The sequence below is a fragment of the Paracoccus sediminis genome (assembly GCF_900188295.1).
GTDB classification, from domain to species: Bacteria; Pseudomonadota; Alphaproteobacteria; order Rhodobacterales; family Rhodobacteraceae; genus Paracoccus; species Paracoccus sediminis.
In genome coordinates, this window is record NZ_FZNM01000005.1 from 171288 (window position 1) to 228334 (window position 57047).

Sequence of the window (57047 nt, forward strand, 5' to 3'; positions counted from 1 at the left end):
TACCTGACCTATGTCCCGGCCTCGGTCCGCGATGGCGTCCAGGGCATGGTGGTGATGCTGCACGGCTGCACCCAGACCCATGCCGATTTCGCGCGCGGCACGGGCATGAACGCTTTGGCCGAGAAACATCGCCTGATCGTCGTCTATCCTCAGCAGGCGCGGGGCGACAACGCGCAGTCGTGCTGGAACTGGTTCAGCATCGGCGATCAGCGCCGGGGCCGGGGCGAACCCGAGATCATCGCCCAGATGGCGCTTGCGGTGGCGGGCCGCCACGCGGTGCCGCAGGATCGGATCTTTGTCGCGGGCCTGTCGGCCGGGGCGGCGATGGCGGTCATCCTGGGCCAGACTCATCCCGATGTCTTCGCCGCCGTCGGCGCCCATTCCGGGTTGCCTTTCGGAATCGCAAGGGACGTGCCTTCGGCCTTTGCGGCGATGAACGGCGCCGGCGCCGCCGACGGTCCACGGCGCCCCGACGCAAAGCCCACCCCGACCATCGTCTTTCACGGCAGCACGGACACAACCGTCCATCCCCGCAACAGCGACCGGATCGCCGCCGACATCCTGGCGGCAGGGCCGGACCAGACTGTCATCGACCGCCGGACCGGCAAGACCGGAACGCGCCCTTACCGATGCGACACCGCCGCCATGCCGGATGGCCGCATCCTGTCGGAACACTGGCTGATCGAGGGGCTGGGTCACGCCTGGTCCGGCGGCCAACCGGGCGGCAGCTATGCCGATCCCGCCGGCCCTGACGCAAGCGCGGAAATGCTGCGATTCTTTTTGTCCCAGCCGCGCGACGCCTGATGATGCGGGGCGGCGGTTCAGGCCGCCGCCTTACAGGCTGTCGGCCAGGCTGCGGCGTTCGGACAGCCGGATCAGGTTATGGACATGGGTGGCCGCGATTTCTCCCTGTGCCATGGCGACGGCGATCTGGTTCAGGCCGGTGACGACATCGCCGATGGCAAAGACCCGGTCGACCGATGTCTGCATGTGCGGATCGGTGGTGATGCGCCCGTCCTCGGCCAGATCGACGCCAAGGCCGCGGGCCAGGGCGTTCTGCGGATCGATGCCCAGACCCGAATAGACCGCCGCAAAGCGCCGCCAGCCGTCATCCACCCGGACGCCCACGCCGTCCGCGGCAAAATCCCAGGCCGTCACCCTGTCCGCTAGGATGCGCACCCCGGCATCGTCCAGCCTGGCCTGGATCGAGGCCTTGACGTCCAGCGGATCGCCCAGCGTCAACAGCGTGACGTCGGGGGTGTAATGGGACATGAACAGCGCCTCTCCGGCGGTGCAGTCCTTGGCGCCGATGATGGCGACAGGCTTGTCGATCAGCTCATAGGCGTCGCAGACCGGGCATTGCCGGATCAGCCCCTCGCGGATATGGCGGACGGGATCATCGACGGGCGGCATCCGGTCGCGCGATCCGGTGGCAAGGATGACGTGATCCGCCGCAAGCGTCCGGCCCGCCGCGATCCCGAAGGCCCCGTCCGGCAGGCGGTCGATCGCCGTCGCCTGTGCGGCAAGCGTCAGAACACCGAACCTGTCGGTTTGCTCGCGCATCCGCACCAGAAGATCCTCGCCCCGGATGCCGTCAGGATAACCCGGATGGTTGTGGGACCGGGGGATCAGCGCCGCCCGGCTGTCGCCGCCGTCGATCAGCACGACCCGCCGACGAAACCGCGCCAGATAGATCGCGGCCGTCATGCCCGCAGGTCCGCCGCCGATGATGGCGCAGTCAAACAAAGTGTCGGTCATCGCATCCTCATGCCCGATCGGTGCGCGCATCAGGATACCAGCCGCCTGCGCCGCCCCGTGGCAACCCCGTTGGCGATCGCCTCGGCAATGTCGGCGCAGGCGGTGATGCCCTGCACGAAAGGCCGGTCGTGCATCAGATAGGGGATCGATCCCAGGAAAACCCGCCCGGCGAAATCGTCGGGTCCGATCAGGCTGTAATCCCCCGCGACCTCGGGAATGTCCTGTCCCGCCGCCAGCAAGGCGCCGCGCAGGGTGGGAAAGGGCAGATCCTTGCTGGACAGGGGCTTTTGGCCGCGCGCATCGATGAAGACCTCAAAGACATGGGCCGCATCGCCGGTGCGGATCGCGGTCTGCGAACCATTGCGCGCAAGATCGTAATTGTCGCCAAGCGCCAGGACGGACAGGATGCCCGCGTCCCGCAGGGCCAGCAGGCGGCGGATCGATTCAGAGGGCACGGCGGCATAATTGTCCACAAAGACCTTTTTCAGACCCGCGTCGAACCGTTCCCGGTCAGCGTCGGACAGTTCGGGCACGATATCCTCGACCTTTTCGTGCATCCGCAGCAGGGCATAGCGCCACCCCACCGTGATGCGGTTGGCCTTGTTGTGTTCGACCTCGTGCAGGTTGCTGCGCGCCCAGCGGAAGGGATCGGCGGCCTCGCGCGCGGCGAAATAGGCAGGGGCAAAGCTGTCGGCGTCCAGTCCGCCCAGACCGATGCGCAGCGCGAAGGCCGGATCGGCCTGCATGATCTCGGCCCGCAGCAGGTCGAAGATCGCGTCAAGCGGCTGCGCTTGCGCCACGCAGGACGCCACGGCGGCATCGGTCATCACCGTCAGCGGCTCATAGGGAATCGGGCAATAGAAATCCGCCTCGGGCAGGATGCCCGACCGCGACATCAGCGTGATCTTCAGATCCGTGCCATTGTGATCGAAACGCAGCTCGTCGCCCTTGCGGCGGAACCGGCCATGCTGGTTGGCCACGGCCATCGCCGCGTCGATGGAACTGAGCGAGGTTCCCATGATCCCCACCGAAACCGCGGGGATCCGCGCTTCGATCAGACCGGACCAGGGGCTTGGGAAATAGGTGCGGGTCGCCTCGTCCTCGTCGGGGAAATCGTGGCCGGTGGCCAGGATCACGCGGTCGAAAGGGCCTTCGACCTGCCCGTCGGCGATATGCAGGCGCAGCCCGCCGGGACCGGGGGCGATGTCCACGATCTCGGTCGTTTCGCGGATGACGATCCGGTGGCCGGCGGTTTCGGCGGCGGCGACCAGCGACAAAAGCTGGTCGCGGTAATATTCCCCCAGCAGCAGGCGGGGGGTGAACTGGCGGTCGTCCAGATCCTCGGGGTCCAGACCATAGGATTGCAGCCGCGTGACCGGCTGATCCTCGAGCCAGTCCAGATAGGTGGTGACGACCGGCGGAATCTCGATGCTGGCGATGTTGGCCAGCATGGACTTGCTGGCGGTTTCCGGCGAATAGGGCATTCCGATCCCGGCCCGGTCGCCCTTTTCGAACAGCGTCACCTCCAACGGTTCACCCTTCGTTAGAAGCTGTTGAAAGGAATAGATGCCGGTCGGGCCGGTGCCGACGATCGCAATGCGCTTGTTCATGATGGTTCCATGCCGATATGCGCAGAAACGCAGGCCGTGACCGCCGGTTCCGGGACGGGCCGACACGATGCCGTCACTGTTTTCCGAACGCCTTAAGGTCGTCGTCGGGCGCCGCGTCCCCCTCTGCCGCCCCAGCATCGCCGGGCCGGGCGCCAAAGCGCGCCGCCACGTCGGGCGCATAGCGCAACAGGTCGGACCGCAGCCGCAGCAGGGCCAGATCCTTGGTCTTCGCCTCCAGCATCACGTCGAAGTCCAGGCCGGCCACGTCGCGCATGAAGGTCGCGAATTCGAAGGGATTGACGAAATCCGCATGTCCCGTCCAGACCGGCGGCAGCAGCACCGTCTTGACGCGCGACGCGGCCTTGACCACGCCCCTGGCGGGGGTGCCCGCGCCGTCCTTGTCCGCGACCTTGCGCTTGATTTCCCGCATCTCGGTCCGGGGGGACGAAAAGTGGATCTTGGGCCGCACCCCTTGCGGCCAGGACTCCACAAAGCGTTCGACCGTGGGGCGCAAGGCCAGCCCTTCGGGGTTCAGGCACCAGAAATGCTGGTAATCGAAGATCAGCGGCACCCCGCAACGGTCGTGGATCCACAGGACATCGGCGGCGGAAAAGCGGATATCGTCGTTTTCCAGAACCAGACGGCGCCGCACAGGTTCAGGGCACTGGTTGTAGCCGTCGATCCAGCGGGCGCGGCTTGCTTCTCGGTCGTCATAAACGCCGCCGACATGCGTGACCAGCACAGCTTCGGGCCCCATGCCCATGCGATCCAGCATCTCTGCCTGGGACGCCAGATCCCAGATGCTTTTCGCGGTCAGCGCGGGATCGGGGCTGTTCAGCAGCACGAATTGCGACGGATGAAACGACAGCCGCATGTCCAGGCCGCGTGCCTTGGCCCCAAGCGCGGCAAGGTCCGCGTCGCTCTCGGCCACCATGCCGTGAAACTGGGGCATGTCGGGATGGGTGGCATAGGGGGCCAGATCCGACGACATGCGATACATGTCCACGCCGATCCGGACCAGATAATCCAGGATCGCGTCCACATGTTCCAGCGAGGTCTTCAGATGCGGGCTCTGCTGCCAGCGGCGGGTGTCATTGCTTTTCAGATCCGGGCGCCCCATCACCTTGACGGGAAAGCCGAGGCGCAGCGGGCGCGGGTGCGTGGCAGCGGTCATGGGGGCAAGGTCTCCTCGGGAAAGCCGATGCGGGCGGCAAAGCCGTTCCAGTGATCCGGCCGCAGCGCGCCCCGGCGGCCTGCGCACGGCCGCTGGTATATTCCGCGCCCGCGCCGGGGGGCGGTGTCCGGCCAGATAGGCGATCAGGTCGGCCCCGGTCGCGGTGGGCGCGGCGAAATGGATCCAGCCGGGCCGATCGCCGGTGTTCACGGCCAGCACGATCTTGTTTTTGAACCGCCTGCGCCGGGCCTGGGCGATCAACGGATGGATCTGGCAGGGCGACGAAAACCGGATCAGCGCCGCGCCGTCTCAAAGCCGTTTCAACATATCGGCCTTTTTCGCGTCGAATTCCGCCTGGGTCAGGATGCCCCGCGACAGCATGTCGTGCAGCCGTTCGATGGTGGCGGGGATCGTCCCATCCTGCGATTGCGGATCGCGTGGCGGGGGATCAGCCTGCCGGCGTTCGGCATCGTTCAGGTCCACCCGCGCCAGGCTTGCCAGCGATACCGGCCCGTGCTGGCTGGCAAAATGCACCAAGCGGCCGCCGTCCTGCCGCTGGGACGCGCCGCCGATCCGATGGTCCCCGGTGTCATAAACCGTCAACTGGCCGTCCTGCCGCACGGCCAGACGGCGCGTTTCAGCAAAGACGGCGTAATCCATGCCGTTCTGCGATCCGCTGGACGACGGCACGCCCAGTTCCTGCGGCCATGCCGACGCACCGGAACCATCGTCCGCATCGGACGAACGGCGGGCCTGCGCCGCCGTCTGCGCCAGTCCCGTAAGATCCCGGATCAATCCGTCCACGCGGGCTTTCAACGCGGTGTCGAACATCGCGCCGATCATCAGCATTCCGCCGCCCGACCATTGCCCCATGCCGCCGAATTCCGGATGGTCGAACTGCGCCTGCCTGCCGTGGCCGGCCATCAGCGATGCCAGCATCGTTCGGGCCGCCCCAGGGGTGAAGCCGTGCTTGCGGGCTATGTCCTCAAGCCCGGCGGGCGTGTCGTTGTCAGGCTGCATCTCGACCTCATCGAATCCGATCCCGGCGGCATGTGCCGTGGTTCCCCTATCAAGACCAAGGCCCCTTGGCCGGTTCCCCGGATCCGGCGTGAAGCACACGTCGTTTCCCGGACGGTGCGGGGATGCTGCGGCCATCCATCGGGCGTTCCGCCGCGGCAATTCCAGGCGGCTGTTCCCCGGTTCCGGCGGCGGGTCTTACAGCCCGCCGAAATGGAAGGCCTTGGTTTCCAGGTATTCCTCGATCCCGTCCTGCGCGCCTTCGCGGCCCACCCCCGAGGCCTTGACGCCGACCGAGAGTTGGACGGCCTGGGCTATTCCGGCCACGGCGCGCAGATGTCCACCCTGATCGGACAGGTGCTGGCGGATCTGGCCATGGGGCGGCGGGATACCAACCCGCTGGACGGCCTGGACTGGCCCGCGATTCCGGCCCACAGCGGCAAGCCGTGGTTCCTGCCGCTGGTGGGGCTGTGGTTCGGGCTGAAGGACCGCCTGTCCTAAGGGGCGGCACGAGGGAAGCAGGCCCCCTAGCCCAGCGAATGCGAGGCAAGGCCATAGGTCACGGCCCCGGCCGTCGCGCGGCGGGGCGGGCCGATGCGCATTTCCGTGATCGTGTCAAAGGCCGCCAGGCCGGCATCGGCCAGAAAGCCCAGGAACACCTCGCTGTCCACCGGCGTATCCAGGCGGACAAAGGTTCCGGCATTGGCCCGGATCAGCGGGGCGGTTAGGGCCATCGCCATCGCGTCGTCCTCGGCCACGACCGGGCCGATGACCACGCCCCGGCCGAATTCGCGTTGCAGGGCAAAGCCGCGCACCGCCCCGTCGCGCAGCGCGACCGTACCCGTCGACAAGGGCAGCAGGGCATCCAGAATCCGCCGCCGCCGCGCGCCATAGGCCGCCTGGTCCAGGTCGCGCAGCGCCGCCTGATCGGTGGGGCGCAGGTCGCGGATCCCGGCGCCTGATGCCGGGCCGGTCCCGATGGGCCGCGCGATACCCTGCTGCTGATGGATGACGGCGACGGGCAGAAACCCGGCCGCGGCATAAAGACGGTATCCCGACCGGGTCGCGCTCAGCCGCAGGTCGCGGCCCGCGCAATCGGCCAGCACGCGCTGCAACAGCCACTTGCCCGCGCCCCGCGCCTGCAACCGCGGCACCGTCACCATCATCCCCAGCATGGCGAAATCGTCGCCCATCGGAAAATACATGGCCGATCCGACCGGGCGCCCGATCTCGTCCATGGCAAGATAGCCCTGGCCCAGCGACAGGAACAGATCCAGGTCATGCGCCCGATGCGGCCACAGCACCCCCACCGTCAATTCGTGCAGCAGCCTTCGCTGCGCCAGCCCAAGCGGCTGGGCCAGGGTGTCATAGGCGTCGATGCGCAATCGGGGCAAGGGATCGGCGGCCTGCCCTGTTTCCTGATCCATCGCCACGCGCTCCCTTGTCGGACAGGGGCAGTATGGACGGGGGGCGAACCTATTTGATGCCGTATCGCCGGGGGTCCGGCGAATATTATTGCGTCTGCCGTCGGGCCGTCCAGCCTAGGATCGGTCGGAACTGCGGCCCGAGGACTGTCGCGCGACCAGATCGGGCGGGTCGGCGACGGCCTGTCCGTTCCTGCCGCCGATCCGATCCAGCAGCAGTTGAACCGCCCGTTCCGCCGTCGCGGGCAGATGCAGATCGACCGCTGTCAGCGGCGGAACCGACAGCTTGGCCCGAAGACCGTCATAGCGGGTCGCAAGGCGCAGGCGGTCGGGCATCGCGCGCCCAAGATCATGGGCCGCGCGGACGGCGCCGCTGGCAAAGGCGTCGATGGCCGCATAGATGCCGTCGATGCGCGGGTCCGCCTGAATCAGTCGGCGGGTTTCGCGGCAGGCCAGATCCTCGCCTTCGGCCTCGTCCAGCCTGACCAGGATCGGCGGATGGCCCTGGGCCTTGGCAAAGTCCAGATAGGCCGCCTCGGCCTCGATCTGGCTGGTCCGGGGGGTGGAACCGATCAGCGCCGCGATCCGGGACGATCCCTGCCGGGCCAGGTGATCCAGCAGCAGCGCCGTCGTTTCGCCCGACCGGATGTCCACTGCGGGAATGTCGGGGCGGTCTGGCACCGTTCCGATGGATACCACCGGCGTCTTGCGCCGCTCGAAATGGGCGACCAGCGGATCGTCGCGCGCAGGCTCGACCAGGATCACGCCGTCAAAGCTGGTGGCGCCACAGCTTTGCGCCGCCGGATGGGGCGGGATCAGGCACAGCGCCAGGTCGCGGGTCAGCGCCGACATCGCCGCCGAGGCCGCGATCTCCATCAGGAACCCCAGACGCGACGGACCCGCCGCCACTGCGAAGGGCATCGACGACGCCAAGGCGATCACCCCGGTCCGCCCGCTGCGCAGGGCACGGGCCATGTGGCTGGGATGATAGCCCATCTGGTCGGCAAGCGCCTGAATCCGCTTGCGGGTTTCGGGTTCCACAGGACGGCGCCCGCTGAAGGCATGGGATACGGTCGTGACCGACACCCCGGCCGCCCTTGCCAGATCGGAAATGGTGGGCTTGGTCACGGTCCCCTCGTCGCACCTGTGTCCGCCAACCCTAGCAAGATAGCGCCAATCTTTGCAACAAAACGATTTGCGAGAATCAGCAAGCATGGTATGACGCCCGTTAGCAAAACGATTTGCAGAAGCAGACACGCATTCTTGAAACAGGGAAAAACGACATGCCGACAGCGATGGACCACCGCCCGCCTTCCGATCCCGCCGATGAAAGATTGCCGCTGAAGGATCTGGTCCTTTACGGTTTCCAGCATGTGCTGGTGATGGCGGCCTCGCCGATCACGGCTGTCTTTCTGGTGGCGCAGACGCTGGGCTTCGATGCCGCCCTGACGGTGTCGATCATCAGCGCGACCTTCCTGGTCTGCGGGCTGGGGACGATCCTGCAAAGCTTCGGCCCTGCGGGACTGGGCGCAAGGCTGCCCTTCATCATGGTACCCGGCGGCGCCCCCATCGCGATCTTCCTGGCCATCGCCACCCAGACCGACGTGCAGACGGCGGTGGGCGCGGTGCTGATGACCGGGGCGTTCTATTTCCTGGCTCTGCCGGTGTTCCGGCGCCTGCTGCGGTTCTTTCCGCCGATCGTGGTCGGCACCATGCTGCTGCTGGTGGCGGTGAACCTGGTCAAGATCTATGGCGGCACGATCACCGGCCGGCCCGGCAGCGACAATTTCGCCGATCCCGTCAATGTCGGGCTGGCTTTGGCGACCATCGCCCTGACGGTGATCTTTTCGCGCGTATTCACCGGCACGTTGCAGCGCGTGTCGGTCATGCTGGGGCTGATCGCGGGCACGCTGCTGGCGGCGGCCCTGGGCAGGCTGGACGTGTCGGGCGTGATGCAGGGATCGCTGATCGCCGTGCCGCAGCTGTTCCCCTTCGGGCTGCCGAAATTCGACATCATCGCGTCCCTGCCGCTGATCGTCTTTTCCATCATCTCGATGGCCGAGGCGACGGGCCAGACCATCGCCACGGCCGAGATCGTGGACCGCAAGGGCGACGCCCATGCCATCGTGCCCCGCACCATCCGCGGCGACGCGGTGGCGTCGGTGGTCGGCGGCCTGTTCGGAACTTCTCTGATTATCACCTCGGGCGAGAACGTGGGCATCGTGCGCGCCACCGGCGTCCGGTCGCGCTATGTGACGGCGATGGCCGGGGTGATCCTGGTCGTCATCGCGCTGCTGGGGCCGGTGTCGCGTCTGGCCAGCGTTCTGCCCGGCGCGGTTGTCGGCGGCACGGCCGTCATCGTCTTTTCCATCATCGGCGTGATCGGCATCCACATGCTGTCGCGCGTCGATCTGCGCGAACACGGGGCGATGTTCACGCTGGCCTCGGGCCTGGCCATGGGGCTGATGCCGATCCTGGTGCCCGGCGTGTACAGCCAGTTTCCGCAATGGTCGCAGATGATCCTGGGCAACGGCCTGGCGATGGGCACGATCACGGCGGCGGTGGTGAATGCCTTCTTCCAGTTCAACGCCCCGAAACCCCTTGACGTGCCGGGGCACGCCCGATGACCGATTTCCGCCAGACCTTCGCCGCGACCGACAACCTGATCGTCGCGCCGGGCCGCCTGCTGCTGGACAGCGGCCCGCAGCCCGGCATGGCGGCGCTGTTGCGGAACGGCAGCTTTGCGGACATCGGCGCCATGGCGGATCTGCGCGCCCGCCATCCGGCTGCGCGGCGTGTGGAACTGCCGGATCACCTGATGATGCCGGGCTTCATCGACAGCCACACCCATCTGACGCAGTCGCTGGGCAAGTCGCTGGTCTTCGGAGAGCCGTCCGAGATCTTCCGCCGCATCTGGGTGCCGCTGGAAGGCAGCCTTGACGAGCACATGGTGTATCTGTCGTCCAAACTTGCGGCGCTCGAATGCCTGCGCGGCGGGTTTACTGCGGCCGTGGATGCGGGCACCCGCTCGGCCGGTCATATCGGCCGGCTGGTCGATGCCGCCCGCGAAACCGGGCTGCGGCTGGTCGTGGCGCAGATCTGCAACGACCTTGGCGGCGCGGCCGTGGTTCCCAACCGCGCTACGATCCTTCAGGCGGCTGAGACGCATCTGGCCGCCTATCAGGGGGATCCGCTGATCCACCCGTCACTGGCGATTTCGATCCCCGAGGTGGCCAGCGACGCGATGCTGCGCGACATCGCGGCCATGGCGGGCGCGGCGGGCGCGGTCTTCCAGATCCATGTGAACGAGCATCTGGTGGCCGTGGAACGGTCGCTGGTGGCCCATGGCCGTCGGCCGCTGGAACATCTGGCCCAGGTCGGCGCGCTTGGGCCGCAGACGCTGATCGCGCATTCCACGCTGGTCACGCCGTCCGAACTGAACCTGCTGCGCGATACCGGGGCGGCGGTGGCCTATAACCCCGTCGCCTCGGTCTGGAAGGGGAACGCGGTGGCCCCGGCCTTGCAGATGCAGGCGCTTGGCATCCGGTTCGGCCTGGGCACGGACGGCACGCGCGCCGACGGGTTCCGGCTGATGGACGCGGCGGAAACCATGCAGCGTGCGGGATATGGCCTGGCTGCGGGCGACAGTTCCTGCGGCGGAGGCTGGCTGTGGCTGGATGCGGCCACGCGGATGGCGGCGGATGCCAGCGGGCTGGCGGGGGTGACGGGCCGCATCGCGCCGGGGTTGGCCGCCGATTTCCTGCTGGTCGATCTGGACCGGCCGGAATTCACGCCCTCGCACGACCTGGCCTGGGAACTGGTTCGCTATGGCAACCGCGACCAGATCGACGCGGTGTTCACCGACGGCCGGTTGCGGATGGTGCAGGGCTGGCCGGTCGATTGGGACGCCCGCGCGCTGATGGCGCAGGTCCGCGAACAGGCGTCCCCGGCCATCGCCAAGGCTCCGATCCAGCGCATCCATCCCACCGCCGACAGCCTGATGGCAACGAGGCCCGCGTGACCCCTGCAATCTTCATGGCCCTGTCGCTGCTGGTCGCCGCCGCCGCCTTTGTCCAGGGGGCGGTCGGCATCGGCTTTGCGCTGATCGTGGCGCCGGTCTTTGGCTTTGTCGATGCCACCTACCTGCCGGTCACGCTGCTGATCCTGATGCTGCCGCTCAATGCCCTGGTGGCCTGGAGAGAGCGGCACGCGATCGACCGGCAGGGGGCGGGCTGGATCACGGCGGGCCGCTTTGTGGGCACCTTCCTGGGCATGGCGGTCCTCATCGCGCTGTCGGTGCGCCAACTGGAAATCGCGGTGGGCCTTCTGACCGTCCTGGCCGCCGGGGTGGCGCTGCTGTCGCCGCCCTTCGATCCCTCGCCCCCGGCCTCGGTCGGGGTGGGGCTGTTCACCGGCGTGACCGAAACCGCCACCGGCATCGGCGGGCCGCCCCTGGCGCTTTTGTACCAGCACGCGCCCGGACCGATCCTGCGGTCCACCGTCGCAACCTGCTTTCTGGTGGGCGAGGTGATCTCGCTGGGGATCCTGCTGATCGCCGGGCGCATCGGCCAGGACCAGATGCTGGCGGCCTTGTACCTGATCCCCGCCGTGCTGGTCGGCACCGCGCTGTCGCGGGTCGTCCATGCGCGCGTCAACGGGCCGGGATTGCGCCTTGCCGTCCTGATCTTTTCCATCGTCAGCGGCGCGGCGCTGATCCTCAAGGGCTAGCGCGCGACCGGGCGGTCATCGGCTCGGCTTTCGCGGACCGGGAAGACTTTGTCCTGGGGACATTATCCTGATTTCCAGGCCTGCGTGGCGTCATTGACCGTTTGGTCAAACAGTGTCACCTTCCCGTCAGGAAAGTGTTGCGTTCGCGTCATCCAGGCGCGCTAGGCCCGTCCGCGAACCGCAACCCTGAAGGGGAGGACCATATGAAATACCTATTCACCGCATCTGCGGTGGCGCTGCTTGCGTCGCTGTCGGCAGCAAACGCGCAGACTGAAATCCAGTGGTGGCACGCCATGGGCGGCGAACTGGGCGCCAAGCTGGAGGAAATCACCAAGGGTTTCAACGACAGCCAGGACGAATACACCGTGGTGCCGTCCTACAAGGGCACCTATCCCGAAACCATGACCGCCGCGATCGCGGCCTTCCGCGCGCAGCAGCAGCCGGCCATCGTCCAGGTGTTCGAGGTTGGCACCGGCACCATGATGGCCGCCAAGGGCGCCATCGTTCCGGTCCATCAGCTGATGGCTGACCAGGGCGCGGCCTTCGATCCCGCCGCCTATCTGCCTGCCGTCGTCGGATACTATACCGACACCGAGGGCAACATGCTGTCGATGCCCTTCAACAGCTCGACCCCGATCGTCTATTACAACAAGACGGTGTTCGAAAAGGCGGGCCTTGATCCGAACACCCCGCCCAAGACCTGGGCCGAGCTTGAGGAGTTCAGCAAAACGATCCGCGATACCGGCGCGGCCACCTGCGGCTTCACGACCCAGTGGGTAAGCTGGATCCAGACCGAGAACCTGTCGGCCTGGCACAACCAGCCCATCGGCACCGAACAGAACGGCTTTGGCGGCACCGCCGCGCGGCTGACGCTGAACGGCCCGGTCCAGGTCAAGCACTGGGAAAACCTCAAGCGCATGGCCGACGAGGGGGTCTTCAAGTATGGCGGCCCGGTCGGCGGCGACAATGCGGCGCCGATGTTTTATTCGCAGGAATGCGCCATGTACATGGGCAGCTCGGCCAGCCGCGCGGGCGTGATCGCCAACGCCAAGGATTTCGAACTGGGCTATGGGATGCTGCCTTATTACGACGATGTCGAAGGCGCGCCGCAGAATTCGATCATCGGCGGGGCCACGCTGTGGGTGCTGTCGGGCCGCCCGGACGAGGAATACGCGGGCGTCGCGAAGTTCTTCGAATACCTGTCCTCGCCCGAGGTGCAGGCCGACTGGGCGTCCTTCTCGGGCTATCTGCCGATCACCCAGGCGGCGATGGACCAGATGGCGGACTATTATGCGGAAAACCCCGGCGCCGACACCGGCATCAAGCAGATCACGCTGAACGAGCCGACCGAGAATTCCAAGGGCCTGCGGTTCGGCAACTATGTCCAGATTCGCGGCATCATCGACGAGGAGTTCGAGCAGCTTCTGGCCGGATCCAAGGATGCCCAGGGCGCGCTTGACGCCGTGGTCGAACGCGGCAATGCGCTGATCGAGGAATTCGAGGCGCAGAACCAGTAGGATCTGCCGGGGCCGCGCGCCTGCGCGGCCCCGTTCCGCTTTCAAGACAAGGTTCAGGATGAAGCGTACCCTTTTTCGCAACCAGTTGCTGCCCTGGCTTCTGCTGGCGCCGCAACTGGCGATCACCTTTGTCTTCTTCCTGTGGCCTGCGGCCCAGGCGATCCGGCAAAGCTTCCTGCGCCAGGATGCCTTCGGCATAAACACCAGCTTCGTGGGGCTGGCCAATTTCAGGGCGCTGTGGAACAGCCCGGAATACCTGAATTCGCTTCAGGTCACGGCGGTGTTCGCGGTGCTGGTGACCGTCCTGTCGATGGGCTTTTCGCTGTTGCTGGCGGTTGCCGTGGACCGGATGATCCGGTCCGCCAGCGTCTATACCACGCTGCTGGTCTGGCCCTATGCGGTGGCGCCCGCCGTCGCGGGCATCCTGTGGTGGTTCATCTTCAACCCGACCATCGGCGTGATGCCCTATGTCCTGGAGATGGTGGGATACGACTGGAACCACATCAGCTCCAAATCCGACGCCATGGCCCTGGTGGTGATCGCCTCGGCCTGGAAGCAGATCAGCTACAACTTCCTGTTCTTCGTGGCGGGCCTGCAATCGGTGCCCGCCAGCCTGCGCGAGGCCGCGGCCATCGACGGCGCGGGCCCGGTGCGGCGGTTCTTCGACATCACGTTGCCGCTGCTGTCGCCGACGACATTCTTTCTGCTGGTCGTCAACATCGTCTATGCCATGTTCGACACCTTCGCCGTCATCGACGCCACAACCGAGGGCGGCCCCGCGCAGGCAACCAACATCATGGTGTACAAGGTCTATTTCGACGGCTTCGTGGGCCAGAACATGGGCTCGTCGGCCGCGCAGTCGGTGGTGCTGATGGTCATTGTCATCGCGCTGACCATCGTGCAGTTCCGCTGGGTCGAAAAGAAGGTGGCCTATTGATGATCGAAAACCGCCCCGGCCTGAACCTTCTGGCGCACCTGACCCTGATGCTGGGCGTGGCCATCGTGGCCCTGCCCGTCTGGGTGGCCTTCGTCGCGTCCACCCACACCGCCACGGATTTCATGTCGGGCACGATCCCGCTGTGGCCCGGACCCTATCTGGTCGAGAATTATGCACGGATGCTGGACGCGGGCGTATCGACCAGCGGCACCCCCCCGGTCGGCACGATGATGCTGAACAGCCTTGTCATGGCGCTGCTGATCGCCTGCGGCAAGATCGCGATTTCCATCACCTCGGCCTTCGCGATCGTCTATTTCCGCTTTCCGCTGCGAAACCTGGCCTTCTGGTGCATCTTCATCACCCTGATGCTGCCGGTGGAGGTGAGGATCGTTCCGACCTTCCAGGTGGTCGCGGATCTGGGGCTGCTGGACAGCTATGCCGGGTTGTCGATCCCGCTGATCGCGTCGGCCACCGCGACCTTCCTGTTCCGGCAGGTGTTCCTGACCATTCCCGACGAACTGACCGAGGCCGCGCGCATCGACGGCGCAGGACCGATGAAGTTCTTTCGCGACATCCTGCTGCCCTTGTCGCGCACCAACATCGCGGCGCTGTTCGTGATCCTGTTCATCTATGGCTGGAACCAGTACCTGTGGCCGCTGCTGATTACCACCAGCAGCGATTACTATACCATCGTGGCGGGCATCAAGCGGATGGCCGACGCGGTGGACGGGCTGCCGCAATGGCATCTGGTGATGGCCACCGCGATGCTGGCGATGCTGCCCCCGGTCGCCGTGGTGATCGGGATGCAGCGCCTGTTCGTCAAAGGTCTTGTCGAGACGGAGAAGTAAGACAATGGCATCCATCATTCTCGACAAGGTCGGCAAGATCTATGCCGGCGGCACCCGCGCCGTGGGCGATGTCAGCATCGACATCAGGGACGGCGAATTCATCGTGCTGGTCGGCCCGTCGGGCTGCGGCAAATCCACCTTGCTGCGCATGGTTGCCGGGCTGGAATCCATCAGCGAAGGCACCGTCCGCATCGGCGACCGCGTGGTCAACGACATCGAGCCCGCCGACCGCGACATCGCCATGGTGTTCCAGAACTATGCGCTGTACCCGCACATGTCGGTGCGCCAGAACCTGGCCTATGGCCTGAAGAACCGCGGCACGCCGCGCGCGGACATCGACCGCCGCGTGGCCGATGCGGCCGCCATCCTGCAAATCGGCCCCTATCTGGACCGCAAGCCCCGCGCCCTGTCGGGCGGTCAGCGCCAGCGCGTCGCCATGGGCCGCGCCATCGTCCGCGAACCGGCGGCCTTTCTGTTCGACGAACCCTTGTCGAACCTGGACGCGAAACTGCGCGTCACCATGCGGCTGGAGATCAAGGACTTGCAGCGCCGGCTGCGCACCACCTCGATCTATGTGACCCACGACCAGTTGGAGGCCATGACCCTGGCCGACCGGCTGGTAGTGCTGAACGGCGGGCGCATCGAACAGATCGGCACGCCGCTGGATGTCTATCGCAGGCCCGCATCCACATTCGTCGCGGGCTTCATCGGCAGCCCGGCCATGAACCTGATCCCGTCGCGCGCGGTCCCGAACCTGCCCGGCACCGCCCATGCCGGCATCGTCGGAATCCGCCCCGAGGATCTGGCGGTCGATCCAAGCGGTCCGATCGCCCTGGACGTGATCGCGGTCGAGGAACTGGGCGCGCAACGGCTGGTCCATGGCCGGACCAACGGAGAGATGCTGACCGTGACCATGCCCGCCGGGGATGCCGTGCCGGATCGGTTGCAACTGGCCTGCCGACCGGGGGCGACGCACCTGTTCCATGCCGAAACCGGGCAGCGCATCGACTGACGATTTGCTGCCGCCACGGGGTTCAGGCGGATCCGACGATCGCCGGCCGGTCCGGTGCCGGATGCCGGGCGCGGTCCAGCAGGGACTTCAGTTCCGGCCTGCACGATCCGCAATTGGTTCCGGCGGACAGCGCCTGGCCGATGGAATCGACCGTCATCAATCCTTGGGTGGCGATTCCGCGCAGGATCGTGTTCACACCCACCTGAAAGCAGGAACAGACGATCGCCCCCTCGTCGGGCCGATCCTGCCCCGCGCGGCCCGCCAGGATATCCGCCCGCGCGTCCGTCCCCAACGCCGAAACGACAAGGCTGCGCGCCACGGCCGCCGGTTCCCGCGCGACAAACAGGGCCGCCCTCAGGTGGCCGCCTTCCACGAAAGCCATGCGAAGGATCCCCCGCTGCCGATCCTGGACCACGACCGGCTCGGCATCGATGCCGAACATGGCCTGGACCACATCCGTCCAGGTCTCGGGGGCGGTGCTTCCGGCAAGTTCCGCCTGATAGCCGGACGCCAGCCTTGCGAAGGCGCAATAATCGCAATCGGCGCGGATCGGCCGGGTCGAGACCGCGAACCCGTGCCATGCGGCGGCAAACGGCGCGATGGCGACGGGCGCGAATTTCGACGCGGGCTGGCCCGACGCCGGATCCACGGTTCCCGGCACAAGGGCGGACACACGGCCCGACGGCGCCGTTTCCCCCGTCCAGTGGATCGGGGCGAAGGGATGGCCCGGCGCGACGCGATCCGTCACCAGCACCCGCAGGATGGCGCGGCCTTCTGGGCTTGTCACTTTGGCCAGCGACGCGGGCGCAAGGCCCAGACGCGCCGCATCGGCCGGATGCAGTTCCAGGAACGGCTCGGCCAGGTGACGCGACAGCCGGGGCGACAGGCCGGTGCGGGTCATGGTGTGCCAATGGTCGCGCACCCGGCCCGTGTTCAGCCGGAACGGATGGGCCGCATCGACCGGCTGCGGGGCGCGCGGCGCGATGGCCAGCATCCGCGCCTTGCCGGACGGCGTGTGGAACCGCCCATCCGCGAAAAAGCGGCGGTTGCGCCGCCGCGCAGAGTGCGGCCACAGGAACGGCTCCAGCGTGTCATAGGCGCCGCGCGTGATCCCCGCGTGGGCCGAGATGTCGAAGTCCCCGCCAAGCGCGCCCGCCACGCCCGACAGGGCCGCATGTTCGGCAAAGATGTCGGCCGGGTGGTCCCAGGCAAAGGCGTCGGCCCAGCCCATCCGGGCGCCCACCCCGGCGATGATGCGCCAGTCGTCGCGGGCCTGCCCCGGCGCGGGCAGGGTGCGGCGCTGCCGGCTGATGCGGCGTTCGGAATTGGTGACGGTTCCGTCCTTTTCGCCCCAGCCCGTCGCGGGCAGCACGACCTGCGCCAGCCGTGCCGTGTCGGTTGTCGCGAACATGTCGGACACCACGGTAAAGCCGCAGCCCTTGATGGCGGCGGCCACGCGGTCGGCCTGGGGCATCGACACGGCGGGGTTGGTGCAGATGATCCACAGGGCCTTGATGCGGCCATCCTCGACCGCGCGGAACATGTCCACGGCCTTGAGGCCCGGTTTCGCGGCCATCCGGGGCGCGTGCCAGAACCCCTGCACGGCGTCGCGATGGGCGGGGTTTTCGATGTCCAGATGGCAGGCCAGCATGGTGGCCAGCCCGCCGACCTCTCGGCCGCCCATGGCGTTGGGCTGGCCCGTGACGCTGAACGGACCCATGCCGGGCCGCCCTATCCGGCCGGTCGCCAGATGGCAGTTGATGATCGCGTTCACCTTGTCGGTGCCGCTGTCGGACTGGTTGATGCCTTGGGAATAGACCGTCACCACGCGGTCGCCGCCGCACCACAGATCCAGGAACTGCCGGATGGCGCTGTGCGGCAGGCCGGTCGCGCCGGGCAGGGTCGCGCGGGCGGCGGCAAGGGCGTCGTCCAGCCCGTCGGGCGTTTCGGATACCAGGCCGCGGCGGGCGATGTCGGCCAGCAGCAGGTTGAACAGCGCCGCGTCCGATCCCGGCGCCAGCGGCAGGTGCAGGTCGGCGATGTCGCAGGTGGCGGTGCGGCGCGGGTCGATGACGACGACCCTGGTGCCCCGCGCCGCGCGCGCCGCCGCCAGCCGCTGATACAGGACCGGATGGCACCAGGACAGGTTCGATCCGACCAGCACCACCACATCGGCCAGTTCCAGATCCTCGTAAAGACCCGGCACAGTGTCCGATCCGAAGGCGCGGCGGTGGCCCGCGACCGATGACGCCATGCACAGGCGCGAGTTCGTGTCGATATTGGCGCTGCCGATGAAGCCCTTCATCAGCTTGTTGGCGGCATAGTAATCCTCGGTCAGCAACTGGCCCGAGACGTAGAAGGCGACCGAATCCGGCCCGTGCCGGGCGATGGTGTCGGAAAACCGCCGCGCCACCAGGTCCAGGGCTTGGTCCCAGGTCGCTTCCTGGCCATCGATTCGGGGGGTCAGCAGCCGGTCTTTCAGGCCCACGGTTTCCCCAAGGGCCGATCCCTTGACGCACAACCGTCCGAAGTTCGCGGGATGGTCCGGGTCGCCGGCCACCGCCAGCCCGCCCGACCCGTCGGGGGTGGTTAGGACGCCGCAGCCCACGCCGCAATAGGGACAGGTGGTGCGGATCGCGGGACGGGGGGACTGGATGGTCATGGAAAGCCCCCTTCAGGCGGCGGCGCTGCGGCGGATCAGGCCCGCGTCGATCAGGACGCGGCCCCCCTGCACCTTGGCGGCAAAGGTTTGCACGCTGCCTTCGTCCGCACCCTGGGCTTGTCCGCTGTTCAGGTCGAAGACCCAGTTGTGCAGCGGGCAGGTGACGCGATCGCCATGGACGATGCCTTCGGACAGGGGGCCGCCCTTGTGGGGGCAACGGTCGTCCAGGGCAAAGACCCGGTCGTCGGCGGTGCGGAACACCGCGATGCAGCCCTGCACGGTCTTGACCAGGCGGGCGCCTTGGCGCGGAATATCGTCCAGCGAACCGATGTCGATGAGCAGCGTCATTCCGCGGCCTCCAGCGTCAGGTCGGCAAGGGGCGCCCAGCGGGGCGTTTCCGATGGGGTGGAGAGATCGGCCCAGGGATCGCGGCGATAGACCGACTGGCTGATCTCGAACCGCTCGATCAGGGCGGCACGAATGGCAGGATCCTCGATCTGCGCCCTGACCCAGTCCATGCCCACCCGCGCGACCCATTTATGGGGCCGGTGCAGATAACGGGCGTTTTCCCGGTAAAGCTGGACAAAGGCCGTGACGACGGCCACGGCCTCGTCCTCGGTCGCGGCGGTGGCCAGGGGTTCGGTTTCCTTGACCTCCATCCCCGCCGCGCCCGCGACGCTGATCTGATACCCCGAATCGACGCAGACGATTCCCACGTCCTTGCAGGTCGCCTCGGCGCAGTTGCGGGGGCAGCCGGATACGCCCAGCTTGACCTTGTGCGGCGTCCAGGACCCCCACAGCACCTGTTCCAGCCGGATGCCCAGGCCGGTCGAATCCTGCGTGCCGAACCGGCAGAACTGGCTGCCGACGCAGGTCTTGACCGTCCGCAGCCCTTTTGAATAGGCGTGGCCCGATACCAGCCCGGCGGCGTTCAGGTCGGCCCACATGCGCGGCAGATCCTCCTTGCGCACGCCCAGCAGGTCGATGCGCTGCCCGCCCGTGACCTTGACCATCGGCACGTCGTATTTCTCGGCCGCATCGGCGATGGCGCGCAGTTCAGAGGGCGTGGTGACGCCGCCCCACATGCGCGGCACCACCGAATAGGTGCCGTCCTTCTGGATGTTGGCGTGGTTGCGTTCGTTGACGAAGCGCGACTGCCGGTCGTCGCGGTATTCCAGCGGGTATTCCGCCAGCAAATAGTAATTCAGCGCCGGGCGGCAGGAATGGCAGCCGCCGACGGATTTCCAGCCCAGATCCTGCATCACGGCGGGGATCGACTTCAGCCCCATCGCCCGGATCAGGCGGCGCACGTCCTCGTGGCTATGGTCCGTGCATTTGCACATGCCTGCGGGCGCGTCCTGAACCTCGCCGCCCAGGGCCAGGGCCATGACCTGCTGGACCAGCCCCGTGCAGGTGCCGCAAGACGCGGACGCCTTGGTGCAGGCCCGCATGGCGTCCAGCGTGCAGGCCCCGCCGGCCACGGCATCAAGGATCGTGCCTTTGGAAACGCCGTTGCAACCACAGATCTCCGCCTCAGGCGGCAAGGCTGCAACGGCCGCCATAGGGTCCGGGGCGGCACCCCCCTGGAAGGCCGGGCCGAAGATCAGCGTGTCGCGCATCGGCCCGATGTCAGTGCCGTCCTTCATCAGTCCATAGAACCAGGCCCCGTCAGCGGTATCGCCGTACATCACCACGCCCACGATGCGGTCGTTCTCCAGCACCAGCCGCTTGTAGATGCCGCGCCCCGGATCGCGGAACACGATGTCCTCGCGCCCCGGCGCGTCGGCGAAATCGCCCGCGCTGTAGAGATCGCAGCCCGTCACCTTCAGCTTGGTCGCGGTCTGCACGGGGGCAAATGCTGCATTTCCGTCCAGCAGGGTCTGCGCCAGAACCTTGGCCTGGTCATACAGCGGCGCGACCAGCCCGAAGACCTGGCCGCGATGTTCCACGCATTCGCCAAGCGCGAAGATCGCCGGGTCGCTGGTGCGCAGTGCGTCGTCCACGACGATGCCGCGCTCGACCTCCAGATGCGCGTCCACCGCCAGCCGGGTTTCCGGGCGGATGCCCACGGCCATGCAGACCAGATCGGCGGGATAGACTGTGCCATCCTCCAGCAGCACCGCCTCGGCCCGGTCGTGGCCCAGGATCGCCTTGGTCGCCCCCTTGCAATGCACGGTGATGCCGCGCCGTTCCAGATCGCGCTGCAACAGGTATCCCGCCGCCGGATCCAGCTGGCGTTCCATCAGGTGGCCCATCAGATGGATCACCGTGACGCGGGCGCCGCGCGCGGCCATGCCCGCCGCGGCCTCCAGCCCCAGCAACCCGCCGCCGATGACCACTGCGTCCTTGCCCGCGGTGTCCATCATCGCCTGCGTATCGTCCAGATCGCGATAGCTGACCACGCCCGGCAGGTCGCGGCCCGGCACCGGGATGATGAAAGGCGCGGACCCCGTGGCAATCACCAGGGCGTCATAGGGCGCGCCGCCCGCGTTGGAGTAAACGACGCGATTTGCTCGGTCGATGCGCACCACAGGTTCCCCGAACCGGCAATCGACGCCGTGGGCGGCATACCAAGCCGCGTCATGGGTGACGATCTGGTCATAGGTCTTTTCGCCCGACAGCACCGGCGACAGCATCAGGCGGTTGTAGTTGCCGCGCGGTTCCGCGTTGAACAGCGTCACGTCCCAGGCGTCGGGCCAGGCATCGGGAGCCGCCTCGAACACCTGTTCCAGCAACCGGCCCGAGGCCATGCCGGCGCCGATGACGACGAGTTTGCGTTTCATGGCTGGCTCCTCAGACGGGTTGGGGGGCGATGCGTGATTGGCGGATGGACAGGTGCATCCACAGGGTGCAGGCCGCGACCAGCAGGAACAGGACGGTGAAACAGCTTGACCAGCTTCCGGTCTGATCCTTGAGCCAGCCGAACAGCAGCGGCAGCACGAACCCGCCCAGACCGCCGATCATGCCGACCAGCCCGCCCACCGCGCCCACGTTTCCGGGGTAATAGGTGGGGATGTGCTTGTAGACGGCGGCCTTGCCCAGGCTCATGAAAAAGCCCAGCACAAAGATCACCGCCAGGAAGGCCCAGACCGACAGGCCGGGGATCAGGGCCAGGATGCCGGTCGCGGCCAGCGACACCAGAAAGGTCGCATACATCACGCTGCGCGCGCCGACCCGGTCCGACAGCACCCCGCCATAGGCCCGGAAGATCGAGGCCGGGATCGAATAGGCCGCCCCGATCATGCCGGCGGTCTTCACGTCAAAGCCGTAAACGCCAATCAGGTAATGGGGCAGCCACAGCGCCAGGGCGACGAAGGCCCCGAAGCTGAAAAAGTAATAAGCCGAGAAACGCCACACCTGGACGTTGCGCAAGGGCGCGAATTCGGCCCGAAGGCTGCGCAGCGGCGCACGGGTGCCACGGCGGGCGGCCGTGACCGGATCGTCGGTGCTGAGGATCCAGAACAGCATGGCGGTCAGCGCCAGCGCGCCCGCCCAGATCTGCGCGGTGGCCTGCCAGCCCCAGGCGATCATCACGAAGGGGGCCGCGAACTTGGTCAGCGCCGCGCCCACGTTGCCGACGCCGAAGATGCCAAGCGCGGTCCCCTGCCGCGCGCCGTCGAAGAAGCGCGACACATAGGCCACGCCGACGGCGAAGGAACCGCCCGCGATGCCCACGCCCAGCGCGGCCAGCAGCATCTGCGGATAGGTGGTGGCCCAGGACAGAAGAAACGTCGCGGCGGCGGCGGCCAGCATGGTCAGGGTATAGACGGCGCGGCCGCCGATGCGGTCGCTGGCCACGCCCAGCACGATGCGCACCAGCGATCCGGTCAGGACCGGCATTCCGACCAGCAGGCCGAACTGGGTTTCGGTCAGGGACAGCTGGTCTTTGATCTGGATGCCGATGATGGAAAAGATCGTCCAGACCGCGAAGCAGACGGTGAATGCGGCGGTCGATAGCGACAAGGCGCGCCCGGATCGGGACAGGGTGATGGCGGACATGGATGCTCCGATGGCGAAACGGGGAACAGGGGCTGTCGGAACGCGCGATTGCCGGCGGCGGAAAGACCGGCACCACAAGTGCGCGCGTTCGGAAGATGCCGCATCGTTGCGAGCGGGCCAGTGACGCGCCATTGCGTCGGGCCATGGGCCGACGATGGCCGAATCGCGATGCCCTGCCAAGCGCCCCGATCCCCGTCCGGGCAGATCGGGCCGAATTCATGCTGCACGCGCAAAAAGATTGCGCGCAGTGCCCGGCGTTTGGTCAGTCTGATGATGCGGCGGCCCCGTGACGGCGCTGCCGCCGGGGATCAGCGGTCCATCCAGTCCTGATCGAACCAGTCCGACACATCGCCCGGCCATGCCAGGGGCGCGCCGTCCGCGTCCTTCAGCACCCTGCTGTCGAACAGGAACCGCGCCATGGCGGAAAAACGATCCGGGTCGATGCGGCCCACCGGCGTATCGCCGTCGCGCAGGTATCCGCCCTGGGCCAGGGCGCGCATCGATCCTTGGACCAGATCGGGGTTCGGGAAATCGCCGGCTGCGATCAGCAGGTCGGCTGCTTCATCGGGGTGGTCGGCCGCCCAGGCATAGCCTTCCTGCGTCGCCCGCATGAAGGCGGCCACGAGGTCGGGATTGTCCGCCAGCGTCGCCGCGCGCGTCGCGATGTAACCGTTCTGCTGATCGGGAATGCCGAAATCGGCATAGGTGAACGACGATTGGCGCCGCCCCATCAAGGCGCTGTTCACGCCTTCCCAGGTCGCCACCTCCAGCGTGAAATCGACCGCGCCCGCCGCCAGGGCCTCGTAGGCGCCGGTGCCCAGCGTAACCGTGTCCCAGACCGGATCGCCGCCGTCGTTGCGGATCATGGCGCCGATCAGCGCATCCTCCCACGCGGTGCCGAAGCCGGCATAGGTCTTGCCCGAAAGGTCGGCGGGCCGGGCGATCGCCGTGTTGCCGCTGTCGAAGACCAGCCGTCCCGTTTCATGCTGCGTCGTCGCCCACAGCGCGACCAGATCCGCGCCGCCTGCCCTGGCGCTGAGAAAGCCCAGCGAGGTGAGATAGCCGAAATCCGCCGCCCCCGCCGCCAGCAGGGCCGCCGAATTGGTGTCCGAATAGGGCAGCAGATCGACCTCCAGCCCGGCTGCGGCGTAAAGTCCCCTGTCGCGGGCCACGACCAGACCGATGTGATTGGTGTTCAGCGTCCAGTCGAGCGCGATGGACACCGGCGTATCGGCCGCGGCCGTAACCGGCAGGGCAAGGGCGGCGGCGATCAGGATGGGGCGGATCATCGGGGCAGCTCCTTCAGCAGCAGGGATTTCAGGGATTGGCGCAGCGGGGCCATCGCGGCCTCGGTGCGCCGGTCGCGGGGGATGGGAACGGGGATGTCGGCCACGATGCGGCCGGGACCGGCGGCCATCACCAGGATGCGGTCGGCCAGGCCCGTCGCCTCGTGCAGGTCGTGCGTGACCAGCAGGACCCCGCGCGGACGGTCGCGCAGCCGCGCCAGCAGCCAGTCCTGCATGGCCAGCCGCGTCACCGCATCCAGGGCAGAGAACGGCTCGTCCAGCAGCGCGAAGCGGCTGTCCTGGACGATGGTGCGCAGAAAGGCCGCGCGCTGCCGCATCCCGCCCGACACCTGGGCGGGAAACAGCGTCTCGCATCCGGCCAGGCCGAACGGCGCGAACAGGGCCGCCGCCCGTGCCATGGCCTTGCCGCGCGGCAGGCCCGCGACCGTCAGGCCCAGGGCGGCATTCTGGGCAATCGTCAGCCAGGGGAACAATGCGTCGCCTTGCGGCTGATAGGAAAGCGCAGGGTGCGGGGCCGCAGCGGGCGCGCCGTCCAGCAACAGCCGCCCGCGCGCCCGCAACCCGCCCTGCCCGTTCCCCAGGATGCCCGCCAGCCACCGCAGAACCGAAGTCTTGCCGCAGCCCGACGGCCCGATCAGCGCGGTGATCCCCCGGTCGGGCAGGGCGAAGGACAGGTCGCGGACCAGATTCCGTCCCCTTGCGGCGATGGTCAGGCCCCGCACCTCAAGCATCGGGACGTTCCTGCGGGCCGCGCGCCGTCAGCCGGTCGGCCAATTGCAGGATGGCCAGCAACGCCAGCGTCAGGGCGGCGGAGACCACCACGGCGGCCAGCACCAGATCGGCGCGGAAATTGTTCTTCGCGGCCAGGATATAGATGCCAAGCCCCCGACGCGCCCCGGCATATTCGGCAAAGATCGTCGCCACGATGGCATAGGTGGCCGAAATCCGCAGCCCCGCCAGAAACGGCGCCCGCGCCGATGGCAGGGTGGCGCGGCGAAAGACCGTCCAGCGTCTGGCGCCCATGGACACCAGCAGGTCGCGAAAGTCGGCCGGGGTCTGGCGATAGCCCGACAGCAGGCTGAGAAGCATGGGCAGGAAGGTCACAAGCACCACCAGCAGCACCTTGGGCAGCAGGCCGAAGCCGAACCACAGGATCATCAGCGGCGCCAGCGCCACCAGCGGCACCGTCTGGCTGGCCACGAACAGCGGCATCAGCGCGCGTTCCGCCCAGGGCAGCCCATGCAACGCAACCGAGGCGATGAAGGCAAAGACCACCGACAGCGTGAATCCAAGCGCCGCCACGGACAAGGTGGCAAGCGCATGGCCGCCGATGGTCGCCCGTTCCGCCAGCAGGGCGCGCGCCACCCCGGACGGCGGTGGCAGGATCATGGGGGATGCCCCGGACAGGCGGCAGTATCCCTCCCACCCGGCCAGAAGCAGGGCGAACAGGATCAGCGACGGCGGAATGCGCGGCAGCATCGGCGGTCCCCGGCCGCGGGATCAGCGCAGGCCGGGGCTGTTGGCCGAGGCCGTTAGGTCGAGCGTCACATGCCCCTGCGCCGGACCGAAGCGCAGAAAGGCCTGGTGCAGCGTTTCGAACACCGGCCCCGCATCCCCGCGCAGACGGGTGCAGAAATTCTTGGACCGCTGGAACGTCCCCGATGTTTTCAGAAACGCGATGCAGCCATAAATTTCGTCCATGTGCCGCCCCTCGCCCATCGCATAAAGCGAGAACTGCACGTCGATCCCGACACCCAGGACGGTCGCGTCCTGCACGGCGCCGTGGGCCAGGGCCTGGCGTTCGGACAAGGCCTGGGTCTGTGCTTGCGCCAGCGTCTCGCAGCGGCAGGCGGGATCGTCCGGTTCGCCCGGACAGCCGCGCGAGATCGTGGCGTGCAGCGTCACATGCGCCGGGCCGCGCGCGGCCCCCGCGAACAGATCGCGGATCGCGTCGAACAGCGCGTCCGGCGGGCCGACCATCAGGGTGGACATGTCGTCGGTTTCGACCCGCAGCCGGTCGCGATGGGGGGCCAGGGCCTCAAGCCCCGCCGTGATGACCCCGACGAAATCCGAGGTCATGGGATAGAGCGACACCTGCGCGCCAATGAACATCTGTTTTCCCTCGCTCCGCCGGCATTACCCGGATCAGCTGTGAAGGGTTCGCGCATCGTCGCGCATCTCAGCCCCGGATCGGAGCACCCCTGGTTTCCGGCAGGACCATGCGACGCCGGGCGGGGCCTGTCAAGCGGCAAGGCCCGTCCGGCGGGGTCCGCGCCGGGCCGTCCCCTGTCACGGAGTCAGCAGGTATTTCTCCCCGGTCGATTTTCGGACATAGGCCGCGACGATGGCCGGATCCAACGCCTGTTCCAGCGTGATCCGCGCGGTGTAATGGCTGGCAAAGGTCGTCGTCATCTCGTCCACGATCCGTTGGCGCATCCGTTCCACCGTGGCCGGATCCAGCCCTCGCAGCGCGTGGAACAACAGCCAGCCGCCGATGGCCCAGCGAAAGCCGAAGCCGCGGCGCAGGACCGTGGGTCCGGTGTCCAGGGCGCCATAGACATAGCCCTGCTTCATCACCGCTGAGCCATATCGGTCATAGGTGGCCATGTCGCGCGCCGCGACCGTTTCCATGGCGTTCAGGACGATGCTGGTCGTTTCGCCCCCGCCGATGGCGTCGAAACACAGCGTGGCGCCGGTCGCGGCGATGGCCCCGGTCAGGTCGTCGCGGAAACTGCCCGCGCTGCTGTCCACCACATGAACCGCACCCAGATCGCGCAGCAGGGCCGCCTGCGCAGGGCTGCGGACGATGTTGACCAGGCCGATCCCGTCAGCCCCGCAGATCCGCGCCAGCATCTGCCCCAGGTTCGAGGCCGCGGGCGCGTGCACGATCGCCGTGTGCCCTTCGGCCCGCATGGTTTCGACAAAGCCAAGCGCGGTCAGCGGATTGACGAACAGCGCGGCGCCCTGTTCGGCCAGGGCGCCGTCTGGCAGCACCAGACAGTCGCTGGCGGCGATCAGGCGCAGGCGGGCATACATGGCCCCGCCCAGCATCGCCACCCGCCTGCCGATCAGGTGCCGCTGATCCGGCCCCGCCGCGACGACCGTGCCCGCCCCTTCGTTTCCGGCGGTCAGGGCCTGGCCGATCCGGGCGCGCAGGGAGGGCATGGCGGCGTCGGGGATGCGGGCGGTCAGGGCCTGACCGTCCCGCGCCAGGGTCGCCATGTCGGCCGGTCCGAACATCAGCCCCAGATCCGAAGGGTTGATCGGCGCGGCCTCGACCCGGACCAGAACCTGTCCGGGACCGGGTTCGGGCAGACGCACCGGCTCCAGGGCCATTCGCAGCGTGCCGTCGGCCGACACGGTCGATCTCAGTTCCAGGCTGTCGCGGTCCATAGTCCTCTCCGCTGGTGTTTGGACCATCTTTCCGCAGACGCGGGCCGGGTTCAATCGCCTTGCGGGGGAAATCGGCAGCGGAACGACACCGGCCCGATTGCCCCCCGGCGCGAATTGACCCCGGCGCCGACATGCGACAGGGATGCCCGGTCCCGCCGCGACTCACGCACGGGCAGGAGAATGTCGATGGCTGGCCTGATAAGGATGTTCGCCAAGGCGGCGCGCCCCGGACGAAAGCGTTTGCGCGTCCCGTCGGCCCCGGCGCTGCCGGCCTTGCTGGGGCTGCCCGCCGGGGCTGCCGCCCTCAAGCGCCTGGCCGCGGGCGTGACCGCGCGCAAGACCGGCAAGGCGCGGCCCCCGCGACCGGCGCCGGGCAGTTTCATCACCGACACGTTCGTCTGCCCCCAAGGCGAGATCGACTTTCGCTTCTACACGCCCAAGGGATCGGCCGGACGGCGGATGCCCCTGGTGGTCATGCTGCACGGCTGCACGCAGACGGCGGCGGATTTCGCGGCGGGCACGGCCATGAACCGGCTGGCCGACGCGATGGGCGTCCTGGTGCTGTATCCCCAGCAGTCGCCCAAGGCCAATATCGGCCGCTGCTGGAACTGGCACGATCCCCGGAACCAGGTGCGCGGCAAGGGAGAGCCGGCCCTGATCGCGGCCCTGGCCCGCCACGCGATCGTGCTGGGGCGGGCCAATCCGTCGCGGGTCTATATCGCCGGAATTTCGGCCGGGGGGACCGCCGCCGCCATCATCGGCGCCGCCTATCCCGACCTTTTCGCGGCGGTCGGCGTTCATTCCGGGGTGCCCCTGGGCAATATCCGGTCGCTGCGATCGGCCGTGGCCGCCATGCGGGGCAAGCCGCGCGCCGGGATCGGCGGCAAGCTGCCGCCGCAGTTGCCAACCATCGTCTTTCACGGCGACCAGGACCGCATCGTCCATCCCAGCAACGCGGGCGGCTTTCTGGGCAACCTGGAACGATCGCGCCCCGGACCGCTTGTCTGCCGCATGGCCACCGGCCGCACGGACCGGGGACGCGACTTCACGCGCCGGACCTATCAGAACCAGTCGGGGCGGACCCTGCTCGAGGAATGGACCGTGCATGGATGCGGCCACGGCTGGTCGGGCGGCCGCGCCTCGGGGTCGCATACCGACCCCGCCGGGCCGGATGCCTCGCGCGAGATGCTGCGGTTCTTCCTGGCCCGGCGCCGGGGCGGCTGAGGCGCGGGCCGATGCGTCGCAGGCCTGCCCTCTGCCCCACGATACAGTCGAAGATCGGCTTGTGGCCGCAGCGACCCCCCGAACCGCATCGCCGTCCGGCATCACCGGCACCATGACCCGGATCGTTCAACCGGCCGAAAAGGCAGGCCGCGATTGCGGCGCCCCGCGGATGAACGATGACGACGAAAACAAGCCGGTCGTCTGCAATGGGAACGCGGAAGGCGGCTTTGCCATCGCCGCGGCCCGCAATCCTGCCGGGGCGGACAATCCCATATCTGTCCCGTGAACCCCGGCAGCGAGGATTTCCACCACGTTCTGGAACACAGGCCGGATGCCTCGCTGCGCCTGGGCAAGGGCGTCGATCCCGCTATCCTGCGCAGCACGGATCACGATTCCGCCGATGGCGGCCCGACCGCCGGCGCGTCGCCCTCCCCTACCCCGCCTCGACCCGGACCCGCGCAACGCGCCCGTCCCCGCGCCCTGCCGTTTGACGGTGGCCCATCCCAGGGATCGCAGCCGCGCCATGTCGCGCTTGACGGTGCGCTCGTCCACGCACCACAGCCGTGCGATGTCCCGCTGGCCGATAGCAAGATCATCGTTCCGCCCGTTGTACCGCGTGGTAATCAACGCCGTCAGCCGCTGCGCCAGCCGCTGATCCACCGGGCCGCCCGCCAGGGCGTGGGGGATGATGGCCGACAGGATATCGTATTTCCTTGCCGCGCCCTGTCGGTCGACGGCACGGATCCGTTCCGTCCCCGTTCAACTGCCCGATGCCTGGCGCTGCCCTTTCGGGGATCATTTCAAGACGCTTTTGGCCATTGAAACCGCCTTTGCGTCCGAGCCAGCGATCCTGTCAAGCGATTCCCGGCGGTGGACAGCGACTGTTCAGGAAATTGAATACGGCAGAAGGGGCATGGCAGGCCGCACGGGACGCCCCTATTCCACATCAGATGTCCCTAAATTTCAGGTATATACAGCGAACATGCCACCTTGTTTCAAGGGCGGCGCGATCTGGGCGGCACGTCACTTCGCGGTGCCGATTCGTCCGGTTCGATCCGCCACGCCTCCCGTTCGGGCGCCGTGAATTTGGTTTTTGCCAAGACCGCAAATCCGGCGTAAAAGCCGAACAAGCTGCCAACAGCGTCCCTTTCGACAGGCCCATGATGTATACGCACCAAGACCTTGCCCGGCTGCAATCCCAATCCCTGAAGATGCAGGGATGGATCCGGCGCCAGACCTTCAGCCCGGGCCATGAAAAGACCCTGCGCCGTTTTTCAAGCTGGGAGGTGTCGGAACTGATCTTCCGCATGAATCAATCGACCTTTCGCGGCAAGCTGGCGGCGGATCCGAACCTTCCCCTCGGGGAAGTCGAGGAGGATGGCCGCCAGCGGTGGTTCTCGCTGGAGGAGATCAACGAGCTGCGCCGCCGCGTCCGGGTCGGCAAGAAGTCCCTGATGCCGCCGCGCCCGGCAAACCGTCGCGCCTTCCGCGCCGCCATCGCCAACTTTAAAGGCGGCGCGGGAAAATCCACGGTGGCGCTGCATTTTGCCCATGCGGCGGCGCTTGACGGCTATCGCGTCCTGATGGTGGATTTCGACCCGCAGGCGACCCTGTCCCATTCCATGGGCCTGAACGACGTGGGCGAGGATCATACCGTCTGGGGCATCATGGCGCGCGATCTGGAACGGGAAACCGACCGGATGAACGGCGCCGCCTCCGGGGCCGAGAGCGGGGCCGCCCTGCCCCACCGCAAGCTGCCGTCGTCGATCCGCGACATGGGGCTTGGCCTGCTGCGGCCCGGCGATTTCATCAAGCCGACCGCTTGGCCCACCATCGACATCGTGCCCAGTTGCGCCAACGCCGCCTTTGTCGAATTCGCCAGCGCCCAGTATCGCCATCTGAACCCGGAGTGGACCTTTTTCGGGGCCGTGTCGCGGTTTCTCGATTCGTTGCCGGACGATGCCTATGATCTGATCCTGTTCGATTGCCCTCCGGCGATCGGCTATCAGTCGATGAACGCCGTCTTTGCCGCCGACATGCTCTATATCCCCTCCGGCCCCGGCTATTGGGAATACGATTCCACCACCAGCTTCATCGGGCAGCTTTCCGAGGCCCTGGAGGATCTGTCCCACGGTTTCGAGAACTTCCCCACGGGGAAGATTGCGCTGCCCAAGGCCTTTGCCGACATCCGCTTTCTGATGACGCGATTCGAGCCGTCGAACGATCTTCACCAAGCCATGCTGGGGGCGTTTCGACAGGTCTTCGGCGACCGCATGGCGCACCATCCCATCGAATTGACCCGCGCGGTTGAACAGTCGGGCCGCTTTCTCAGTTCGATCTACGAGATCGATTATCGGGAAATGACGCGCGGGACATGGCGACGTGCGCGCGCCACATTCGATCAGGCATACGAGGAATTCCGGTCCCATGTTCTGGCGGCCTGGTCCACCCTGGAGGAAAAGTCATGAGCCGCAAACGACGCATGTTCGACATCGAGGTTCCCGGCGACGAACCCGAGATCGTCCCGGCGGGGAAGGCCGACGACAGCGGCCGCCGCCGCGGACCCATGGCGGCCGCCATCACGGAAACGGCCGAATCCAGCCGCGACCGCGCCCGGCTCGAGGCCGAAATCCGATCCGAAAACGATGCCCTGGCCCAAGAGCATGTCCGTCTGAAACGCGCCGGCCTGATTGTCGATCTGATCCCGCTGGACGTGATCGACACGTGCAAACTGATCCGCGACCGCGCGCCGGCGGCGGATTTCGAGCTGGCCGAACTGGTCGAATCCATCCGCGACATCGGGCTGTCGAATCCGATCCGGGTCGAGCCGGGCAGGGACGGGCGATACGAACTGATCCAGGGCTGGCGCCGCCTGTCGGCGTTTCGCACGCTTTTGGATCAGACTGGCGACGCCGACCGATGGGGTCGAATTCCGGCAGGCATCGCCGCACGGGGCGAGGCTTTGGAACATCTTTATCGTCGCATGGTCGACGAAAACATGGTTCGCAAGGACATCTCGTTCGCCGAGATGGCGCAGCTGGCGCTGCATTACGCGATGGATCCCCAGACGTCCGAACACGATCCCGACCGTGCGGTCGCGCTGCTGTTCAAGTCCGCCGGCTATCAGAAGCGCAGCTATATCCGCAACTTCATTCCGCTTGTTCAGGCTTTGGGAGAGGTTCTGCTGTATCCGCAGGAAATTCCGCGCGCCTTGGGCCTGGCTTTGGCGCAGCGCCTGACGGACATTCCAGGCCTGTCCACGGCGATCGCGGCGGAATTCCGCGACTGGGACACGCGATCCGTCAAGGACGAGCTGGACGTTCTGCGCCGCTTTGCAGGGCAGGGGGGCGATGCCACCGACGACGCGCCCGCCGTTACCGGAACGGCACCGTCGCCGGTGCCCGAGGGGCGCGCCAGAACCACTTTCCAGATTGCCCACCCGCAGGGCAACGCCCGATGCACCGCCGCCAACGGCCGGTTGGAGATCCGCCTTGCGCGCGATTTCACGACTGTGGACCGCCGCAAGCTGGAGGCTGCCGTCGCCGCGCTTCTGGACCAGATCGGCTAGCTTGCATTGCCTTGGTGCAGGATGCGGCACCCCGTGTCGTGCCGCACCTCACGACAACACATGATCGACAGGATTTACAATTACGGAATGCGCAATGAAACGACCGTTTGACGATGTATTTTTTGCTCAGGCTGTCAATGCTTCTTCAGGAATGCCGTTTCTATTTGCCCTTGCCGCAGTCTGAGACAGGCGCAGGACCGGGTGTTTGCCGGCACCCGGTCCGCTATCGAGCAAGTCTTTTTCAAACGACCGAAGTAATCCGCATAAATAGCTTCATTAGCGGATAATAAATCGTATATCACAGCAATGATGGCGATGTTCGGCTGCCTCGAAGGAACATCGGCGGGTTTCCAGGCATCATTGTTTGGTCTGTGGCCGATGTCTGACCCCAGAGGGCATGACCTTTGGGGCGTGGGGCGCCATCATGGGCTGATGGGCAACAGGTTGGCCGTGTCCGACGATGCTGGACAGTTCCGCATCCTCGATCATGCCTGCGTGCCGGGTTCATGCCCAGCGGCTGCTGCGAAAGCGGATGCCGAAAATTCCCGAACAGATGCGCAAGCTGGAAAGGCTCCGGGATCAGTGTCATGAACAGGGTCGGTTGCTGGCTCGCCTGCACAGGCGAAAGCACGAACGGCTGAGGGTGCTGGGTCGGCCCGAGATCCCGCTTCACGCCAATGCCTCGGAAAACGACCTGCGGCCTGCGTGACCAAGCGCCCGATCTCGGGCGGCACGATGAGCGCCGATGACCGTCAGGCACACGATGTCATGCTCGGGCTGATAAAGACCCGCCACGAAAGCCTGGCATCTCTTTCTTCGGCTCTCTGGATGATCGGCTTGGGCTGAACCGATCAGCAGCATGTATTCCGCTCCTCTCCGCGCCTGTCGCCGTTCCGCCCGCCTGAACCGAACGGCCCGGAAAGCGCCAGGCGGTCTCTCCATCAAAGCGCGATGCTCGTTCTACCTTGGTCAGGCAGCGTTCGCGTCGCTAGCCCATGCGGTCGGCCAGAGCGCCCGTTCACGGACGACGATCGCCTTGCACGTTTCCAAAGACCGATCCCATCGGAGCCTGCGCGATCCGCACCGTGTTGCTGACCTGTTCCGCTTCCCGGCGCGGTTCCCTCCACGCGGGAATGTCGCCGGACATCCGGTCTGGGCCGCGCTGCCCGGAAATCCGCCCCGGTTACCTGTTTGTGTTCTGGACCAGGCCTGCGTGAAAGCGCCACACCCCGTGCCCTGTGCAGGCCGCGCATCGCGTCCTGAGGCCTTGCATAAGGAAGGATCACCCGGCAGCGGGGTCGCGGAAGGTTACGGCGCGACGATAAAGGTGCCAGGTCGCGTGCCCGAGGATCGGCAGCACCACGATCAGCCCGGCAAAAAGCGGGATCATCCCCAGCATCAGCGAACCGGCCACGATCAGCCCCCAGGCGGCGGTGGCGCCGGGATTCGCCTTGGCCACGGCCCAGGAGGTCGCAAGTGCCAGCGGGACGCCCACGGGCCGGTCGATCAGCATCGGAAAGGACACCATGCCGATGCAGAGCACCAGGGCCGCGAAGACGAAGCCCACGGCGGTGCCCAGGACCAACATCTCTCGGCCCGGCCCGGTGGTCAGGCTATCGCGCAGCAGGGCGGGCAGGCTGTCATAGGTCTGCGGCCCCAGCGTCGCGGCCCAGATGGCATGGGCGGCCCCCAGCCACAGCACGAAGATCACCAGCAGCAACAGGCCCAGCATCAGCACCGGCCCCAGCACCTGCCCGCTCAGGGCCGAGACTGCCGCGCCCCAATTGGCAGGCAGGCCCGCCTCGCGGCGGCGGCTCATCTCGTAAAGGCCGACGGCCGCAACCGGGCCGATCAGCGGAAAGCCCGCGACCAGCGGGAACAGCAGATGGACCTGCCCGGCGTTCAGCACCCAGACCCCCAGGATAAAGCCGATCACCGGGTAAAGCACCACCAGGAAGATCACGTCGGATCGCAGCGCGGCAAAGTCGCGTGCGCCTTTCCCAAGCGCGGCGCCGAGATCGGCAAGGTCGATCCGGTTGACCTGCGGCCGGGCTGCCTGGTGGCCGCCGATCCCGTCGATGGCATGGCCAAGGCCCCGGCCCATTCCGGCCAGCCTCTGCGCGCTCCAGCTCAGCGGGTTTCCAATCGTTCTGTCGGGCATGGCTGCATCCTCCTGTACAGAGGTCGGCCAGACCGAGGCATCTGCCGGAGAGCCCGGCATCCGCCCTGTCGTCGGGCCGATCCGTCCTCGAGCCGCCAGCATAGCAAATCCGGATGATTCCCGCACGTGATGATTGTGCCGCGTGAGATGTCCGCGGCCCGGGTGCAAGCCCAGGAAGCGGGCCTCCTCGCCGATGCGGACGTGCCCGAGCAGGGCGTTCGACCGCAGGAATACCATCGCCACGGGCGAAAGGCCCAGGACCGGCGGCGCCGCCACGATCTTGGTCATGACCACCAGGTAATCGGGGCGGAAAACCCGGCGGTATCCGGGAATGGCTGACGTCGGCAGCCTGCCGATTCCGGCCAGGCGTCTGGAAGAAAGGGCGCCCGATGGGGTCCGGCTTTCCAAGGCGCGCATGTCCGGCACCGCCTATGGCGCCGTTGTCCTGCATGCTTCAAGAGTGTCAGCCAAGGGGGCTTCAGCAAAGCCCTGACCGGGCGCATTGCCCATCGCCCTCATGCAGAAATGCAGAAAGGCGCTTGCCGTGGCGGTGGGGGGCAAGGCTGCCGCGCGGGCGATGGCGATGCGGCTGGGCAGCAATCGGCCGGTCAACGCCAGCCGCGCCACGCGCCCGCCGTCATAGGCCAGGTCATGGGGCAGGTCCGTCGCCAGCAGGCCCACCCCCAGGCCGTTGGCGACCATGGCGCGCAGCATCTCGACCGATGCGGTTTCGGCGGCGATGCGCGGCGTCACCCCGGCGATCTGGAACAGCGACAGGAAATAGCCCAGGCTGTGGGGCAGGTTGATCAGCACCACCGGATCCTGGGCCAGGTCGGCCAGCGACACGGCCCCCGCCCCGGCCAGCCGGTGATCGGGCGGCACCAGGGCATGGGGCGGCACCGCCTGCAACGGCGTCAACGCCAAATCGCCGGGCAGCCCCGCGTCATAGACCAGGGCCAAATCAATGCGGCCCCGGCGCAGCCCCTGGGCCAGTTCCGCCAGATCTCCCTCGACCAGGGTGATCCTTGCGCCGGGATGGCGGTCGATAAAGGCGCGGATCAGGCGCGGCGCGTAGCGCGGCCCCAGCGTGGAATAGGCACCCAGCGTCAATTCACCGTCGGGTTCCGTGGCAGGGGCCAAAGCTGCGCGGGCTTGGGCGACCAGGCCCGCAAACGCCGCCAGCTTCTGCCGGCCGAAGGGGGTCGGCTGCATTCCCTGTCCGGGCAGGCGCAGGAACAGGGGCTGGCCGAAATGCGCCTCCATCTGTGCCACGGCCTGCGACACCGAGGGCTGCGAGACGTTCACCGCCCGTGCGGCGGCGGCGGTCGATCCGGTGTCCGCGACGGCCAGCAGGTAGGTGATCTGGCGCAGGCTGATAGGAATAGGCTTCATTGATTCACACAATCCGAAACGATTATTTCCTTCTATACCTATCCGAACCTTAGTCTGTCCCGATCAATCGCTGGGGACATCATGACCGAAAACGCAAGACCGCTGGCCGGCATCACGGTTCTGGATTTCACACGGGTTCTGGCCGGACCCTATGCCACCGCGCTGATGGCCGACCTGGGCGCGGATGTCATCAAGGTCGAGGCGCCTGGCGGCGACGAATACCGCCATATCGGCCCCTTCCTGGGCGGCGAAAGCGCGCTGTTCCAGACCGCCAATCGCGGCAAGCGGTCCATCGTGCTGGACCTGCGGTCCCCTGCCGACCTGGCGGTGGCGCGCGATCTGGCCCTGCGCGCCGATGTGGTGGTGGAAAATTTCCGGCCGGGCGTGATGGCTCGGCTAGGGCTGGATGCGGCGACCTTGCAGATGGACAATCCGGGGCTTGTCTATGCCTCGGTCTCGGGGTTCGGTCAGAACGGTCCCCATGCGGTTCGCCCGGCCTATGACATCATTGTGCAGGCGATGTCCGGGTTGATGGACCTGACGGGGGAACCCGCCGCGGCTCCGACCATGGTGGGCGAGGCGTTGGCCGATGTGGCGGGCGGCCTGTTCGCCGCCTGGGGCATCATGGTTGCCCTGTTCGACCGCAGCCGCACGGGCCGGGGCCGGGTGGTCGATCTGGCGCTGTTCGATGCGCTGTTGTCGATGATGCCGTCGGCGGCCTCGCGGGTGCTGGTCTGCGATGCCGACCCCGCGCGCACCGGCAACCGCCATGCGTTGTCCGCGCCCTTCGGCGTCTATCCGGCGGGGCAGGGGCATTTCGCGGTCGCGGTGCTGAACGACAAGCTGTTCGCGGGTTTCTGCGCGGTGATCGGCCAGCCCGGCTTGGCCGGCGATCCGCGCATGGCCAGCGACGAAAGCCGCCGCACGCACGAACCCGTTCTGGCGGGGGCCATTGCGCAATGGGCCGGTGGCCTGACGGCGGCGCAGGCGGTGGCGGCGCTGTCGGCGGCGGGGGTGCCCGCGTCGGAACTGGCATCAGTGCGGGATGCCTGGCGGTCGGACCAGGCGCGGGCGCGGGGGCTGGCCTCGCCGGTGGACCACCCCCTGCTGGGACCGATCAGCCTGCCGGAACAGCCGGTGCATTTTTCGGGCAGTCCGCGCGGTGCGCGCCGGGCGGCGCCGGGGCTGGATGAACATGGCGCCGAAATCCGCGCCGAACTGGGGATGTGACCATGCGTGACTGGACCGACGACGAAGCCGCCATGCTGGACCAGATCGGGCGTTTCGCCGCCGAGGTGCTGGCCCCGCGCGCGGCGGATCTGGACGAAACCGCGACCTTTGCCACCTGCCACCTGCCCGCCATGGCCGATCTGGGCCTGATGGGCCTGAACCTGCCCGAGGGGGATGGCGGCCTTGGCCTGTCCGGGCCGGCGCTGTATCGGGCGGTCGAACTGATCGCCGGGGCCTGCGGATCGACGGCATCGCTGCTGACCGCGCATTACCTGGCCACGGATTCGCTGCATCTGGGGGCGGACACGGATCTGCGGGCACGGTTCCTGCCGCGCGCGGCGGCGGGCAGCCTGGGCGCCTTCGCCCTGACCGAACCGCAGGCCGGGTCGAACCCGGCGGACATGCGCACGGTCGCGCGGCGCGACGGCGCGGGATACCGGCTGCGCGGGTCGAAATGCTTCATCTCGAACGCCGGGGCCGCCGATTTCATGGTGGTCTATGCCAAGACCGATCCTGACGCGGGCGCGCGGGGTGTTTCGGCTTTCGTGGTGGAACCGAAGGACACGCCCGGCATCGGCATCGCACCCGCCGAACGCACCATGGGCCTGCGCGGCGGGCATGTCTTCGGCGTCACCTTCGACGATTGCTTCGTGCCTGCGGAAAACCGCATCGGCGCCGAGGGCACGGGGTTCCGCACGGCGATGAAGGTGCTGGACAACGGCCGGATCGAGGTTGCGGCCCAAGCCACCGGCATCGCCGAGGCGGCCCTGAACGCGGCCATTGCCTATGCCAGGGAACGGCGTGTGGACGGCCATCCCATCGCCGATTTCCAGGGGCTGCAATGGATGCTGGCCGACAGCGCCAACGACCTTGCCGCCGCCCGCGCCCTGGGATTGGCGGCTGCGCGGCTGCGCGGCACCGGCGCGCGCTATTCCACCGAAAGCGCGCACGCCAAGCTGTTCGCGTCCGAGGCCGCCTGGCGCATCGCCGACCGCGCCTTGCAGATCCACGGCGGCTATGGCTATTGCCGGGATTTTCCGCTGGAACGCTATCTGCGCGACCTGCGGATCTTTCGCATCTACGAGGGCAGTTCCGAGATTCAGCGGACCATCATCGCGCGGGGCCTGCTGGCCTGAGCAGCCGGAACCCGGCCCATGTGGCCGGGGATCGTTCAGAAGCTGTTGCGTTCGTGATAGGTGCGCAGAAAGGACTGGATGCGCGGATCCTGCGGCTGGTGCAGGATCGCGGCGGGCGTGTCGGCGGCCACCAGCTCGCCCCGTTCCATGAAGGCCACGCGGTCGGCGACATGGGCGGCAAAGCCCATCTCGTGCGTGACGACGACCATGGTCATGCCTTCGGATGCCAGCGTCTTCATCACGCTCAGCACCTCGCCCACCAGTTCGGGGTCCAGGGCCGAGGTCGGCTCGTCGAACAGCATCAGGCGCGGCTCCATGGCGATGGCGCGGGCGATGGCCACGCGCTGCTGCTGGCCCCCCGACAGGCGCGAGGGGTGATTGTCCATCTTGTCGGCCAAGCCCACCTTGGCCAGGGCGGCAGCCGCGCGGGTGGCGGCGTCCGCCCTGGACATGCCGCGCACCCGGATCAGGCCTTCGGCCACGTTCTCTCGCGCGGTCATGTGCGGCCACAGGTTGAATTGCTGGAACACCATGCCGATCGACCGGCGCATCTCGCGCAACGCACGGCCCCCCATCTTGCGGCCCGGCGCGTCGTAACCCATCAGCCTGCCATCGATGCGGATTTCGCCCGAGTCATAAGGCTCGAGGAAGTTGATGCAGCGCAGCAGGGTCGATTTGCCGGACCCGGATGGCCCGATCAGGCAGGTCACGCGGCCGGGCGGGATCGACAGGTCCACGTCCTTCAGCGCGTGGAAAGGACCGAAATGCTTGTTTACCTTCTGAATCTCGACGGCAGAGGCCTGCATCGTCATGTCCTTTCGATCAGGTGTTTCGTGACGCGCGATTCGAACCGGCGGCCCAAGCGGGAAATGGCTTCGACCAGGCCCCAGAAGAACAGGGCCAGCACCAGGTTCGCCTCGACGAAGCGGAAGGTTTCGGCGGACATGCGGCTGACCTGGTACATCAGTTCGGGCACGGTGATGATGGACAGGATCACCGTTTCCTTGGTCAGGATGATCGAGAAGTTGACAAGCGCGGGCAGGGCCGACACCATCGACAAGGGCAGCAGGATGCGCCGCACGATGGCCGGTTCCGTCATGCCGATGGCGCGCGCGGCCTCCAACTGTCCCAGGGGGACGGCGCGGAAGCCCGCGCGGAAGATTTCGGCGAAATAGGGGCTGCCATAGAGGGTCAGGCCCAGCAGGCCCGCCGGCAGCGCGTCCAGCCGCAAACCGATCAGCGGGCCGCCGTAATACAGCACGAACAATTGGACCAGGAACGGGGTGCCGCGGATGACCTCGATATAGATCTGGAGGATCCAGCCCAGCCAACGCGGGCCGTAATGGCGCGACAGCGCGATCACGAGGCCCAGGGCCATGGCGAAGACCGTGCCCAAGGCCCAGCACAGGATGGTATAGCCAAAGCCGCGCAGCAGGGCCGGGCCGTATTGTTGCAAAAGATCCATCACACCGTCGTCCTGTGCTCAAGCCAGCGTCCCAGGGCCGCAAGGCAAAGGTTTATCAGCAGATAGATGCAGGCGGCGGCCAGATAGACCTCCAGCGGGCGAAAGGTGGTCGCGGCCTGGGCCTGGCTGGCGCGGGTGATTTCCAGGATGCCCACCACCGACACCAGCGAGGACGCCTTGACCAGCAGGATCAGTTCGTTGATGAGCGCGGGCAGGGACATCGTGACGGCCTGCGGCAGGATCACCCGGCCCCAGACATCGCGCGGCGTCATGCCGATCGCGATGGCGGCCTCGGCCTGGCCGCGCGGCAGGGCGTTGATCGCGCCGCGCCAGATTTCCGAGATATAGGCACTGGCGCAGATGCCCACGGTGACGACGGCGGCAAACATGGCGGGCACGTCCAGCCCGATCAGCGGCAGCGAGTAATAGAACACCAGGAGCTGCACCAGCAGCGGCACGCCGCGCAGGAAGCTGACCCAGACCGCGCCGAAGTTGCGCAGCGCGCGCGACGATGACAGCCGCGCAGCGCAGATCAGCGTGCCGATCACCAGCCCCAGCGCGATCCCGCCCACCGAGATCAGCAGCGTGTATCGCGCCGCCCAGAACAGCGGCACGAGGCTTTCCAGAAAGACCGGGATCGAAAACATGCGCACCTCGGGCTGATGGGTCGCTGACGGCCGGGCGGGATCGTCCCGCCCGGCCGGGGTCGATCAGTTCGTCGGAACTTCGCGCGGCAGTTCGGTATAGGAACCCAGCCACTTTTCCTGGATCGCCTTGACGCGGCCGTCGTCGGTCATCTTCAGCAGCGCGTCGTTGATGGCCTGGGCCAGGGTTTCGCTGCCTTCCTCCTTGCGCAGCACCCAGGCGAAATACTTGGGTTCGCCGAATTGCGCGGGTTCGAACAGGGCGAAGGTTTCCGGGCGCGACTTGACCAGATAGGTCAGGTTCGGCAGCGATCCGGCCACCGCGTCCAGCCGCCCGGTCGCGAGATCCGCATAGGCCTCGTCGGTGGTGCCGTATTCCTTGATCGTGACGCCGCCCAGGGTCTGGCCGTAAGCCTCAAGCTGCTTGAACTGCGCGGTGCCCTGCTGGACGCCGACGGTCTTGCCCTTGATGTCCTCGGGCTTGGTCAGCGCGTCGTTGCCTGCCGCCTTGACCAGCGACACGGTCGCATCGGCGATGGGCAGGGTGAAGGTGTAGCGTTCCAGCCGTTCGGGGGTAATGGTGACGGGGGCGATCACGATGTCGAACTTGCCGACCTCAAGCCCCGGCAGTTCGGCGGTCCAGGGAATGTCCTGATAAAGGGGTTCGACACCCAGTTCCTTGGACACCTCGTCGAACAGATCCTTGGTCACGCCTTCGTAGGTTCCGTTGTTCAGCATGTCGAAGGGCGCATAGTGCATGTCGGTCGCGGTGACGATCTTGCCCGCCGCCTTGACGTCGGCCAGCTGATCGGCCGAGGCTATGGTGCCGGAGCCCAGGGTGGCCAGGCCCAGAAGCGCGGCGCGCAGGGTGGTGTGGATGGTCATGGGTTCACTCCTTGTTGGTGGTTTCTTGCTTTGCGGTCACAGGATCGCGGGCAGGTTCAGCCCGTGTTCGCGGGCGCAGTCCAGGGCGATGTCGTAACCGGCATCGGCATGGCGCATGACGCCGGTGGCCGGGTCGTTCCACAGCACGCGTCCGATGCGGCGGTCGGCGTCTTCGGTGCCGTCGCAGCAGATCACCATGCCGGAATGCTGGCTGAATCCCATGCCGACGCCGCCGCCGTGATGCAGGCTGACCCATGTGGCGCCGGACGCCGTGTTCAACAGCGCGTTCAGCAGCGGCCAGTCCGATACCGCGTCCGATCCGTCCTTCATCGCCTCGGTTTCGCGGTTGGGGCTGGCGACGCTGCCGGAATCCAGGTGGTCGCGGCCGATCACGACCGGGGCCTTCAACTCACCCGACCGCACCATCTCGTTGATGGCAAGGCCCGCGCGGTGCCGGTCGCCCAGGCCGATCCACATGATCCGCGCGGGCAGGCCCTGGAAGGCGATGCGGTCGCGGGCCATGTCCAGCCAGGTGTGCAGATGGGCGTTGTCGGGGAACAGTTCCTTCATCCGCCGGTCGGTCTTGTAGATGTCCTCGGGGTCGCCCGACAACGCGGCCCAGCGGAACGGGCCGATGCCCCGGCAGAACAGCGGACGGATATAGGCGGGCACGAAGCCCGGAAAGGCAAAGGCGTTTTCCAGCCCTTCCTCCAAGGCGACCTGGCGGATGTTGTTGCCGTAATCCAGCGTCGGCACGCCCGCGTTCCAGAAATCCACCATGGCCGCGACATGGGCCTTCATGCTGGCCCGCGCCGCCTGTTCCACGGCCTTGGGATCGGTTTCCTGTTTGGCGCGCCATTCGGCCACAGACCAGCCCAGCGGCAGGTATCCGTGGATCGGGTCATGGGCCGAAGTCTGGTCGGTCACGATGTCGGGACGTGCACCCCCGGCCTTCATGCGGGCCACCAGTTCCGGGAACACCTCGGCCGCGTTGCCGATCAGCGCCACGGACTTGGCCTCTCCGGCCTTGGTCCAGCGGTCGATCATCGCCAGCGCCTCGTCCAGCGTATGGGCCTTTTCGTCGCAATAGCGGGTGCGGATGCGGAAATCGGCTCGCGTCTCGTCGCATTCGACGGCCAGGCAGCAGGCCCCGGCCATCACGGCGGCCAGCGGCTGCGCGCCGCCCATCCCGCCCAGACCCGCCGTCAGGATCCATTTGCCGCGCAGGCTGCCGCCGTAATGCTGGCGGCCTGCCTCGGCAAAGGTCTCGAAGGTGCCCTGGACGATGCCCTGTGTGCCGATATAGATCCACGACCCGGCGGTCATCTGGCCGTACATCGCCAAGCCCTTGCGGTCCAGTTCGTTGAAATGGTCCCATGTGGCCCAGTGCGGCACCAGGTTGGAATTGGCGATCAGCACGCGCGGCGCGTCCTTGTGGGTCTGGAACACGCCTACCGGCTTGCCGGACTGGACCAGCAGGGTCTGGTCGTCATCCAGGTCGCGCAGGCTGGCGACGATCCGGTCGAAGTCGGCCCAGGTCCGCGCCGCCCGGCCGATGCCGCCATAGACCACCAGCTCATGCGGGTTTTCCGCCACATCCGGGTGCAGGTTGTTCATCAGCATCCGCAACGGCGCCTCGGTCAGCCAGCTTTTCGCCGTCAATTCGGTGCCGGTGGCCGGATAGATGTCGCGGGTGTTGTGGCGCGGATTGGTCATGGTCAGCCTTTCAGATCGGGGGCCAGATCGGCAAGCGTGGCAAGGATATGCTTCAGGGTATGGCGCAACGGCGCGGCCATGTCGGGGTCGTAGGCGAAGGGCGGGGCTTCGGTCGCAAGATGGGTCGATTGCGCCAGTTCCATCTGGATCGCGTGGATCCCGTCCTGCTGGCGGCCGTAATGGCGGGTGGTCCAGCCGCCCTTGAAGCGGCCGTTGACGGCCATCGTCCGGCCCGTGGCGCGGCAGATCGCCTCGGCGGCGGACTGGATGCGCGGGTCGCAGGTGGTGCCGCCCGCCGTGCCGATGTTGAAATCGGGCAGGGTGCCGTCGAACAGGAACGGGATATGGCTGCGGATAGAATGGCAGTCATACAGGATCGCCACCCCGTGCCGGGCGCGCACCTGTTCGATCTGGGCGGACAGCGCCGCGTGATAGGGGGCGTGGAACCGCCGGATCCGGTCGGCGATGTCGTCGGCGGCCGGTTCTTCGGTCCAGATCGGCTGGCCGTCGAAATCGGTCAGGGGCACCAGCCCGGTGGTGTTCTGGCCGGGATACAGGCTGGCGTTATCCGGGCCGCGATTGGCATCGACGACATAGCGGTGAAAGGTCGCCCGCACCGTCGTCGCGCCGGGCAGCAGCCCGTCATACAGGCGGTGGATATGCCAGTCGGTATCGGCCAGTTCCTGCCCGCGTGCGTTCAGCGCCGCGCGGATGTCGTCGGGCAGATATGTCCCCGTATGCGGCAGGCCCAGGATGACGGGACTATCGCCTTCACGAACCTCGACCGGTGTCATGGCTGAACCTCGGCCAGCAGGTCGGTGGGAATCGCGCCAACCAGCACGCCCTCGCGGACAAGGCGCGCGGATTCGACCAGATCGGGGGCCAGGTAGCGGTCCTGGTCCAGCGGCGGGATGGTGTCGCGCAGCCGGGCGATCACCGCCTGCAAGGGGACCGAGGTCGCCAGCGGTGCCCGGAATTCCACACCGGCGGCGGCGCAGATCGCCTCGATCCCCAGGATTTGCGACAGGTTGGCGTTCATCCGCCGCAGCCGCCGCGCGCCATGGGCGGCCATGCTGACGTGATCCTCCTGGTTGGCGCTTGTCGGCGTGGAATCCGTGCTGCACGGGTTCGCCAGATGCTTGTTCTCGCTCATCAGGGCGGCACTGGTGACTTCGGCGATCATCAGCCCGCTGTTCAGCCCCGGATCGGGCGTCAGGAACGGCGGCAGGTCGTGGGACAGCGCCGGATCCACCATCAGCGCGATGCGCCGCTGGGCGATGGCGCCGATTTCCGCGATCGCCAGGGCAATCTGGTCGGCGGCAAAGGCCACGGGTTCGGCATGGAAATTCCCGCCCGAGACGATCTGGTCGGCGCCCACCAGGACCAGCGGATTGTCGGTGGCGGCATTGGATTCGATTTCCAGCGTGCGGCCCGCCTGCCACAGCAGGTCGATGCAGGCGCCGGTGACTTGCGGCTGGCAGCGGATGCAATAGGGATCCTGCACGCGCGCATCGCCGTCGCGGTGGCTTTCGCGGATCGCGCTGCCCTCCATCAGTGCCCGGATCGCGCGGGCGGCGGCGATCTGGCCGCGATGGCCGCGCAGGGTGTGGATTTCGTCCAGGAAGGGCGCGGTCGATCCCATGATGGCGTCGGTCGACAGGGCCGATGTCACCAGGGCCGCGCGGGCCGAGGCGAAGGCCTCGAACAGCCCCGCAAGCGCGAAGGCGGTGGATACCTGGGTGCCGTTTATCAGCGCCAGCCCTTCCTTGGCGGCCAGGACCAGCGGGTCAAGCCCCGCGGCCCGCAGCGCCTCGGCCCCCGGCATCTCGCGGCCTTGCCAGACCGCCCGGCCTTCGCCCAGCATCACGGCGGCCATGTGCGCCAGCGGCGCCAGATCGCCCGAGGCCCCGACCGAGCCCTGCGCCGGAATCACCGGCAGCACGTTCCGCGCCAGCATGTCTTCCAGCAACGCGATCACCTGCGGCCGGACGCCGGACGCGCCCCGGCCCAGGGACAGCAGTTTCAGGACGAAGATCAGCCGCACCGTTTCTGGCTCGATCGCCTCGCCCACGCCGCAACAATGGGACAGGATCAGGTTCCTTTGCAGGGCCGCGGTGTCAGCCGGCGCGATCTTGATGGACGCCAGCTTGCCGAAGCCGGTGTTGACGCCATAGACCGGCGCGTCCCCGCCCGCCGCCTGGGCGATGCGGGCGGCGGATGCCGCAATGCCGTCGCGGGCGCTGCCCGACAGCCGCACGGCCAGCCCCTGCCGCCAGACCTGTTCCAACTGCGCCAGCGTGGTTTCCCCAGGGACAAGGATCAATTCAGACAAATTCGCCTCCGACGATGCGGGCATGAAGGGGGTTGAACCCGATGCGATAGGACAGCTCGGCCGGATCCCCGATATCCCAGATCGCCAGATCGGCGCGCAGTCCGGGTTCGACCCGGCCCCGGTCGGACAGGCCAAGCGCACGGGCGGCATGGGCGGTCACACCCGCCAGGCATTCCAAGGGGGTCATGCGGAACAGGGTCGCCCCCATGTTCATCGCCAGCAGGATCGAGGTCAGGGGCGAGGTGCCGGGGTTGCAGTCGGTCGCAAGCGCCATCGGCACGCCTGCGGCGCGAAGGGCCGCGACCGGGGGCAGTTTCGTTTCACGCAGGGTGTAAAAGGCGCCGGGCAAAAGAACCGCCACCGTGCCCGATTGCGCCATTGCGGCGATGCCGTCGTCGCCCAGGTATTCCAGGTGATCCGCCGAGATCGCGCCGCGCCGGGCTGCCAGGGCCGCACCGCCCCGATCCGACAACTGTTCCGCATGCAGCTTGACCGGCAGGCCCAAGGATGCGGCGTGGTCAAAGACCTGCGCGATTTCGTCGGGTGAAAAGGCGATACCCTCGCAGAACCCGTCCACGGCATCGATCAGCCCTTCGACATGGGCGCGGTCCATGCCGGCGATGACCACATCGCGCAGATAGGCCGCGCGGTCATGCGCGTATTCCGGGGGCAGGGCGTGGGCGGCCAGCCAGGTCGTGCGCACCGTCACCTTGCGAACCTCGCCGATCCGACGGGCGACGCGCAACATCTTCAGTTCGGTTCCGATCTCCAGCCCATAGCCCGACTTGATTTCCAGCGTGGTCACGCCCTCGGCCAGCAGGGCATCGACGCGCGGCAGGGCGGATGCCAGCAGCCGATCCTCGCCGGCCGCGCGGGTGTCGCGCACGCTGGACAGGATGCCGCCACCGGCGCGGGCGATGTCCTCGTAGCTGGCCCCTTCCAGCCGCATCGCGAATTCGCGGGCGCGGTCGCCGCCAAAAACGATATGAGTGTGGCAGTCGATCAGGCCGGGGGTGACGACCCGCCCGCCCAGGTCGCGGCGGGGCGCCCCGGCGAATCGGTCCGGCAGGGATTCAGCGCCGCCCACCCAGGCGATCTGCGGGCCGTCCACGACGATGGCCACCGGATCGGACAAGGGGGCTTGGCCCGAACCGGCTGCGATGCTGGCCATTCTGACATTGCCGAGGATCCGCATCACGTCCTGCCCCTGTTTGCGCTTGCCGTTCTATGTTTAAACATATAATCTCTCTATGTCTAAACTTATTTTGCGTCAAACGAAAACTTCCAGACAGGGATCGCCATGACTGTGCTGTGGGCGGAACGGGCCTTGTTGCCCGGCGGGTGGGCAGAGCATGTCCGTGTAAAGATCGGGCCGGACGGGCGGATCGCCCAGGTCCGCGCTGGGGCAGAGCCTGAAGGGCAACGGGTCGGCCTGCTGCTGCCGGCGATGGTCAACCTGCATTCCCACGCCTTCCAGCGGGCCATGGCAGGCCTGTCCGAGGCGCGCGGGCCGCATCCGCGCGACACCTTCTGGACCTGGCGCCAGATCATGTTCCGCTTTCTGGACCACCTGACGCCCAACGATGTCGAGGCCATTGCGGCTCTTGTGCAGATGGAGATGCTGGAGGCCGGTTATGCCACGAATGTCGAATTCCACTATCTGCATCACCAGCCGGGCGGCGCGCCCTATGCCAACCTGGCCGAGATGTCCGAACGCGTCGCCGCCGCTGCCGCCCGCACCGGAATCGGGTTGACCCTGCTGCCGGTGCATTACCAGTTCGGCGGCTGCGACGGCCGCCCCCTGAGCCAGGGGCAGGCGCGATTCGGCACCGATCCGCAGATGTTCGCCCGGCTTCTGGATGCGTCCGAGCGCGCGCTTGGCCATCTGCCGCCCGATGCGGGGATCGGTGTCGCGCCCCATTCGCTGCGTGCCGTCAGCCCCCAGGCGCTGCACCTGTGCACGACGCTGCGCCCCGGCCGGCCCCTGCACATGCATCTGGCCGAACAGATCCCCGAGATCGAGGAGGTTCGGGCCGCCCATGGCCTGCGCCCGGTCGAATGGCTGCTGGAACACTGCGACCCCGACCGCCGCTGGACGCTGATCCACCTGACCCACATGACCCCCGACGAAACCCGCCGCCTGGCCGCGACCGGGGCCGTCGCGGGCCTGTGCCCCATCACCGAGGCCAGCCTGGGCGACGGCATCTTCAACGGCATGGTTTGGCGCGAAGCGGGTGGAAGGCTCGGCTTCGGGTCCGACAGCAACATCCGCATTTCCTTGGTCGAGGAGCTTCGGGGCCTGGAATACAGCCTGCGCCTGCGCGACACGGCCCGCGCAATCCTGGCCGAGCCGGAACGCTCGACGGGCCGGGTGCTTTATGACAGCGGGCTTGACGGCGGCGCCACGGCGGCGGGCCGCGACACGGGCGCGATCCAGGAAGGGCTGTGGGCCGATCTCAGCGCCTTGGCCCTGGACACGCCCGTCATGGCGGGACGGAAGGGCGACCGGATGCTGGACAGCCTGGTCTTTGCAGGAGGCGACGGGCTGGTCCGGGATATGTGGGCGGCAGGGCGCCATATCGTCCGCGATGGCCGCCATCGGGACCGCGACCGGATCGTGACCGACTATCTGGCCTGCATCGCCAGCCTGCAGGAGCGGATGTGACCGCCAACCCCCCAGCCCAGACCTGGCCCAAGGCCCAGGCCATCGCGTCCGAGGTGCGGCGCCGGATCCTCGACCGGGAATGGCGCCAGGGGGACCGCATCCCCGATGAGGCCGATCTGGCCGTCGAATTCGGCGCCGCGCGGGCCACGGTGAACAAGGCGTTGCAGGTGCTGGCCGATGAGGGGCTGCTGGACCGGCGCCGTCGCGCGGGCACCCGCGTCGCCGTCGATCCGGTCCGCAAGGCGACCTTGACCATTCCCATAGTGCGCGAACAGATCGAAAGCGCGGGCATGGCCTACAGCCATCGCATTTTCGCGCATCGGCCCAGCCCCGCGCCTGAATCCGTTGCCGGCAAGCTGGGGATCGGACCCGGCATGCCGATGATTCACCTGCGCGCGGTCCATTACGGTGACGGCATCCCGTTCCAGTATGAGGATCGCTGGATCAACCCCAAGGCGGTGCCCGGCATGGATCGGGTGGATTTCCGCCATGTCAATGCCAACGAATGGCTGGTCCGCAACGCGCCATATTCACGCGCCGAGGTTGTCTTTTCGGCGGCTAATGCCGATGTGCGCGACGCCCGGCTATTGCAGACGCGGCGGGGTCAGGCGCTGCTGATCCTGCACCGCGCCACCTGGAACGAGGGCCAACCGATCACCACCGTCCGAATCGCCTGTAAGCCCGGTCACGAAATCAGCGCCAACAGCCAACCATGATCTACACCTTCTTTTCCTGCCATTTTGCAGAAATTTCGGGAAAGAGGATCCTGTCATGGGTATTTCATCAGCAAGAAGGAAATCACCACCGCGCAGGGCTGCCAGCAAACCCATCGCCGTCGGGAGGCGCCGCAAGATGATGTCTGCCGCCTTCCCGAAACCGGGACACCGATGTTCGTCCGGCAGGGATTCCTGACGGTCATTGCGGATCCTTGCCGTCAGACTGTGCCCTTGGAGTCAAGGACATGGACAAACCGCGGGTTCGGGCCGAAGACTGAACCTGTCGCCTTGGGTGACAGGCCCCGCCCACGTGCGCACCACTGGGGGCGGGGCCGCTTGTGCAACGGGTTCATGCTGGGGTTAACACTGGCCACGCGGGATCCCGGCCGTTAGGTTACGGGCATGGGGGCCAAGCGCACGTCCCTCATGGGAGACCCTTGCAGCCGGTCACGGTCGCGAGGGTCTTTCGCATCCGGGCACGACATGGGTCCACGGCAATCATGGAAAATCATGTGTTGTCCTGACGTTGGATCAAGACGCCAGCTCTCTGCCGGTTACGACCTGGGACATCCGACGTAGGCGCCAAAGGTTCGCGACCTGGCAGGGTGGTTTTTCCTGCCCCGCCAAGCTGCCGGAAACCCAGCAGCCGTCAGGCAGCAATTTGTCACGATCCAATCACCAAAGACCAGTTTTCTTCTTCAAGTATGACCTCAAGAAGAACAAGCAGGCGTCATTCCTTATTCCAGCGTCACCTTGTAGCACAATCCATCGGTGCGATAGAGGCTGTGCCGCCGTTCCACCACCCGTCCGAGGATGTCGGTCGCTACGCGTTCCACCCGTAGCAACGCGCTGCCTGGAGTCAGGCCCAGCAGCTCGGCCTCGGCCGCGCCGGCCGTCACGGCCGTGATGGTTTCCTCGGCGCGAAGAACGATGCAACTGTAGCCCTGCTGATAAAGGATATAGAGCGCGCTCGGCAGGGGCGCACGCCGAGCCAGGCCGGGAAACAGCGCGGCGGGCACGACCGCGGTCTCTATGGCGCTCGCGACGCCGTCGAGGCTGCGGACGCGCCGGATTTCGGTTACCAGATCAGGATGTTCGTGCAGCGCCGTCTGCTCGGCAGCGTCGGCCGGGCGCTCGCGGATCTCCTCGCTGACCACCTCCGGCTTTATGATCGTTCCATCGGGGCGACGCAGCCGAAAGAAGTTGAACAGCGAACTGTCGGGCGTCCGTGCCGTCACGAAGGTGCCGCGCCCTTGTTCACGCCGCACGATGCCGTGCTGTTCCAGCATCATCAGCGCCTTGCGCGCCGTCCCCTGCGAGACGCCGATCTCGGCAGCCAGCTGGAATTCGCTGGGCAGTATGCCGCCGGGCAACAGTTCGCCCGCCGCGATCCGGGCGACGATCGTGTCGATCACTTTTTGATAGAGCGGCAGTCCCATGATCCCTCGCGCGGCCTGTCCTCGTCTTAGCATGAGAGGTGGGGCCATGGAACAGGTATATTTATTCTTGTATAAGAATGATTATAACTGTTAAGAAGGCCACATGGCAGTTGTGCCAACAAGGGAGGACAAGGTGAGCATTCCACAACTTCTGGTCCATGATCGTGACGACAATGTCGGCGTGGTGGTGGTCGAGAACCTGACAGCCGGCACCGAGATGCTGTGCGTCGTGACAGCCGACAATTCCGACTTCCGCCTGACGGCCAAGGCCGACATTCCGATCGGCCACAAGGTCGCGCTGAAGCCGCTGAAGGCCGGCGACACGGTCATCAAGTACGGCGAGGACATCGGCAAGATGGTTGGCGATGCCGCGGTTGGCGGGCACGTCCATACCCAGAACTGCAAGACGAAAAGGTGGTAGGTCATGGCACTTGATTTCAGCACCGCGACCGTCAAGGCCTGGCGCCGGGAAAATGGGCGCGTGGGCGTGCGCAACCACGTCCTGATCCTGCCGGTCGACGATATCTCGAACGCCGCCTGCGAGGCGGTGGCCAACAACGTCAAGGGCACGCTGGCCATTCCGCATGCCTATGGCCGCCTGCAATTCGGCGAGGATCTGGAGTTGCACTTCCGCACGATCATCGGCACAGGGGCCAACCCCAATGTGGCCGCTGTGGTGGTCATCGGGATCGAGCCGGAATGGACCAAGGTCATCGTCGACGGCATCGCCAAGACCGGCAAGCCTGTCACGGGCTTCTCGATTGAGCAGAAGGGCGATTTCGAAACCATCCGCCAGGCCAGCTGGACCGCCAAGGACTACGTCCACTGGGCGACCGAACTGCACAAGGAAGATTGCCCGATCAGCGATCTGTGGGTGTCCACCAAATGCGGCGAAAGCGATACGACCACCGGCCTGTCGTCCTGCCCCACCGTCGGCAACATGTATGACAAGCTGCTGCCGCAAGGCATCTATGGCTGCTTCGGCGAGACGTCCGAGATCACCGGGGCCGAGCATATCTGCGAAACCCGCGCCGCCAATCCCGAGGCCGCCGAGAAGTTCAAGACGATCTGGAAGTCCTATCAGGACGACGTGATCGAGCAGTTCAAGACCTCGGATCTGTCGGACAGCCAGCCGACCAAGGGCAACATCCTGGGCGGGCTGACGACCATCGAGGAGAAGGCCCTGGGCAATCTGGAAAAGATCGGCCGGACCTCGACCTACATCGACGCGATTGGCCCGGCCGAGACGCCGGACAAGGGGCCAGGCCTCTACTTCATGGACAGTTCGTCCGCGGCGGCCGAATGCGTCACGCTGATGGCGGCGGGCGGGTATGTGATCCACACCTTCCCGACCGGACAGGGCAACGTGGTCGGCAACCCGATCGTGCCAGTCATCAAGATCTCGGGCAACCCGCGCACGCTGCGCACCATGTCCGAACACATCGATGTGGACGTCACCGGCGTGCTGACACGCGAGATGACCATCGACCAGGCAGGCGATGCCTTGATCGAGATGATCGTGCGCACCGCCAATGGCCGTCTGACCGCGGCCGAGGCCCTGGGTCACCGGGAGTTCTCGATGACCAAGCTTTATCGCAGCGCCTGACCACCGCCGCCGGCCGCGCCCTTGAGGAGGGGCGTGGCCGGCGGGCGACAGGTCGCACCACACAGCAGGGGAGGAGAAACCTATGATCGGAACGACGGCACGGCGCCTAATCGGCGCGACGGCTTTGGCAGTGATGGGCATGGCGGGGGCGGCACTGGCCTTTCCCGACGGGCCGGTGACCTATATCATCCCGTTCAACGCGGGCGGGGAAAGCGACATCACGGCGCGCTATCAGCAGCAGCCGTTCCAGAAGATCACCGGCCAGGATCTGATCGTGCAGTATCTGCCGGGCGCCGGCGGGGCGCAGGCCTGGGCCGGGTTGAACGGCATGCCGGGCGACGGCCAGACCATCATGGGCACGAACCTGCCCCATATCGTGCTGCAGCCGATGCTGCAGGATCCCGGCTACAAGACCGAGGATATCGCGAATGTCTATATGTTCCACTTCACGCCTGACGCGCTGCTGGTGCGCGCCGACAGCCCCTACCAGACGCTGCAAGACGTGATCGACGCCGCCAAGAAGATGCCGGGCGGCATCACCGCCGGCGGCACCGCCACCAATTCGGCCAACCACGTCGCCAACCAGTTGTTCGCCAACGCATCCGGGGCCGAGCTGACCTATATCCCCTATACCGGCACCGGCGCCACCGAAAGCGCCCTGGTGGGCGGCGAGGTGGACGTGCTGTGGGGCTATACGACCGTGGCCGTGCGCCAGGGGGATGCCGTGCGCCCGCTGGCCATCGCGACCGAGGAACGCCACCCGCTGTTCCCCGACACCCCCACCTTCAAGGAGCTGGGCATCGACATGGTCGGCGGGGCCTATCGCGGGATCGGCGTGCCGTCCTCGACGCCCGAGGACGTGCGCCAGCAGCTGTCCGACATCATTGGCCAGGTGAACGCCGACCCGGCCTTCCGCACGCAGATGGAAAACGACGGCTATGCCGTGATCGATGTTCCCTACGCGGACATGGACGCCTTCATGGCCGAACGGACCGCCGCCTATACCGCGGTGGCCGAACAGCTGCGCGCCCAGCAGTAACGCCAGCCGTCGCGCGTTCGGGTGATCTGCCGCGCGCAACGCGCGGCGGCCGGGCGGCGCATCCTTGCAGGCCAAAGGGAGTGAACCATGGCGAATGCAGCAAGTATCCTGTTTGAAGCATTGAGCCCGCTGAACCTGCTGCTGGCAGTGGCGGGCGTGCTGGGGGGCACGATCATCGGTGCGCTGCCGGGGCTGTCGGCGACGATGGCCATCGCCGTCCTGGTCCCCTTCACCTTTGTCATGGACCCGGCCTCGGGGTTGATCGTGCTGGGGGCGATCTATACCGGGGCGATCTATGGGGGCGCCTTCGCGGCGATCCTGGTGAACACGCCCGGCACCCCAAGCGCCATCGCCACGACCTTCGACGGCTATCCCATGGCCAAGCGCGGCGACGGCGATCTGGCCGTCACGCTGGCCACCATCGCCAGCGTCTTCGGCGGACTGGTCGGGGCCTTCCTGCTGATTACGCTGTCGCCCTGGCTTGCGACTCTGGCTCTGGCGTTCCAATCGACCGAGTATTTCTGGCTGGCCCTGCTGGGGCTGACACTGATCGCCACGCTGTCGCAGGGCAACCTGGTCAAGGGGCTGATCGGCGGGCTGTTCGGGATCTTCCTGTCGATGATCGGCGTGGCCGTCATCGGCGGCGACATGCGCTTTACCGCCGGGCTTCCCTCGATGCTGGGCGGCATCGACATCGTGGCCGCGCTGATCGGCCTTTACTGCGTGCCGGTCCTGATCGGCATGGTCGCAGCGCCGGGCCAGCACCTCGATCCGGGCGAGGCGCGGGGCTTTCGCCTGTTCGAGGCGATCGGCCTGTCGCTGAAGAACTGGTTCAATCTGCTGCGGTCCTCGCTGATCGGCACGCTGGTCGGCATCCTGCCGGGCGCCGGCGGATCGATCGCCTCGCTGATCGCCTATTCCGAGGCGCGGCGCGCCTCGTCCCGCTCGGACCATTTCGGGCAGGGCGAGCCCGGCGGCATCCTCGCCACCGAGAGCGCGAACAACGCCACCGTCGGCGGCGGCTTCATTCCGACGTTGGTGCTGGGCATCCCCGGCACGCCGCCGGACGCGGTCATCATGGGCGCGCTGATGGTGCAGGGCATCCGGGTCGGGCCATCGTTGTTCCAGTCGGGCGATGACACCGTCTATGTCTTCATGACCGGGCTGGTGATCGCGACGCTGCTGATGCTGCCGGTCGGGCTTGTCGTCGGGCGCTATGCCTATCGGTTCATCGTCAACGTGCCCAAGGCGATCCTGGTCCCGCTGATCGCCTACATGACCGTTATCGGCAGCTTTGCCATCCACGCAAACCCGCACGAAGTCATGGTGATGGTGGTGCTGGGCATCGTCGGCTGGGCGGCGGGGCTGGCGGGCTTTGGCGCCTCGCCCATCGTGCTGGGGCTGGTGCTGGGTCAGATCGCCGAGCAGGGCTTCATGCGGGCCTGGATGATCGGCGGGGCGCGGGGCGATTTCTTGGGCCAGCTGCTGGTGAACCGCCCGATCAGCTGGGGTATCGTGGCGCTGATCCTGCTGACCATGATGCTGCCGCTGCTGCGCATGCGTCGGGTGGGACGCCGCGTGCCGCAGCCCGTCAACGCGCAGGTCGTCGGCCGGTCGGTCGACCGAGCCGGGCTGGCGGGGTCGGTCGTGTTCCTGGTCCTGGCGGTGGTGATCCTGTTGCAGGCCCGCGGGCTCAGCGTGATGGCCGCGGCCTTCCCCTATGCCGTCGGCACCGGGCTGGCGCTGCTGTCGCTGATCCAGATCCTGCGCAGCCTGCGCGGCCACGGCGGCGTCAATTCCGAATCCGTCAGCGCCGACGGCACCGGGCGGGGCCTCGTGCTGGCCGCGACCATGTTGGGCTGGGCGTTGATCTTTCCCCATCTGGGGCTGTTCGTCACCTCGGTCCTGGCCTGCATCATCCTGATGCTGACCGCGCAGTTCGGACGCCTGACCGCGCCCCGGCTGGCGGCTTACCTGGCCAGCATCCTGGTGATGGTCGGCCTGTTCTACATCACGCTGGACCGGGTGCTGAACCTGCCCCTGCCAGCGGCCCTGCTGTTCTAGGAAAGGAAACCCATGTCGCGCATCGTCATCACCGAATTCATGGACGAGGCTGCCGTGGCCCGCATGTCCGCCCGGCACGAGACCGTCTATGCCCCCGATCTGGTGGACCGTCGCACCGAGCTGATGCAGTCTCTGGGCCAGGCCGAGATCCTGGTGGTGCGCAACCGCACCAGGGTGGACGACGAATTGCTGCAAGCAGGTCCGAACCTGCGGGCGGTCGGCCGCCTGGGGGTGGGCCTGGACAACATCGACCTGGAGGCGTGCAGGATGCGCGGCATCCAGGTCTGGCCCGCGACGGGGGCCAACGATCAGGCGGTCGCCGAATATGTTATCACCGCCGCCATGATCCTGCGCCGCCGCGCCTATGGTGCTTCGGACCAGGTCGTAGCCGGATCCTGGCCCCGCCAGCACCTGATCGGCGGCGAGACGGCGGGGCAGGTCATGGGGTTGCTGGGCTTTGGCGCCATCGCGCGCGAGGTGGCCCGTCGCGCCCGAGCCTTGGGCATGGCCGTCATCGCGCATGATCCGCATCTCGCGCCCGACGATCCAGCGTGGGCCGAGGCAAGCTCGGTCGCGTTTGAGGATCTGCTGTCGCAGGCGGATGTTGTCAGCCTGCATGTGCCGCTGACCCCCCAGACCCGCCACATCATCGGCAACAGCGCGCTGGCGCAGATGAAGCCCGATGCGGTGCTGATAAACGCCGCGCGCGGCGGTGTGGTCGACGAAAGCGCGCTGGCCACGGCGCTGAAAGAGGGGCGATTGGCCGGCGCGGCACTGGACGTTTTCGAGGTCGAGCCGCTGACGGCCGAGGCGGCGGCAATCTTCCAGGGCCTGCCGAACCTGATAATGACCCCGCATATTGCCGGCGTTACCGTGGAATCGAACACGCGCGTCAGCACGCTGATCGCCGGCAAGGTGCTGGATTATCTGGCCGAGGGAGCCGCGTGATGCCGATCCATCAGACCTTGCCGCAGGCCCATGACCTGATCGTCCGCACCTTGACCCGCTGCAACACGGCACCCGCCAACGCCGCAGCGGTGGCGCGCGCGCTCGTGGCCGCCGAGCAGGCCGGGCAGGGGGGGCACGGGTTGCGGCGGCTGCCTTCCTATGCCGCGCAGGCGCGCAGCGGCAAGGTGAAGGGTCACGCAAAGCCCACGGCCAGCCAGGCACGGCCCGGCGTGCTCAGCATCGACGCGCAGGACGGCTTTGCCTATCCGGCAATCGAACTTGGGCTTGATTGGCTCGAGGGCGCCGCCCGCACCCAGGGTATCGCAGTAGCCGCCATCACCCGGTCGCACCATTGCGGCGTGGCTGGGGTGACTGTGGGCGCCCTGGCGGAACGCGGCCTTGTCGGCCTGATGTTCGCCAACACCCCGGCCGCGATGGCGCCCTGGGGCGGGCGCACCCCGCTGTTCGGCACGAACCCGATCGCGTTTGCGGTGCCGCGCCAGGGTACGCGCGCGCCGGTGGTGATCGATGTCTCGTTGTCAAAGGTGGCGCGCGGCAAGATCATGGCGGCGCAGCAGCGCGGGCAGCCCATCCCCGAGGGCTGGGCCCTGGATGCGGATGGCGAGGCTACAACCGATCCGACGGCCGCCCTGCGGGGCACGATGATCCCGATGGGCGAGGCCAAGGGCACCGCGCTGGCGCTGATGGTCGAGATGCTGGCCGCGGGCCTCGTGGGCGCCCGCTTCGGGCACGAGGCCTCGTCCTTCTTCACGGCCGACGGGCCGCCGCCGGGGGTTGGGCAGCTGATTATCGCGATCGATCCGGCGGCGTTCGGCAACGGCAACGCCGCGCGGTTCGAGAGGCTGGCCCAGGCGGTCGAGACCGAACCGGGCGCCCGGTTGCCCGGCACCCGCCGCGATACGCTCAGGGCCGAGGTCGCCGCGGCGGGCATCTGGATCGACGACGATCTGCTGGCCGAAATCGACGCCGTGACGGCCGAACCCTGTCATGGAAACTGACGCGACCCGCCCGCGCCCTCGCCGTGCCGGGATAGCCACAAGCTGCCGGGCACGGCTGCGGGAGGTCTTTCCTGGGGTGGCCGTCGCGCTTCTGGTGGCCGTGGCGGCGCAGTTCCTGTCCGAGCAATACGGCGCGCCCGCCATGCTGATGGCGCTGCTGATGGGCCTGGCGCTGAACTTTCTGGCGGATGACGGCACGCGCACTCAGGCCGGCGTCGGCTATGCGGCGCGCACCGTGCTGCGACTGGGCGTCGCGCTGCTGGGCGCGCGCGTGTCCATGGACATGCTGACGGACCTGGGCGGCGCGATGATCCTGCTGGTGATTGCCGGCGTCATGGCGACGATACTCTTTGGCATGCTGGCAGCCCGGTTCTTTGGCCGGGGCTGGCGGATGGCCCTGCTGTCCGGGGGC

53 protein-coding genes and 1 riboswitch (2 of these 54 cut by a window edge) are annotated in these 57047 nt (G+C 67.2%); of the genes, 25 read left to right on the forward strand and 28 right to left on the reverse strand.

What is annotated here, in order from left to right:
- Positions 1 to 804 carry the 3' portion of an extracellular catalytic domain type 1 short-chain-length polyhydroxyalkanoate depolymerase gene (locus CHB77_RS09650; protein WP_089387996.1) on the forward strand. It extends 243 nt beyond the left edge of the window, so only the last 804 of its 1047 coding nucleotides appear in the window; its start codon lies off the left edge, out of view; its stop codon occupies positions 802 to 804.
- A gap of 30 nt (positions 805 to 834) precedes the next feature.
- Here CHB77_RS09650 and CHB77_RS09655 read toward each other — a convergent pair whose 3' ends face one another.
- The 5 genes from CHB77_RS09655 to CHB77_RS18780 all read right to left on the reverse strand — a co-directional run bounded on the left by CHB77_RS09655 (position 835) and on the right by CHB77_RS18780 (position 5886).
- Positions 835 to 1758 (reverse strand): NAD(P)/FAD-dependent oxidoreductase, encoded by a 924-nt coding sequence (locus CHB77_RS09655; protein ID WP_089388055.1) that lies wholly within the window; start codon positions 1756 to 1758, stop codon positions 835 to 837.
- Positions 1759 to 1787: 29 nt separating this feature from the next.
- Entirely contained in the window at positions 1788 to 3368 is a 1581-nt protein-coding gene (locus tag CHB77_RS09660) for an FAD-NAD(P)-binding protein (protein ID WP_089388056.1), read from the reverse strand.
- Positions 3369 to 3441: 73 nt separating this feature from the next.
- Complete coding sequence (gene uvsE / locus CHB77_RS09665; protein WP_207303030.1) at positions 3442 to 4803, reverse strand: UV DNA damage repair endonuclease UvsE; 1362 nt, start codon at positions 4801 to 4803, stop codon at positions 3442 to 3444.
- 48 nt (positions 4804 to 4851) lie between these two features.
- A complete protein-coding gene (locus tag CHB77_RS09670; protein WP_089387997.1) occupies positions 4852 to 5562 on the reverse strand; it encodes an SHOCT domain-containing protein in 711 nt (236 codons plus the stop codon).
- Positions 5563 to 5757: 195 nt separating this feature from the next.
- Entirely contained in the window at positions 5758 to 5886 is a 129-nt protein-coding gene (locus CHB77_RS18780) for a hypothetical protein (protein WP_278185013.1), read from the reverse strand.
- A gap of 9 nt (positions 5887 to 5895) precedes the next feature.
- On the opposite strand from CHB77_RS18780, the gene CHB77_RS09675 reads away from it, so the two are divergent.
- Entirely contained in the window at positions 5896 to 6060 is a 165-nt protein-coding gene (locus CHB77_RS09675) for a hypothetical protein (RefSeq protein WP_242626596.1), read from the forward strand.
- 26 nt (positions 6061 to 6086) lie between these two features.
- Here the strand turns inward: CHB77_RS09675 and CHB77_RS09680 are convergent, their stop codons facing one another.
- Positions 6087 to 6986 (reverse strand): GNAT family N-acetyltransferase, encoded by a 900-nt coding sequence (locus CHB77_RS09680; RefSeq protein WP_089387998.1) that lies wholly within the window; start codon positions 6984 to 6986, stop codon positions 6087 to 6089.
- Positions 6987 to 7100: 114 nt separating this feature from the next.
- On the reverse strand, positions 7101 to 8111 hold the full coding sequence (locus CHB77_RS09685; protein WP_089387999.1) for a substrate-binding domain-containing protein: 1011 nt from the start codon (positions 8109 to 8111) through the stop codon (positions 7101 to 7103).
- Positions 8112 to 8266: 155 nt separating this feature from the next.
- On the opposite strand from CHB77_RS09685, the gene CHB77_RS09690 reads away from it, so the two are divergent.
- The 7 genes from CHB77_RS09690 to ugpC all read left to right on the forward strand — a co-directional run bounded on the left by CHB77_RS09690 (position 8267) and on the right by ugpC (position 16025).
- On the forward strand, positions 8267 to 9610 hold the full coding sequence (locus tag CHB77_RS09690; RefSeq protein WP_165456237.1) for a uracil-xanthine permease family protein: 1344 nt from the start codon (positions 8267 to 8269) through the stop codon (positions 9608 to 9610).
- Entirely contained in the window at positions 9607 to 11004 is a 1398-nt protein-coding gene (locus CHB77_RS09695) for an amidohydrolase family protein (protein WP_089388001.1), read from the forward strand. The genes CHB77_RS09690 and CHB77_RS09695 overlap by 4 nt, the downstream gene beginning before the upstream one ends.
- Entirely contained in the window at positions 11001 to 11711 is a 711-nt protein-coding gene (locus tag CHB77_RS09700; protein ID WP_089388002.1) for a sulfite exporter TauE/SafE family protein, read from the forward strand. The genes CHB77_RS09695 and CHB77_RS09700 overlap by 4 nt, the downstream gene beginning before the upstream one ends.
- Positions 11712 to 11914: 203 nt before the next feature.
- Positions 11915 to 13228 carry a sn-glycerol-3-phosphate ABC transporter substrate-binding protein UgpB gene (gene ugpB, locus CHB77_RS09705; protein WP_089388003.1) on the forward strand — a complete coding sequence of 438 codons (1314 nt, stop codon included), beginning with the start codon at positions 11915 to 11917 and terminating at the stop codon, positions 13226 to 13228.
- 58 nt (positions 13229 to 13286) lie between these two features.
- Complete coding sequence (gene ugpA / locus CHB77_RS09710) at positions 13287 to 14165, forward strand: sn-glycerol-3-phosphate ABC transporter permease UgpA (RefSeq protein WP_089388004.1); 879 nt, start codon at positions 13287 to 13289, stop codon at positions 14163 to 14165.
- Positions 14165 to 15013 (forward strand): sn-glycerol-3-phosphate ABC transporter permease UgpE, encoded by an 849-nt coding sequence (ugpE, locus tag CHB77_RS09715; protein WP_089388005.1) that lies wholly within the window; start codon positions 14165 to 14167, stop codon positions 15011 to 15013. The genes ugpA and ugpE overlap by 1 nt, the downstream gene beginning before the upstream one ends.
- 4 nt (positions 15014 to 15017) lie before the next feature.
- Entirely contained in the window at positions 15018 to 16025 is a 1008-nt protein-coding gene (ugpC, locus tag CHB77_RS09720) for a sn-glycerol-3-phosphate ABC transporter ATP-binding protein UgpC (protein ID WP_089388006.1), read from the forward strand.
- 22 nt (positions 16026 to 16047) lie between these two features.
- Here ugpC and CHB77_RS09725 read toward each other — a convergent pair whose 3' ends face one another.
- The 9 genes from CHB77_RS09725 to CHB77_RS09765 all read right to left on the reverse strand — a co-directional run bounded on the left by CHB77_RS09725 (position 16048) and on the right by CHB77_RS09765 (position 27386).
- Complete coding sequence (locus CHB77_RS09725; protein WP_089388007.1) at positions 16048 to 18687, reverse strand: nitrate reductase; 2640 nt, start codon at positions 18685 to 18687, stop codon at positions 16048 to 16050.
- Between the two features lie 12 nt (positions 18688 to 18699).
- On the reverse strand, positions 18700 to 19035 hold the full coding sequence (gene nirD, locus CHB77_RS09730; protein WP_089388008.1) for a nitrite reductase small subunit NirD: 336 nt from the start codon (positions 19033 to 19035) through the stop codon (positions 18700 to 18702).
- On the reverse strand, positions 19032 to 21470 hold the full coding sequence (nirB, locus tag CHB77_RS09735) for a nitrite reductase large subunit NirB (protein WP_089388009.1): 2439 nt from the start codon (positions 21468 to 21470) through the stop codon (positions 19032 to 19034). The genes nirD and nirB overlap by 4 nt, the downstream gene beginning before the upstream one ends.
- 10 nt (positions 21471 to 21480) lie before the next feature.
- The gene (locus CHB77_RS09740) at positions 21481 to 22686 is read right to left on the reverse strand and encodes an MFS transporter (protein WP_089388010.1); all 1206 of its coding nucleotides are present in this window, start codon (positions 22684 to 22686) and stop codon (positions 21481 to 21483) included.
- 308 nt (positions 22687 to 22994) lie between these two features.
- On the reverse strand, positions 22995 to 23975 hold the full coding sequence (locus tag CHB77_RS09745; RefSeq protein ID WP_089388011.1) for an ABC transporter substrate-binding protein: 981 nt from the start codon (positions 23973 to 23975) through the stop codon (positions 22995 to 22997).
- On the reverse strand, positions 23972 to 24724 hold the full coding sequence (locus CHB77_RS09750) for an ABC transporter ATP-binding protein (protein WP_089388012.1): 753 nt from the start codon (positions 24722 to 24724) through the stop codon (positions 23972 to 23974). Before CHB77_RS09750 ends, CHB77_RS09745 begins: the two co-directional genes overlap by 4 nt.
- Complete coding sequence (locus CHB77_RS09755; protein ID WP_089388013.1) at positions 24717 to 25472, reverse strand: ABC transporter permease; 756 nt, start codon at positions 25470 to 25472, stop codon at positions 24717 to 24719. Before CHB77_RS09755 ends, CHB77_RS09750 begins: the two co-directional genes overlap by 8 nt.
- Positions 25473 to 25493: 21 nt before the next feature.
- Complete coding sequence (locus tag CHB77_RS09760; RefSeq protein ID WP_089388014.1) at positions 25494 to 26105, reverse strand: YkoF family thiamine/hydroxymethylpyrimidine-binding protein; 612 nt, start codon at positions 26103 to 26105, stop codon at positions 25494 to 25496.
- A riboswitch (TPP riboswitch) is annotated at positions 26099 to 26206 on the reverse strand. It overlaps the preceding gene by 7 nt.
- Positions 26207 to 26282: 76 nt before the next feature.
- Entirely contained in the window at positions 26283 to 27386 is a 1104-nt protein-coding gene (locus CHB77_RS09765; RefSeq protein WP_089388015.1) for a zinc-binding dehydrogenase, read from the reverse strand.
- 186 nt (positions 27387 to 27572) lie between these two features.
- Between CHB77_RS09765 and CHB77_RS09770 the strand changes: the two genes are divergently transcribed.
- Positions 27573 to 28610 (forward strand): extracellular catalytic domain type 1 short-chain-length polyhydroxyalkanoate depolymerase, encoded by a 1038-nt coding sequence (locus tag CHB77_RS09770; protein WP_207303029.1) that lies wholly within the window; start codon positions 27573 to 27575, stop codon positions 28608 to 28610.
- A 126-nt stretch (positions 28611 to 28736) separates the two neighbouring features.
- Here the strand turns inward: CHB77_RS09770 and CHB77_RS18045 are convergent, their stop codons facing one another.
- Positions 28737 to 29270, reverse strand: coding sequence for a hypothetical protein (locus CHB77_RS18045; RefSeq protein WP_131023337.1), 534 nt, complete (start codon positions 29268 to 29270; stop codon positions 28737 to 28739).
- Between the two features lie 503 nt (positions 29271 to 29773).
- Here CHB77_RS18045 and CHB77_RS09780 point away from each other — a divergent pair.
- From CHB77_RS09780 to CHB77_RS18480, 4 genes are all read left to right on the forward strand, one after another.
- The gene (locus tag CHB77_RS09780; protein ID WP_089388058.1) at positions 29774 to 31078 is read left to right on the forward strand and encodes an AAA family ATPase; all 1305 of its coding nucleotides are present in this window, start codon (positions 29774 to 29776) and stop codon (positions 31076 to 31078) included.
- Positions 31075 to 32178 carry a ParB/RepB/Spo0J family partition protein gene (locus CHB77_RS09785; protein WP_089388018.1) on the forward strand — a complete coding sequence of 368 codons (1104 nt, stop codon included), beginning with the start codon at positions 31075 to 31077 and terminating at the stop codon, positions 32176 to 32178. Before CHB77_RS09780 ends, CHB77_RS09785 begins: the two co-directional genes overlap by 4 nt.
- A gap of 460 nt (positions 32179 to 32638) precedes the next feature.
- Entirely contained in the window at positions 32639 to 32887 is a 249-nt protein-coding gene (locus CHB77_RS18475) for a hypothetical protein (RefSeq protein ID WP_207303028.1), read from the forward strand.
- Positions 32884 to 33024, forward strand: coding sequence for a hypothetical protein (locus CHB77_RS18480; RefSeq protein ID WP_207303027.1), 141 nt, complete (start codon positions 32884 to 32886; stop codon positions 33022 to 33024). Before CHB77_RS18475 ends, CHB77_RS18480 begins: the two co-directional genes overlap by 4 nt.
- 436 nt (positions 33025 to 33460) lie before the next feature.
- Here the strand turns inward: CHB77_RS18480 and CHB77_RS09795 are convergent, their stop codons facing one another.
- Positions 33461 to 34339 (reverse strand): DUF2189 domain-containing protein, encoded by an 879-nt coding sequence (locus CHB77_RS09795; protein WP_089388059.1) that lies wholly within the window; start codon positions 34337 to 34339, stop codon positions 33461 to 33463.
- A 429-nt stretch (positions 34340 to 34768) separates the two neighbouring features.
- Complete coding sequence (locus CHB77_RS09800) at positions 34769 to 35731, reverse strand: LysR family transcriptional regulator (protein ID WP_089388019.1); 963 nt, start codon at positions 35729 to 35731, stop codon at positions 34769 to 34771.
- A gap of 81 nt (positions 35732 to 35812) precedes the next feature.
- On the opposite strand from CHB77_RS09800, the gene CHB77_RS09805 reads away from it, so the two are divergent.
- The gene (locus tag CHB77_RS09805; protein WP_089388020.1) at positions 35813 to 36961 is read left to right on the forward strand and encodes a CaiB/BaiF CoA transferase family protein; all 1149 of its coding nucleotides are present in this window, start codon (positions 35813 to 35815) and stop codon (positions 36959 to 36961) included.
- Between the two features lie 2 nt (positions 36962 to 36963).
- Positions 36964 to 38097 carry an acyl-CoA dehydrogenase family protein gene (locus CHB77_RS09810; protein WP_089388021.1) on the forward strand — a complete coding sequence of 378 codons (1134 nt, stop codon included), beginning with the start codon at positions 36964 to 36966 and terminating at the stop codon, positions 38095 to 38097.
- A gap of 35 nt (positions 38098 to 38132) precedes the next feature.
- Here the strand turns inward: CHB77_RS09810 and CHB77_RS09815 are convergent, their stop codons facing one another.
- From CHB77_RS09815 to hutI, 8 genes are all read right to left on the reverse strand, one after another.
- A complete protein-coding gene (locus CHB77_RS09815) occupies positions 38133 to 38903 on the reverse strand; it encodes an amino acid ABC transporter ATP-binding protein (RefSeq protein WP_089388022.1) in 771 nt (256 codons plus the stop codon).
- Positions 38904 to 38905: 2 nt separating this feature from the next.
- Positions 38906 to 39562 (reverse strand): amino acid ABC transporter permease, encoded by a 657-nt coding sequence (locus CHB77_RS09820; protein ID WP_089388023.1) that lies wholly within the window; start codon positions 39560 to 39562, stop codon positions 38906 to 38908.
- Complete coding sequence (locus CHB77_RS09825; protein ID WP_089388024.1) at positions 39562 to 40209, reverse strand: amino acid ABC transporter permease; 648 nt, start codon at positions 40207 to 40209, stop codon at positions 39562 to 39564. The genes CHB77_RS09820 and CHB77_RS09825 overlap by 1 nt, the downstream gene beginning before the upstream one ends.
- A 63-nt stretch (positions 40210 to 40272) precedes the next feature.
- Positions 40273 to 41091: a transporter substrate-binding domain-containing protein gene (locus CHB77_RS09830; protein WP_089388025.1), complete on the reverse strand. Its 819-nt coding sequence runs from the start codon at positions 41089 to 41091 to the stop codon at positions 40273 to 40275.
- A gap of 36 nt (positions 41092 to 41127) precedes the next feature.
- Complete coding sequence (gene hutU / locus CHB77_RS09835; RefSeq protein ID WP_089388026.1) at positions 41128 to 42807, reverse strand: urocanate hydratase; 1680 nt, start codon at positions 42805 to 42807, stop codon at positions 41128 to 41130.
- A 2-nt stretch (positions 42808 to 42809) separates the two neighbouring features.
- The gene (hutG, locus tag CHB77_RS09840) at positions 42810 to 43601 is read right to left on the reverse strand and encodes an N-formylglutamate deformylase (RefSeq protein WP_089388027.1); all 792 of its coding nucleotides are present in this window, start codon (positions 43599 to 43601) and stop codon (positions 42810 to 42812) included.
- Entirely contained in the window at positions 43598 to 45139 is a 1542-nt protein-coding gene (gene hutH, locus CHB77_RS09845; RefSeq protein ID WP_165456236.1) for a histidine ammonia-lyase, read from the reverse strand. Before hutH ends, hutG begins: the two co-directional genes overlap by 4 nt.
- Positions 45132 to 46334: an imidazolonepropionase gene (gene hutI / locus CHB77_RS09850; RefSeq protein WP_089388029.1), complete on the reverse strand. Its 1203-nt coding sequence runs from the start codon at positions 46332 to 46334 to the stop codon at positions 45132 to 45134. The genes hutH and hutI overlap by 8 nt, the downstream gene beginning before the upstream one ends.
- A 105-nt stretch (positions 46335 to 46439) precedes the next feature.
- On the opposite strand from hutI, the gene CHB77_RS09855 reads away from it, so the two are divergent.
- Both CHB77_RS09855 and CHB77_RS09860 read left to right on the forward strand, forming a co-directional pair.
- Positions 46440 to 47804, forward strand: coding sequence for a formimidoylglutamate deiminase (locus CHB77_RS09855; RefSeq protein ID WP_089388030.1), 1365 nt, complete (start codon positions 46440 to 46442; stop codon positions 47802 to 47804).
- Positions 47801 to 48520, forward strand: a complete 720-nt coding sequence (locus tag CHB77_RS09860; RefSeq protein WP_089388031.1) for a histidine utilization transcriptional repressor HutC — start codon at positions 47801 to 47803, stop codon at positions 48518 to 48520. The genes CHB77_RS09855 and CHB77_RS09860 overlap by 4 nt, the downstream gene beginning before the upstream one ends.
- Positions 48521 to 49257: 737 nt before the next feature.
- On the opposite strand, the gene CHB77_RS09865 is transcribed toward CHB77_RS09860, so the two are convergent.
- Positions 49258 to 49959 carry a GntR family transcriptional regulator gene (locus CHB77_RS09865; RefSeq protein WP_089388032.1) on the reverse strand — a complete coding sequence of 234 codons (702 nt, stop codon included), beginning with the start codon at positions 49957 to 49959 and terminating at the stop codon, positions 49258 to 49260.
- A gap of 133 nt (positions 49960 to 50092) precedes the next feature.
- Between CHB77_RS09865 and CHB77_RS09870 the strand changes: the two genes are divergently transcribed.
- The 7 genes from CHB77_RS09870 to CHB77_RS09900 all read left to right on the forward strand — a co-directional run.
- Positions 50093 to 50380 carry a UxaA family hydrolase gene (locus CHB77_RS09870; RefSeq protein ID WP_176430328.1) on the forward strand — a complete coding sequence of 96 codons (288 nt, stop codon included), beginning with the start codon at positions 50093 to 50095 and terminating at the stop codon, positions 50378 to 50380.
- 3 nt (positions 50381 to 50383) lie between these two features.
- Positions 50384 to 51565, forward strand: a complete 1182-nt coding sequence (locus tag CHB77_RS09875) for a UxaA family hydrolase (RefSeq protein ID WP_089388034.1) — start codon at positions 50384 to 50386, stop codon at positions 51563 to 51565.
- 82 nt (positions 51566 to 51647) lie between these two features.
- Positions 51648 to 52604: a tripartite tricarboxylate transporter substrate binding protein gene (locus tag CHB77_RS09880; protein ID WP_089388035.1), complete on the forward strand. Its 957-nt coding sequence runs from the start codon at positions 51648 to 51650 to the stop codon at positions 52602 to 52604.
- 87 nt (positions 52605 to 52691) lie between these two features.
- Positions 52692 to 54668: a tripartite tricarboxylate transporter permease gene (locus CHB77_RS09885; RefSeq protein ID WP_089388036.1), complete on the forward strand. Its 1977-nt coding sequence runs from the start codon at positions 52692 to 52694 to the stop codon at positions 54666 to 54668.
- Positions 54669 to 54680: 12 nt separating this feature from the next.
- Positions 54681 to 55616, forward strand: a complete 936-nt coding sequence (locus CHB77_RS09890; protein WP_089388037.1) for a hydroxyacid dehydrogenase — start codon at positions 54681 to 54683, stop codon at positions 55614 to 55616.
- Positions 55616 to 56635, forward strand: a complete 1020-nt coding sequence (locus CHB77_RS09895) for an Ldh family oxidoreductase (RefSeq protein ID WP_089388038.1) — start codon at positions 55616 to 55618, stop codon at positions 56633 to 56635. Before CHB77_RS09890 ends, CHB77_RS09895 begins: the two co-directional genes overlap by 1 nt.
- Positions 56625 to 57047, forward strand: partial view of a YeiH family protein gene (locus tag CHB77_RS09900; RefSeq protein WP_089388039.1) — the 5' end (the start) only. The gene runs 630 nt beyond the window's last position; 423 of the gene's 1053 nt are visible here — the first part of the coding sequence; it begins with the start codon at positions 56625 to 56627; the stop codon falls past the right edge of the window. The genes CHB77_RS09895 and CHB77_RS09900 overlap by 11 nt, the downstream gene beginning before the upstream one ends.

Bases quoted from the DNA above. Each gene is read 5' to 3' on its own strand.
- CHB77_RS09745 (WP_089388011.1), bottom strand. From the start codon at position 23,975: ATGATCCGCCCCATCCTGATCGCCGCCGCCCTTGCCCTGCCGGTTACG.
- CHB77_RS09820 (WP_089388023.1), bottom strand. From the start codon at position 39,562: ATGGATCTTTTGCAACAATACGGCCCGGCCCTGCTGCGCGGCTTTGGC.
- CHB77_RS09795 (WP_089388059.1), bottom strand. From the start codon at position 34,339: ATGCCCGACAGAACGATTGGAAACCCGCTGAGCTGGAGCGCGCAGAGG.
- CHB77_RS09805 (WP_089388020.1), top strand. From the start codon at position 35,813: ATGACCGAAAACGCAAGACCGCTGGCCGGCATCACGGTTCTGGATTTC.
- CHB77_RS09680 (WP_089387998.1), bottom strand. From the start codon at position 6,986: ATGGATCAGGAAACAGGGCAGGCCGCCGATCCCTTGCCCCGATTGCGC.
- CHB77_RS09830 (WP_089388025.1), bottom strand. From the start codon at position 41,091: ATGACCATCCACACCACCCTGCGCGCCGCGCTTCTGGGCCTGGCCACC.
- CHB77_RS09885 (WP_089388036.1), top strand. From the start codon at position 52,692: ATGGCGAATGCAGCAAGTATCCTGTTTGAAGCATTGAGCCCGCTGAAC.
- ugpA (WP_089388004.1), top strand. From the start codon at position 13,287: ATGAAGCGTACCCTTTTTCGCAACCAGTTGCTGCCCTGGCTTCTGCTG.
- CHB77_RS09740 (WP_089388010.1), bottom strand. From the start codon at position 22,686: ATGTCCGCCATCACCCTGTCCCGATCCGGGCGCGCCTTGTCGCTATCG.
- CHB77_RS09695 (WP_089388001.1), top strand. From the start codon at position 9,607: ATGACCGATTTCCGCCAGACCTTCGCCGCGACCGACAACCTGATCGTC.
- CHB77_RS09825 (WP_089388024.1), bottom strand. From the start codon at position 40,209: ATGTTTTCGATCCCGGTCTTTCTGGAAAGCCTCGTGCCGCTGTTCTGG.
- nirD (WP_089388008.1), bottom strand. From the start codon at position 19,035: ATGACGCTGCTCATCGACATCGGTTCGCTGGACGATATTCCGCGCCAA.
- CHB77_RS09785 (WP_089388018.1), top strand. From the start codon at position 31,075: ATGAGCCGCAAACGACGCATGTTCGACATCGAGGTTCCCGGCGACGAA.
- ugpE (WP_089388005.1), top strand. From the start codon at position 14,165: ATGATCGAAAACCGCCCCGGCCTGAACCTTCTGGCGCACCTGACCCTG.
- CHB77_RS09670 (WP_089387997.1), bottom strand. From the start codon at position 5,562: ATGCAGCCTGACAACGACACGCCCGCCGGGCTTGAGGACATAGCCCGC.
- CHB77_RS09655 (WP_089388055.1), bottom strand. From the start codon at position 1,758: ATGACCGACACTTTGTTTGACTGCGCCATCATCGGCGGCGGACCTGCG.
- CHB77_RS09815 (WP_089388022.1), bottom strand. From the start codon at position 38,903: ATGCAGGCCTCTGCCGTCGAGATTCAGAAGGTAAACAAGCATTTCGGT.
- CHB77_RS09690 (WP_165456237.1), top strand. From the start codon at position 8,267: ATGCCGACAGCGATGGACCACCGCCCGCCTTCCGATCCCGCCGATGAA.
- CHB77_RS09660 (WP_089388056.1), bottom strand. From the start codon at position 3,368: ATGAACAAGCGCATTGCGATCGTCGGCACCGGCCCGACCGGCATCTAT.
- CHB77_RS09725 (WP_089388007.1), bottom strand. From the start codon at position 18,687: ATGACCATCCAGTCCCCCCGTCCCGCGATCCGCACCACCTGTCCCTAT.
- CHB77_RS09810 (WP_089388021.1), top strand. From the start codon at position 36,964: ATGCGTGACTGGACCGACGACGAAGCCGCCATGCTGGACCAGATCGGG.
- hutU (WP_089388026.1), bottom strand. From the start codon at position 42,807: ATGACCAATCCGCGCCACAACACCCGCGACATCTATCCGGCCACCGGC.
- CHB77_RS09780 (WP_089388058.1), top strand. From the start codon at position 29,774: ATGTATACGCACCAAGACCTTGCCCGGCTGCAATCCCAATCCCTGAAG.
- hutG (WP_089388027.1), bottom strand. From the start codon at position 43,601: ATGACACCGGTCGAGGTTCGTGAAGGCGATAGTCCCGTCATCCTGGGC.
- CHB77_RS09890 (WP_089388037.1), top strand. From the start codon at position 54,681: ATGTCGCGCATCGTCATCACCGAATTCATGGACGAGGCTGCCGTGGCC.
- CHB77_RS09760 (WP_089388014.1), bottom strand. From the start codon at position 26,105: ATGTTCATTGGCGCGCAGGTGTCGCTCTATCCCATGACCTCGGATTTC.
- CHB77_RS09875 (WP_089388034.1), top strand. From the start codon at position 50,384: ATGGCACTTGATTTCAGCACCGCGACCGTCAAGGCCTGGCGCCGGGAA.
- CHB77_RS09675 (WP_242626596.1), top strand. From the start codon at position 5,896: ATGTCCACCCTGATCGGACAGGTGCTGGCGGATCTGGCCATGGGGCGG.
- CHB77_RS09855 (WP_089388030.1), top strand. From the start codon at position 46,440: ATGACTGTGCTGTGGGCGGAACGGGCCTTGTTGCCCGGCGGGTGGGCA.
- CHB77_RS09895 (WP_089388038.1), top strand. From the start codon at position 55,616: ATGCCGATCCATCAGACCTTGCCGCAGGCCCATGACCTGATCGTCCGC.
- nirB (WP_089388009.1), bottom strand. From the start codon at position 21,470: ATGAAACGCAAACTCGTCGTCATCGGCGCCGGCATGGCCTCGGGCCGG.
- CHB77_RS18475 (WP_207303028.1), top strand. From the start codon at position 32,639: ATGCTGGACAGTTCCGCATCCTCGATCATGCCTGCGTGCCGGGTTCAT.
- hutI (WP_089388029.1), bottom strand. From the start codon at position 46,334: ATGCGGATCCTCGGCAATGTCAGAATGGCCAGCATCGCAGCCGGTTCG.
- CHB77_RS09755 (WP_089388013.1), bottom strand. From the start codon at position 25,472: ATGCTGCCGCGCATTCCGCCGTCGCTGATCCTGTTCGCCCTGCTTCTG.
- ugpB (WP_089388003.1), top strand. From the start codon at position 11,915: ATGAAATACCTATTCACCGCATCTGCGGTGGCGCTGCTTGCGTCGCTG.
- CHB77_RS09880 (WP_089388035.1), top strand. From the start codon at position 51,648: ATGATCGGAACGACGGCACGGCGCCTAATCGGCGCGACGGCTTTGGCA.
- ugpC (WP_089388006.1), top strand. From the start codon at position 15,018: ATGGCATCCATCATTCTCGACAAGGTCGGCAAGATCTATGCCGGCGGC.
- CHB77_RS09800 (WP_089388019.1), bottom strand. From the start codon at position 35,731: ATGAAGCCTATTCCTATCAGCCTGCGCCAGATCACCTACCTGCTGGCC.
- CHB77_RS09865 (WP_089388032.1), bottom strand. From the start codon at position 49,959: ATGGGACTGCCGCTCTATCAAAAAGTGATCGACACGATCGTCGCCCGG.
- CHB77_RS09765 (WP_089388015.1), bottom strand. From the start codon at position 27,386: ATGGACCGCGACAGCCTGGAACTGAGATCGACCGTGTCGGCCGACGGC.
- CHB77_RS09770 (WP_207303029.1), top strand. From the start codon at position 27,573: ATGGCTGGCCTGATAAGGATGTTCGCCAAGGCGGCGCGCCCCGGACGA.
- CHB77_RS09750 (WP_089388012.1), bottom strand. From the start codon at position 24,724: ATGCTTGAGGTGCGGGGCCTGACCATCGCCGCAAGGGGACGGAATCTG.